The 57248-nt window shown below is 56.8% G+C and carries 51 protein-coding genes, 3 tRNA genes and 1 pseudogene (2 of these 55 cut by a window edge); 20 read left to right on the top strand and 35 right to left on the bottom strand.

The genetic code is table 11. From position 1 onward, the window contains the following. The 3 genes in view from mksF to mksB are tightly spaced (each overlapping or abutting the next) and all read right to left on the bottom strand, a layout consistent with a single transcriptional unit that may run on beyond the window. Positions 1-756: the 5' portion of an Mks condensin complex protein MksF gene (gene mksF, locus N7D90_RS20475; RefSeq protein WP_261739698.1), read on the bottom strand. Its footprint begins 2085 nt before the window's first position; 756 of the gene's 2841 nt are visible here — the first part of the coding sequence; its start codon is at positions 754-756; the stop codon falls past the left edge of the window. Next, complete coding sequence (gene mksE, locus N7D90_RS20470) at positions 753-1403, bottom strand: Mks condensin complex protein MksE (RefSeq protein ID WP_261739697.1); 651 nt, start codon at positions 1401-1403, stop codon at positions 753-755. The genes mksF and mksE overlap by 4 nt, the downstream gene beginning before the upstream one ends. After that, positions 1393-2670, bottom strand: coding sequence for an Mks condensin complex protein MksB (gene mksB, locus N7D90_RS20465; RefSeq protein WP_261739696.1), 1278 nt, complete (start codon positions 2668-2670; stop codon positions 1393-1395). Before mksB ends, mksE begins: the two co-directional genes overlap by 11 nt. A 144-nt stretch (positions 2671-2814) precedes the next feature. Here mksB and N7D90_RS20460 point away from each other — a divergent pair, with 144 nt between their 5' ends. Together N7D90_RS20460 and rimI are read left to right on the top strand one after the other, a co-directional pair. Then, complete coding sequence (locus tag N7D90_RS20460; protein ID WP_261739695.1) at positions 2815-3591, top strand: energy transducer TonB; 777 nt, start codon at positions 2815-2817, stop codon at positions 3589-3591. After that, on the top strand, positions 3584-4036 hold the full coding sequence (gene rimI / locus N7D90_RS20455; protein WP_261739694.1) for a ribosomal protein S18-alanine N-acetyltransferase: 453 nt from the start codon (positions 3584-3586) through the stop codon (positions 4034-4036). Before N7D90_RS20460 ends, rimI begins: the two co-directional genes overlap by 8 nt. A gap of 129 nt (positions 4037-4165) precedes the next feature. On the opposite strand, the gene N7D90_RS20450 is transcribed toward rimI, so the two are convergent. After that, positions 4166-4549, bottom strand: coding sequence for a serine kinase/phosphatase (locus tag N7D90_RS20450; protein ID WP_261739693.1), 384 nt, complete (start codon positions 4547-4549; stop codon positions 4166-4168). Positions 4550-4700: 151 nt separating this feature from the next. On the opposite strand from N7D90_RS20450, the gene can reads away from it, so the two are divergent. Continuing rightward, positions 4701-5345 carry a carbonate dehydratase gene (gene can / locus N7D90_RS20445; RefSeq protein WP_261739692.1) on the top strand — a complete coding sequence of 215 codons (645 nt, stop codon included), beginning with the start codon at positions 4701-4703 and terminating at the stop codon, positions 5343-5345. Between the two features lie 120 nt (positions 5346-5465). Here can and N7D90_RS20440 read toward each other — a convergent pair whose 3' ends face one another. Further along, positions 5466-6884, bottom strand: coding sequence for a short-chain fatty acid transporter (locus N7D90_RS20440; RefSeq protein WP_261739691.1), 1419 nt, complete (start codon positions 6882-6884; stop codon positions 5466-5468). Positions 6885-7098: 214 nt separating this feature from the next. Between N7D90_RS20440 and N7D90_RS20435 the strand changes: the two genes are divergently transcribed. The 5 genes from N7D90_RS20435 (at position 7099) to N7D90_RS20415 (ending at position 16198) form a co-directional block, all read left to right on the top strand. After that, entirely contained in the window at positions 7099-7983 is an 885-nt protein-coding gene (locus N7D90_RS20435) for a Dyp-type peroxidase (RefSeq protein ID WP_261739690.1), read from the top strand. 92 nt (positions 7984-8075) lie between these two features. Continuing rightward, entirely contained in the window at positions 8076-10907 is a 2832-nt protein-coding gene (locus tag N7D90_RS20430) for an ATP-binding protein (protein WP_261739689.1), read from the top strand. Then, complete coding sequence (locus N7D90_RS20425) at positions 10897-12087, top strand: EAL domain-containing protein (protein ID WP_261739688.1); 1191 nt, start codon at positions 10897-10899, stop codon at positions 12085-12087. The genes N7D90_RS20430 and N7D90_RS20425 overlap by 11 nt, the downstream gene beginning before the upstream one ends. Positions 12088-12261: 174 nt before the next feature. Beyond that, entirely contained in the window at positions 12262-15483 is a 3222-nt protein-coding gene (locus N7D90_RS20420) for a hybrid sensor histidine kinase/response regulator (protein WP_261739687.1), read from the top strand. A gap of 67 nt (positions 15484-15550) precedes the next feature. Beyond that, positions 15551-16198, top strand: coding sequence for a response regulator (locus tag N7D90_RS20415; RefSeq protein ID WP_261739686.1), 648 nt, complete (start codon positions 15551-15553; stop codon positions 16196-16198). Between the two features lie 11 nt (positions 16199-16209). Here the strand turns inward: N7D90_RS20415 and N7D90_RS20410 are convergent, their stop codons facing one another. The 6 genes from N7D90_RS20410 to N7D90_RS20385 form a co-directional block, all read right to left on the bottom strand. Beyond that, a complete protein-coding gene (locus tag N7D90_RS20410; protein ID WP_261739685.1) occupies positions 16210-16971 on the bottom strand; it encodes a molecular chaperone in 762 nt (253 codons plus the stop codon). 2 nt (positions 16972-16973) lie between these two features. Continuing rightward, positions 16974-18287 (bottom strand): fimbrial protein, encoded by a 1314-nt coding sequence (locus N7D90_RS20405; RefSeq protein WP_261739684.1) that lies wholly within the window; start codon positions 18285-18287, stop codon positions 16974-16976. A gap of 60 nt (positions 18288-18347) precedes the next feature. Then, positions 18348-20960: a fimbria/pilus outer membrane usher protein gene (locus N7D90_RS20400; protein ID WP_261739683.1), complete on the bottom strand. Its 2613-nt coding sequence runs from the start codon at positions 20958-20960 to the stop codon at positions 18348-18350. A gap of 17 nt (positions 20961-20977) precedes the next feature. Next, positions 20978-21718, bottom strand: a complete 741-nt coding sequence (locus N7D90_RS20395; protein WP_261739682.1) for a molecular chaperone — start codon at positions 21716-21718, stop codon at positions 20978-20980. A 96-nt stretch (positions 21719-21814) separates the two neighbouring features. Further along, entirely contained in the window at positions 21815-22342 is a 528-nt protein-coding gene (locus N7D90_RS20390) for a fimbrial protein (protein ID WP_261739681.1), read from the bottom strand. Between the two features lie 283 nt (positions 22343-22625). After that, positions 22626-23342 (bottom strand): GntR family transcriptional regulator, encoded by a 717-nt coding sequence (locus N7D90_RS20385; protein ID WP_261739680.1) that lies wholly within the window; start codon positions 23340-23342, stop codon positions 22626-22628. 134 nt (positions 23343-23476) lie between these two features. On the opposite strand from N7D90_RS20385, the gene N7D90_RS20380 reads away from it, so the two are divergent. Then, a complete protein-coding gene (locus tag N7D90_RS20380) occupies positions 23477-24877 on the top strand; it encodes an FAD-binding oxidoreductase (protein WP_261739679.1) in 1401 nt (466 codons plus the stop codon). Positions 24878-24996: 119 nt separating this feature from the next. Continuing rightward, positions 24997-25072: transfer RNA gene (locus N7D90_RS20375), tRNA-Phe, on the top strand. A 435-nt stretch (positions 25073-25507) separates the two neighbouring features. Here N7D90_RS20375 and N7D90_RS20370 read toward each other — a convergent pair. Together N7D90_RS20370 and N7D90_RS20365 are read right to left on the bottom strand one after the other, a co-directional pair. After that, complete coding sequence (locus tag N7D90_RS20370) at positions 25508-26734, bottom strand: MFS transporter (RefSeq protein WP_261739678.1); 1227 nt, start codon at positions 26732-26734, stop codon at positions 25508-25510. Positions 26735-27252: 518 nt separating this feature from the next. Further along, positions 27253-27948 (bottom strand): glutathione S-transferase N-terminal domain-containing protein, encoded by a 696-nt coding sequence (locus N7D90_RS20365; protein ID WP_261739677.1) that lies wholly within the window; start codon positions 27946-27948, stop codon positions 27253-27255. Positions 27949-28047: 99 nt separating this feature from the next. Here N7D90_RS20365 and N7D90_RS20360 point away from each other — a divergent pair, with 99 nt between their 5' ends. Then, positions 28048-28908 (top strand): LysR family transcriptional regulator, encoded by an 861-nt coding sequence (locus N7D90_RS20360; RefSeq protein ID WP_261739676.1) that lies wholly within the window; start codon positions 28048-28050, stop codon positions 28906-28908. 123 nt (positions 28909-29031) lie between these two features. On the opposite strand, the pseudogene N7D90_RS20355 reads toward N7D90_RS20360, so the two are convergent. Both N7D90_RS20355 and N7D90_RS20350 read right to left on the bottom strand, forming a co-directional pair. Further along, a pseudogene (locus tag N7D90_RS20355) lies at positions 29032-29231 on the bottom strand (Arm DNA-binding domain-containing protein); the annotation flags it as partial. A gap of 157 nt (positions 29232-29388) precedes the next feature. Next, positions 29389-29465, bottom strand: a tRNA-Met gene (locus N7D90_RS20350). A gap of 171 nt (positions 29466-29636) precedes the next feature. On the opposite strand from N7D90_RS20350, the gene N7D90_RS20345 reads away from it, so the two are divergent. Then, complete coding sequence (locus tag N7D90_RS20345) at positions 29637-30854, top strand: MFS transporter (protein WP_261739675.1); 1218 nt, start codon at positions 29637-29639, stop codon at positions 30852-30854. A gap of 45 nt (positions 30855-30899) precedes the next feature. Here N7D90_RS20345 and N7D90_RS20340 read toward each other — a convergent pair whose 3' ends face one another. The 9 genes from N7D90_RS20340 to N7D90_RS20300 form a co-directional block, all read right to left on the bottom strand. Further along, entirely contained in the window at positions 30900-31958 is a 1059-nt protein-coding gene (locus N7D90_RS20340; RefSeq protein ID WP_261739674.1) for an FUSC family protein, read from the bottom strand. Positions 31959-32094: 136 nt separating this feature from the next. Next, complete coding sequence (ychF, locus tag N7D90_RS20335; RefSeq protein ID WP_261739673.1) at positions 32095-33195, bottom strand: redox-regulated ATPase YchF; 1101 nt, start codon at positions 33193-33195, stop codon at positions 32095-32097. A 23-nt stretch (positions 33196-33218) separates the two neighbouring features. Further along, positions 33219-33803 (bottom strand): aminoacyl-tRNA hydrolase, encoded by a 585-nt coding sequence (pth, locus tag N7D90_RS20330; RefSeq protein ID WP_048360129.1) that lies wholly within the window; start codon positions 33801-33803, stop codon positions 33219-33221. 165 nt (positions 33804-33968) lie between these two features. Next, a complete protein-coding gene (locus N7D90_RS20325; protein WP_261739672.1) occupies positions 33969-34553 on the bottom strand; it encodes a 50S ribosomal protein L25/general stress protein Ctc in 585 nt (194 codons plus the stop codon). A 139-nt stretch (positions 34554-34692) separates the two neighbouring features. After that, on the bottom strand, positions 34693-35634 hold the full coding sequence (locus N7D90_RS20320) for a ribose-phosphate pyrophosphokinase (protein ID WP_003439794.1): 942 nt from the start codon (positions 35632-35634) through the stop codon (positions 34693-34695). 45 nt (positions 35635-35679) lie between these two features. Continuing rightward, positions 35680-35754 (bottom strand) — tRNA-Gln (locus N7D90_RS20315). A 10-nt stretch (positions 35755-35764) separates the two neighbouring features. After that, positions 35765-36652, bottom strand: coding sequence for a 4-(cytidine 5'-diphospho)-2-C-methyl-D-erythritol kinase (gene ispE, locus N7D90_RS20310; protein WP_261739671.1), 888 nt, complete (start codon positions 36650-36652; stop codon positions 35765-35767). Between the two features lies 1 nt (position 36653). Next, positions 36654-37280, bottom strand: coding sequence for a lipoprotein insertase outer membrane protein LolB (gene lolB, locus N7D90_RS20305; RefSeq protein WP_261739670.1), 627 nt, complete (start codon positions 37278-37280; stop codon positions 36654-36656). Positions 37281-37282: 2 nt separating this feature from the next. Further along, positions 37283-39007, bottom strand: a complete 1725-nt coding sequence (locus N7D90_RS20300; RefSeq protein WP_261739669.1) for a tetratricopeptide repeat protein — start codon at positions 39005-39007, stop codon at positions 37283-37285. A gap of 202 nt (positions 39008-39209) precedes the next feature. On the opposite strand from N7D90_RS20300, the gene hemA reads away from it, so the two are divergent. The 6 genes from hemA to N7D90_RS20270 all read left to right on the top strand — a co-directional run bounded on the left by hemA (position 39210) and on the right by N7D90_RS20270 (position 44542). Continuing rightward, entirely contained in the window at positions 39210-40496 is a 1287-nt protein-coding gene (hemA, locus tag N7D90_RS20295) for a glutamyl-tRNA reductase (RefSeq protein ID WP_261739668.1), read from the top strand. Next, positions 40496-41578, top strand: a complete 1083-nt coding sequence (gene prfA / locus N7D90_RS20290) for a peptide chain release factor 1 (protein WP_261739667.1) — start codon at positions 40496-40498, stop codon at positions 41576-41578. The genes hemA and prfA overlap by 1 nt, the downstream gene beginning before the upstream one ends. Further along, the gene (prmC, locus tag N7D90_RS20285; protein ID WP_261739666.1) at positions 41579-42409 is read left to right on the top strand and encodes a peptide chain release factor N(5)-glutamine methyltransferase; all 831 of its coding nucleotides are present in this window, start codon (positions 41579-41581) and stop codon (positions 42407-42409) included. Next, positions 42403-43158, top strand: coding sequence for a molybdopterin-synthase adenylyltransferase MoeB (locus N7D90_RS20280; protein WP_261739665.1), 756 nt, complete (start codon positions 42403-42405; stop codon positions 43156-43158). The genes prmC and N7D90_RS20280 overlap by 7 nt, the downstream gene beginning before the upstream one ends. After that, the gene (gene murI / locus N7D90_RS20275) at positions 43151-43942 is read left to right on the top strand and encodes a glutamate racemase (protein WP_261739664.1); all 792 of its coding nucleotides are present in this window, start codon (positions 43151-43153) and stop codon (positions 43940-43942) included. Before N7D90_RS20280 ends, murI begins: the two co-directional genes overlap by 8 nt. A gap of 81 nt (positions 43943-44023) precedes the next feature. Beyond that, positions 44024-44542: an acyloxyacyl hydrolase gene (locus N7D90_RS20270; RefSeq protein ID WP_261739663.1), complete on the top strand. Its 519-nt coding sequence runs from the start codon at positions 44024-44026 to the stop codon at positions 44540-44542. Positions 44543-44554: 12 nt separating this feature from the next. On the opposite strand, the gene N7D90_RS20265 is transcribed toward N7D90_RS20270, so the two are convergent. From N7D90_RS20265 to N7D90_RS20220, 10 genes are all read right to left on the bottom strand, one after another. Next, entirely contained in the window at positions 44555-44860 is a 306-nt protein-coding gene (locus N7D90_RS20265) for a YkgJ family cysteine cluster protein (RefSeq protein ID WP_261739662.1), read from the bottom strand. A 125-nt stretch (positions 44861-44985) separates the two neighbouring features. After that, complete coding sequence (locus N7D90_RS20260; protein ID WP_261739661.1) at positions 44986-45474, bottom strand: DUF2878 domain-containing protein; 489 nt, start codon at positions 45472-45474, stop codon at positions 44986-44988. After that, a complete protein-coding gene (locus tag N7D90_RS20255) occupies positions 45467-46738 on the bottom strand; it encodes an SAM-dependent methyltransferase (RefSeq protein WP_261739660.1) in 1272 nt (423 codons plus the stop codon). The genes N7D90_RS20260 and N7D90_RS20255 overlap by 8 nt, the downstream gene beginning before the upstream one ends. After that, entirely contained in the window at positions 46725-47525 is an 801-nt protein-coding gene (locus N7D90_RS20250) for a DUF1365 domain-containing protein (protein ID WP_261739659.1), read from the bottom strand. The genes N7D90_RS20255 and N7D90_RS20250 overlap by 14 nt, the downstream gene beginning before the upstream one ends. Continuing rightward, positions 47522-48769, bottom strand: coding sequence for an NAD(P)/FAD-dependent oxidoreductase (locus N7D90_RS20245; RefSeq protein ID WP_261739658.1), 1248 nt, complete (start codon positions 48767-48769; stop codon positions 47522-47524). The genes N7D90_RS20250 and N7D90_RS20245 overlap by 4 nt, the downstream gene beginning before the upstream one ends. Then, complete coding sequence (locus N7D90_RS20240) at positions 48766-49536, bottom strand: SDR family NAD(P)-dependent oxidoreductase (RefSeq protein ID WP_261739657.1); 771 nt, start codon at positions 49534-49536, stop codon at positions 48766-48768. Before N7D90_RS20240 ends, N7D90_RS20245 begins: the two co-directional genes overlap by 4 nt. Beyond that, complete coding sequence (gene phrB / locus N7D90_RS20235) at positions 49529-50974, bottom strand: deoxyribodipyrimidine photo-lyase (protein WP_261739656.1); 1446 nt, start codon at positions 50972-50974, stop codon at positions 49529-49531. The genes N7D90_RS20240 and phrB overlap by 8 nt, the downstream gene beginning before the upstream one ends. 13 nt (positions 50975-50987) lie before the next feature. Further along, positions 50988-51923: a MerR family transcriptional regulator gene (locus N7D90_RS20230; RefSeq protein WP_261739655.1), complete on the bottom strand. Its 936-nt coding sequence runs from the start codon at positions 51921-51923 to the stop codon at positions 50988-50990. Positions 51924-51925: 2 nt separating this feature from the next. Further along, on the bottom strand, positions 51926-52894 hold the full coding sequence (locus N7D90_RS20225; protein ID WP_261739654.1) for a DUF523 and DUF1722 domain-containing protein: 969 nt from the start codon (positions 52892-52894) through the stop codon (positions 51926-51928). A gap of 162 nt (positions 52895-53056) precedes the next feature. After that, complete coding sequence (locus N7D90_RS20220) at positions 53057-54043, bottom strand: NAD(P)/FAD-dependent oxidoreductase (protein WP_261739653.1); 987 nt, start codon at positions 54041-54043, stop codon at positions 53057-53059. A gap of 191 nt (positions 54044-54234) precedes the next feature. Between N7D90_RS20220 and N7D90_RS20215 the strand changes: the two genes are divergently transcribed. Both N7D90_RS20215 and hemH read left to right on the top strand, forming a co-directional pair. Beyond that, positions 54235-55137, top strand: coding sequence for a TIGR01777 family oxidoreductase (locus tag N7D90_RS20215; RefSeq protein ID WP_261739652.1), 903 nt, complete (start codon positions 54235-54237; stop codon positions 55135-55137). Positions 55138-55150: 13 nt separating this feature from the next. Then, positions 55151-56176, top strand: coding sequence for a ferrochelatase (gene hemH, locus N7D90_RS20210; protein ID WP_261739651.1), 1026 nt, complete (start codon positions 55151-55153; stop codon positions 56174-56176). A 68-nt stretch (positions 56177-56244) separates the two neighbouring features. Here hemH and N7D90_RS20205 read toward each other — a convergent pair whose 3' ends face one another. Continuing rightward, positions 56245-57248 carry the 3' portion of a uracil-xanthine permease family protein gene (locus N7D90_RS20205; RefSeq protein ID WP_261739650.1) on the bottom strand. The gene runs 271 nt beyond the window's last position, so 1004 of the gene's 1275 nt are visible here — the last part of the coding sequence; the start codon falls outside the window, past its right edge; the stop codon is at positions 56245-56247.

Here is a 57248-nt window from a genome sequence, read left to right as displayed (position 1 = left end):
GGCCGCCAGCGACTCCACCAATGGACCGGCGCCGACCAGTGCGTTGTAGTCCTGCTCCATGCGTCGTACGTCGCGGAAGGCTTCTTCACACGCGGCGATGTAATCAACGCTACCCGAACGCAGGCTGTGCTCAAACGCATCGAGAAACAGCTGCTTGAGTTTGGCGGCAGTGATTTCGCGCATATGCAGCAGGTTGATAAACAGGGCGCGGAAGGTCTTGAGGCTCTGCTCGCTGGTGGAACGCAGCGGGATCAGGGTCAGATCCAGCGGAATAGACGTATGCCCGCCGACCAGCAAACGGCGCAGTTCATCGGGCTTCAGTTCGTAGGCTTTCAGGCCGTTACGCTCAAGGTTGTTGAACAGCTCTTTCTGTCGCAGGCAGGTATCGTCTTTTTGGTAATGCCCCAGGTCCAGTTTGCCCGCGTAGGCGAAAAACTGGTGACCGAATCCACCGCCGGGGCCGCGTCCTACCACACCGATCACATGGGGACCGTGGGGCAGGGAGACTTCGACCAGGATGTAGCTGGTGTCTGAGGCAAAATAGAAGCGCCGCGATTGTTCGAGGCTGTACTTGCCGAAGCTCATGTCTGACATGCGTGCCAGAATCGGGAACTGTAAGGCGTTGATCGATGCCGACTTACCGAGGTTATTCGCCCCGTAGACCGACAGGGGATGTTCCAGCGGGAACAGCCCCAGGCTGTAACCGGCCGTGTTCAACAGGGCAAAGCGGCGAATGCCGTAGCGTTCCTGGCTCATGCGTCCATCTCCTGCTGTTCATCGGCAATGGCGCGAGCCAATGCGGCTTCATCGTCGTCAATATCGTTATCGACCAGAACCGGTGTCGGCAAAGGCAAGATGCTGTGCAAGCTGGCTGCCAGATCGCGGTCTTGTTGCACCGACAGGCACACATCCAGAAAGCGGTGCATCGGTGGCAGGAAGCGGTAGATGCCAGGCTCTTCACTGGCAAAGCCGAGCTGCGTCATGCGGCGCATGATCTTTTCTTCCAGCTCTTCATGGGTGGTGACTTCGGCCTGCACAAACAGATCGCGGTATTTTTCCAGCAGCGCGGGTAGCTCGTCGCGCCCCAGGCTGCCACCGTCAAGCACGGCAATCGGGTCGCGGCCCTGATCGGCCAGATGCTCGACGATGATGAACGTGAACAGCGCCAGGCGTTGCGCAGTCTTGTTCACTTGCGCGGTGGCGGTGTCGGGCACGAAGTAATAAAAACCACGGGTATCACACACCAGCTCAAAGCCCAGTGCCTTGAACAGCGCGCGGTATTGATCCTGGAAGTTCGACAGTTGTGCGTACAGCTCGGGATCGCGGCGGCTGACGTGATAGCCCTTGAACAGCTCACGAAAAATCGGTGCCAGCTGGGACAGTTCAGAAAGATCAAGATGCATTCAGAGGACTCGCAGAAGTCTGGGTCGCATCTTCGCTGTGGGAAAGCAGAGCGAAGGAGCGCAGGCTGACCAGATGTTCGTGGGTGTGGTAATCGCGGCGCTCAAGACGTTCGCGCACAAAGCGTTTTTCGCGGGACAGGCGCGAGAACCAGTACAACAGTTCGTCGGTGTCGCCATCCGGCTCTTGTGCCAGCAGCCAGGTCATCAAGTCCGGCATCGGCAGCGCGTCGCTGCAACGATCGAGCATTTCCTTGACGGTGCGCGGTGCCTTGGGTGTTTCGCCCCGGTGGACTTTATGCGCCTTGGGGAATTTCGTCGGTTTTGGCTCGAAGCGGGCCAGGGCGTAGACATAGGCTTCGACTTGGCTGGCGCTGCCCAAAAAGGTGCTTTGCGGGCGCGTGAACATCGGCATCGAAGCTTGCGGTACCGCGTCCAGCCCCTTGCGTCGGATGGCGGCCAGCGCCAGTGCCGCGCCACGGGTTACGGCGTTGTGCCGACGGGCCTCTTCACGCAGCGGCAGCAACAGCTCGCGGGCATGGCGCAGGGTCATCTGGGCGCTGGTTTGCATTTCGAGGATGCGCGCATGGGTGCGCAGCAGCATATCGTCGTCTACCAGATGGCCGAGCCGCTGTTGCTCGCTGAGCATGCGCAGCAGCACGACTTCAACTTTACGTACGCCCTGTTCGAAGGCACCGTCGGCGTTGACCAGCTGAATCATCGGTTCGACGTATTCGTCCCACGTCGCCAGGACTTCTGCATAACGCTGGCGCAGTGGTATTTGCCGATCACTGGTCTTGGCCCGCTCGGCCACGGCCACCAGCGCTTGTTCGTCGTTGGCCAGCTTCTTCAATACGTCACGTACACGCATATCGAGCAAACGCAGCTGGCGCGCCAGGTCATGACTGTCACGGATGTCGAACGCATCCTGGATATATCCGGCCAAACGCTCCAGATGGCGCAGGTAGGCTTCGATTTCCAGGCATAGGCCAAGACGGTGCTCGTGGCGCAGATAGGCCAGAAAGTCGTGAATTTGTGCGTTGAGCTCGAAACGGTTCGGGCTTTTTGCGACCGGCACCAGAATGTCCAGACGAATCCAGGCATCGAGCACGCTGGTGATGTCTTGTGGCGTGCTGTCTACCTGATGTGCGGCCAGTTGCAGACGCAATTCGTTCAGGCTCAGGGTGCCTTGGTCGAAGTGTTCACACAAAGGCTCAAGAAGTGCCCAGTGCTCGGCGAGGGCACGTAAAACGCGCTTGGGTTCGATCATGGGAGGGCCGGTCAATTGGCAATGAAAGGCCGCGATTGTACTGCAACGTGAGGTCGAGTCATCACTTGGCGGATCAACTGCGGGCGGGAAGGGCAGAAGGGCGGTAGAATCCCCCCTCTTTAGTTATCCACAGATGGCCGACCCTTGTTGAACGAGTCCCGCCGCCGCGCTTTTTTGACTGCCATGCAAGTGGTCAGTTGGTTGCCGCGCACTGAATTGCCGTTTGCCGCACCTTCGCGGCCAGAACTGCTGGTGCTTCCTGAACCGCCTGCAGAGCCTGAAATCATTCGGCCTGTGGTCAAGGCGGCGGCCGCACCGAGCAAGCCCGCAGAGCGCCCACGGATCGAAGTGCCTCGGCCTTTGGTCACCCCGCGCCCTGCCAGCAAGGCAGTGGAGAAAGATCAATCGGCTCCCGTACCGGCCAAGGTTGTGCAGTTGCCACCGCCGCGTTTTGCCCTGCAATTGTTGCGCGCCGGGCGCTGCCTGGTGCTGGTGGAGTTACCCACAGGCAGTGCGTTCCAGAGTCGTGACCCAGCCTATTTATTGTTAAAGGATATGTTGCGCGCTGCGGGTCTGCCCGATAGCCCGCAAATCATTGGCGAGCCGGTGCGTTGGCCGCTCCTCAGGCGCGGCAATGTTGATCAAGGGCCTGACGCTGCGCGTGAGTTTGTGCAGGGTTTTCTCATGGCCCGCCTGGAAGAGGCCGAATGTGCCTGCTTGTGGCTGGTGGGGCTGCCAGCGGTGCGGTTTGCCGGTGAGGTCGATGCCGAATCGTTCAACCGTGAACTCGAAATCGAAGGACTGGGCTGCGCATGGGCGTTGCCGGGTCTGGAACTATTAATGGATGAGCCACAACGCAAAGCGGATGTGTGGCAAGCCATGCGCAGGCTTTTGGCGCGCTGGAAACAAAACGATGAGTGATGCTGTAACTTTTCGCCCGATGACCGAGGCGGACCTTGAAGCGGTATTGAAAATTGAATACGCCGCCTTCAGCCACCCGTGGACACGCGGTATTTTTCTCGATGGCCTAGGTAAATATCACATCTGGCTGATGTTTGAAGGTGAGCAGCAAGTGGGCCACGGTGTGGTGCAAATCATCCTCGATGAAGCGCATTTGCTGAACATTACCGTTAAACCCGAGAGTCAGGGACGTGGCTTGGGGCTCAAGTTGCTTGAACAGCTGATGTCGATTGCCTACAAGCATGAGGCCCGCGAGTGTTTCCTCGAACTGCGCGACAGCAACACGGCTGCGTTCAAGTTGTATGAGCGCTATGGCTTCAACGAAATCGGCCGCCGCCGTGATTACTACCCGGCAGTGGGTGGTCGTGAAGATGCAGTGGTAATGGCCTGTACGCTGGTCGACTAACTGCAACAAGCCATTTGTGGGAGCTGGCTTTCGACCCGGTATGTCTGAATCACCGCGTCGATAGCATCGCGAGCAAGCCCGCTCCCACAGTGTTTGGTGCGGCAATGAGAGTGTGCTCCCGCATGCGTTTCAATGCTTGCGACCCACAGGATCAATTTCCGCCAGTTCTGCTTCATCCAGCCCTTTGCCAGCGCCTATTTCGTCTTCGTCAACCAGGCTCAAATCCCAGTCAGCGGCAGCATTCGGGCTCTGGGCGGCTTCCTTGGCATCGCGGGCACCGTCTTCGCGGATGAGCATCTCCTGCTCCAGGTCGTCGTCATTGAGGCCCAACTCCAGCTCATCATTGAGCACCGCCCTGTGCTTGACTCTTTCATCGTCGATAAACAAATCGCTGATGGGCTCGTAAGTGTCGTCATCATCAAAATTCAGTGGCTCAACCGAGCCCATGGCATCCTCGATATCGTCTATCGGTGCGGGTTGCGGTGCCCCGTAAGGGCGACGTGAATCATTCATGGCAATTCCTCATACTGTAGGGCCTTAATACGATGACTGTAGTCATTGTTGAAGATTCCACCCGGCTGACCGCCGGAATGACATGTATCAACGTGACCCCGACCGCTGGTCGGCTGTCATAACAGCGCATCAACTCTTGAGGCTTCACAGCATGAACGAACTACAAGATCTGATTGATAACAACGAGCGCTGGGCCGATGCGATCAAACAGGAAGATCCTGACTTTTTTGCCAAGCTGGCTCGCCAGCAAACGCCGGAATACCTATGGATTGGTTGTTCGGATGCACGCGTACCGGCCAACGAAATTGTCGGCATGCTACCCGGCGATCTGTTTGTGCACCGCAACGTGGCCAATGTCGTGCTGCACACTGACCTCAATTGCCTGTCGGTGATTCAGTACGCGGTCGATGTGTTGAAGGTCAAACATATATTGGTAACGGGCCACTATGGCTGTGGCGGCGTGCGTGCGTCCATGAAGGACCAGCAACTGGGCCTGATCGATGGCTGGCTGCGTTCCATTCGCGATCTGTATTACGAGAATCGTGAAGCGCTGGCGCTGTTGCCGACCGAGGAAGAGCGCGTCGACCGTTTGTGTGAGCTGAACGTTATTCAGCAGGTGGCGAACGTTGGCCACACCAACATCGTGCAGAATGCCTGGCATCGCGGGCAGAAGCTGTCGGTTCACGGCTGCATTTACGGGATCAAGGACGGTCGCTGGAAGAGCCTGAACACCACCATCAGCGGGCTGGACCAATTGCCTCCGCAGTATCGCCTGCGGCCGGTGGGCTCGATCTGAGGTTGCATGCATAACCCGTGGGAGCGGGCTTGCTCGCGATGGTATCGACGCGGTTTTCCTGCATTACCGCGCCGCCTGAATCGCGAGCAAGCCCGCTCCCACATTTGGTTGCGGGTTCGCTTACGGCATCACTGGCGGCGTATACGTCAGGGTAGTCCCCAGCGCCCACAGCAAAAACAGCACTAGCGGCGTGTGCACCAGCAACTGCACAAACGAAAAGCCGATCAAATCCCGCGCTTTGAGTCCCAGCACGCCCAACAGCGGCAGCATGTAAAACGGATTGATCAGGTTCGGCAGCGCTTCAGCGGCGTTGTAAATCTGCACAGACCAACCCAGGTGGTAACCCAGATCATTGGCCACTTGCATCACATAGGGCGCTTCGATAATCCACTTGCCGCCGCCCGACGGAATGAAAAAGCCCAAAATTGCCGAATACACGCCCATCAATAACGCATAGGTGTCGTGGGATGCGATTTGCACGAAAAACGTCGAGATGTGATGGGCAAGGGTTTGCCCGTCAGTACCTTTGACCACCGTCATCAGCGCTGCAATCGAGCCGTACAGCGGGAACTGAATCATCACCCCGGTGGTGGTGGGCACGGCGCTGGCCACAGCATTCAGAAAACTGCGCGGGCGCCAGTGCAACAGAGCACCTAGCATCAGGAACAGAAAGTTGTAGGTGTTAAGCCCCGAGATGGCGCTGATCGCCGGTTTGGTCGAGAACTCGTGAAACAACCAGCCGGCCGCCAGGAGCACCAGCAAGATGGTCAACACCGGGCTGTATTCCAGCCACTCGCCGGGCCGTGTGCGTGGCGGCAGTTCTGGCGTGCTGAAGCTCGGATCGATACCACAGGCTGCGGCGTCACGAGCGGATTCAGGGCCAGGCGCAGTCGCGTAGGCAACGATCAGTGATACCACCACCAGGGCTGCCAGCAACACACCGGACTGCCAGAGAAAGATGGTTTCGGTGAAGGGGATAACCCCGGTGATTGCCAGAATCGACGGCGGCAGGCTGGCCGGGTTGGCCTGCAACTGCGCGGCAGAAGACGACAGCCCCAATGCCCACACTGCGCCAAGCCCCAAGTACGCCGCAGCGCCGGCGGCGCGATAGTCCATGCGCAGGTTGGTACGCCGGGCCAGTGCCCGCACCAGCAGACCGCCAAATACCAGGGACAGGCCCCAGTTCAGCAATGAGGCGACCATCGAAATCAACGCCACCCAGCACACAGCCTGGCGTCCGTTCTTCGGCACTTGTGCCAGTTTGTCGATCAGTTTGACCGCAGGCGGTGAACTGGCGACCACGTAGCCGCCAATTACCACGAAGGCCATTTGCATGGTGAACGGGATCAGGCTCCAGAAACCATCGCCGAACGCCTTCGCGGTATCGGTGGGTTTGGCCCCCATAAACATCGTGGCCAGTGCAACGGTGATCACCGCAACAGCAGCGAACACCCAGGAGTCAGGAAACCAGCGCTCGGCCCAGTTCGAGCAGCGCAGGGCAAAGCGGGCAGAGCGGCTGTCTGTAATCTCAGCGGCCATGGGGCATACCTCATTGTTCTTATGATTATTGTGTTGTCTGCACCCGGCCTTTCAGGGATGAAAAGCCGGTGCAACCACAGGGAGAGCACATTAAATCAATCGAGGGTTTTTGCCGATGGATTAATACAAAACGGGCTTCGCAACAAAAATAACCCTCGCTGTCCGAAAAGGCGCTGCTGAGGGGTAAACTCTTTCCTTTCCCAAAGGAGTTTCTATGAGTCTCTACCAGCCAGGCATTCTTGCCAAACCCGTGCCGTCACAGGCGCGCTACATGTTTTTCGCCCTCAAGTCTGTAGAAGCACTGCCGGCTGCGCTCGACGTTTTGTCGCAGTGGGTGGACGGCAAAAGCGTAGTAGCGGGCTTTGGGTCGCCGCTGGTGTTGGCATTGGGCGTAAAAATTCCAGGGCTGCGAGTGTTCCCGGCTCTTAATGCAATGGTTGAAAACCCGTCGACCCAGCACGCGCTGTGGTTGTGGTTGCTGGGTGATGACCGCGGCGAGTTGCTGCACCGCAGTCAGGCCATCGAAGCGGCGCTGGCGCCTGCTTTGAGCTTGCTGCAAGTGACTGAAGGCTTTCGCTACAACACCGATCGTGACTTGACCGGCTATGAAGACGGTACTGAAAACCCGGTGGATGAAGCGGCGGTCGATGCGGCTATCGTTGCTAACGCCGGTGCAGGGCTGGACGGAGGCTGTTTTGTTGCCGTGCAGCAGTGGCAGCATGACCTGAACGGTTTTGCTGCTCGCCCGCAAACCGAGCAAGACAACCTGATTGGTCGTCGCAAGAGCGATAACGAAGAGCTTGAAGACGCGCCGGCCTCGGCCCACGTCAAGCGCACTGCTCAAGAGAGTTTCTCGCCTGAAGCCTTTACCGTGCGTCGCTCCATGCCGTGGACAGAAAATGGCAAGGCCGGGCTGATGTTTGTGTCCTTTAGCCGGACCTTGAACGCGTTTGAAGTCCAGTTGCGTCGGATGAGCGGCATGGAAGATGGCATCGTTGATGGTCTGTACAGCTTTAGCCGGCCCTTGAATGGTGGCTATTACTGGTGCCCGCCGATGAAGGATGGGCGGATGGACTTGAGCGCGGTTCGCCCGGCTTAAACTTCAGGTTTAATCAAGCGTGCTTACAGCTGAACCGGTTTTTTAAGGTTTGTCTGATGTTTCAAAAACTGCCAGCTCAATAGGCTGGCAGCATGAAGTTAAAACATTTTTTCCGTCCCCAGGATGCCTCGTTCTCGACCTCAATCGCAGCGCGTACTTTGCTGCGTTCGTTTTTTGTCGCCTTGTTACTGTCGTTGTTAGGCGGGCTGTATGTGTATATCAACTCCAGTTTCGACCGGGAGATCTCCCAGCGCCGGGGTTATATGAGCGGGGCGATACTCGAAGCCCAGCGCTTTTTCACCGGCCATGAAATGCTCCTCAAAAACCTCAGCCTGGCGGCGGTGCGTAACAAGCCCGTCTCACCAGCTGCGCCCATGGAACTGGCGGATGAGGTTGAAATGACACTGGGCGAAGGTATGCACTCCTGGAGCCTGTGGCAGACCCGTCGTGAACTTGAGTATCTACGCGAAGAGAACATCAATCTGCTGTACGTAAAGGCCGGCTCTGATGCGCAGGCAGTGCGCCTGACCCGATACACGCTGCAGCCAATACCCGTCGACCAGAATGTATTGCGTCAGCTAAAAGAGCTGGAAAAAACGCCGATGCCCGTTAAGGGCGAGTATTGGTTTAACGCCACGCCTAACTTCGTCATTGCTGACAGCCCGGTTTTGTACCTGTTCACCTTGCTCGATCAGCGTGACCCTCATTCAGGGTGGTTGGGCCTGGAAATTGAGGGGGCCGAAATTTCGACGGCCATGGACCGCAAGCACGCAGGTGACTTTGTGGTGATTAATGCTCAGGGCGAAGAGATATTTGCCAGTGCCTTGAATCCAGGCCTGACACAAGCGCTGCAAGGCTTTGGCGGTGATCGTCAATTTGGTTTTACGGGCGACGGGTTGTGGCCCGACTACCTGATCATGCGTAACCAACTGGGCTATGCGGACCTGCAAGTGGTGTACTCGATGGAGTTCGGTCACTTGTTAACATCTCTGCGTGAGCCGTTGCTTATTGCCCTTTTAATTGGTTTTGGCAGTGCATTGGGGTTGGGGTTGCTGGTGCAACGTATCGAACGCCAACTGATTAACCCCGCGATATATCGAAAACAGGCGCTGATCGAGAGCGAAGCATTCAGTCGTACAGTTATTCAGACGGCACCCGTTGCGTTGTGTGTGTTGCGAAGGGCCACTGGCGCGGTGGTTTTGGAAAATACTCTGGCCCAACAGTGGTTGGGACATGGCCGTGAACGTGATCAGTTATGCCATGACTGGATTGACCGAGCGTATGACAGCAGCGAAAGAAACCGTTTCGATGAGTTCTCGGTTGCTGGACGCCATCTGCATATCAGGTTTGTAGCCACACGTTATAAAGGTGAGGACGTGCTCCTCTGCGCATTTAGTGACATCAGCGCACACAAGGATGTCGAGATCGCCCTGGAGCAGGCCAAGCGTGTGGCGGACAAGGCCAATGATGCCAAAACGCAGTTTCTGGCAACCATGAGCCACGAGATTCGCACACCGTTGTATGGCGCCTTGGGCACCCTTGAACTATTAGCGCGCACCCAGTTAACCCCCCGTCAGCAAGAATATGTGCAGGCTATTCAAAGTTCGTCTTCTACGCTGCTGCAACTGATCTGTGATGTGCTGGATGTATCGAAGATAGAGGCAGGACAACTGGCGCTGGAGGTGAGCGAATTTGCCCCTCTGGATTTGATCCAGGAAGTGGTCAGCGGGTACTCGGCGGCAGCGCAAAGCAAGGGCTTGCAGCTATATGCGCATATCGATCCGCAGTTACCGGAACAGTTGCTCGGCGATGCACCCAGGATTCGCCAGATTTTGAATAATTTGCTGAGTAATGCCGTCAAATTCACCGATAGCGGGCAGATTGTGGTGCGAGTGACGGTGGATAGCCGCAGCGATGAGCGAGTGACGGTGTCCTGGCAAGTGACTGACACGGGGCAGGGGATCGCGCAGGAAGATCAACCCTTCTTGTTCGACCCTTTTTACCAGGCCGGTTCCCGGGCCAATGTGATCAGTGGCACGGGCTTGGGCCTGTCGATTTGCCAGCGCTTGATGTACTTGATGAGCGGCACCATGAGTGTCGTCAGCGAGCCGGGCTTGGGTAGCAGCTTTACTCTCGCACTGCCTCTGGAACAGTGCCGAGCTCCGAAACTGGACGACTCAGTCAAGTTGTTACCTGAAAAAGTATTCGTCCGGTCATCCATACCGAAACTGGCCGAAAACATTTGCGGCTGGCTGCGACGCTGGGGGGCCAGGGCACAAGTGCTGCGTCCCGGGATGGACATTCATGACAGCAATGCTGTGCTGGTCGAGTTGTATCCCGGCGAATACGAACGCAGCCCTGAGGTGCAATGGCCCGGCCCGGTAGTGATTGCGTGCGGCAATAGGTGTTTTGCACCTGGCGAACGCGAGGGCGCGCAATGGCACGTCAAATTGAGTGATTTGCACGACCTGCGCCGTGCCGTCAGTCAGGCTCAGGGTCTCAACCCCTACGCCCGGCCATTTGAGCCGGGTTCCAGCGTTTATAAACCGCTGGGGCTGCATGTTCTGGTCGCTGAAGACAACGCCATCAGCCGGTTGATTCTCAAGGAACAGCTAGAAGAGTTGGGTTGTACGGTGGTGATGGCATCCGATGGTTTGGAGGCGCTGGAGCTATGGAAGCACGCGACCTTCGACAGGGTTCTGACTGACGTGAACATGCCGCGCATGAACGGCTACGAATTGACGACTCAACTGCGAAATTTCGATAACCAGGTGCCCATCATTGGCGCTACGGCCAATGCCCAGCAGGAAGAGCGTGCGAGGTGTTTGGCGGTGGGCATGGATGAGTGCCTGGTAAAACCCTTTGGCCTCAGCGCCTTGTTCATCTGCCTTGAGCAAACAGAGAGAGTGTCTAATGTCCTATAGCGTTCTGATCGTCGAGGACCATCCTTTCCAGCATCAATACCTGCTCAACTTGTTCCACGACCTGGGCAATATTCGTGTCGAAGCCGCCAGAGATGGCAAGGAAGCGTTTGATTGGTTGCAAAAGCAGTCCTTTGATCTGGTACTCACCGATTTGCTGATGCCGGGCATGGACGGCGTGCAACTGATACAACGGCTATCGGCGCTGCCTTGCAAACCGGCTTTGGCGATCATGAGCGCTGCCTCGCGGCGCATGATCGTGAGTGCCAGTCTGGTGGCGCAAAGTATGGGGGTTGATGTGATCGGGCAGTTATCGAAACCGGTCAACCCAGCGGCTGTTCGAACCCTGATGTGCAACCTGGACAAACTGATCAAAAGTGACAAGTCACCCGCGAATGTGCCTTTGACACTGACCCGTGAAACGTTGCACGAGGCCATGCAAAGCGGTGCGTTACAGGCCTGGTTCCAGCCCAAGAAGTCCTTGCACGATGGGCTGATTGTCGCTGCGGAAGCCTTGGCACGGTGGGAACATCCTGAGTTGGGGTTGTTGATGCCTGCCGATTTTCTACCGTCACTGGTCAGGTTGGGGCTGGAGAAAGAACTGCTGTTGCTGTTCATCAAGCAAACCATTGCCGCCCAAGCCAATTGGGCCCGTCAAGGGTATGACATACCGGTATCGATCAATCTGCCTACGCACTTGCTCGATGACGATGACCTGGCCGACGAACTGCACGATTACGTGCGTACCCAGGGCGGTATTACTGCCAAGTTGGGCTTTGAGTTGATGGAATGCTCCACCACTCAGGACATCAGCAAATATTACGCAGGGGCATGTCGTTTACGCATGAAGGGCTTTGGTCTGGCACAGGACGATTTTGGCCAAGGCTTCAGCTCGTATTTCAATCTGGTCTCTACGCCGTTCACTGAGCTCAAGATTGATCGGGCGCTGGTGCATGGTTGTGTTGAAAACGAAAACCTCGCCTCTGCGCTGGCCAGTATCGTCGCGCTGGGGCGCCAGCTGGGTTTGGAGGTCGTGGCAGAAGGGGTCGAAAGTCAGGAGGAGCTGGCGCTGCTGCGCAAGCTCAACTGTGATCGTGTACAGGGGTTTCTGATCTCTCGTGCCGTATCATCGGGCCGCTTTGGGCATCTGTTACATGAGGATTCGCCCCCGCGTCTTTATTGAGGCACTTCGTCACCCAGCGTGGGCAGCGCACTTACGGCATGCGTGATCAGTACTTGACTCATCGCGGGTATATTCACGCCAACAGTAATTGACGTCACTTACTTGGCCCCTCCCTTGCTCGTCTAAGCTTTGAGCCTGAGTTCAAGTCTGTCCCCGCGAAATACAGGAAGTAACATGACCTCTGACAATGCCTCACTGGGCAAACTCGCCTTGAGCTCCATGCGATTGAACCGTGGCGTCCTGATTTTGATCGGAGTTGCGGTGCTGTTAGTGGGCACTTGTGTATGGGCCCTACAGCGTTTGGTCGAAGTTGAAGTGGAAAAGATTGAGTATCACTTCGCGCGGTTAGTGGAGAGTCTCAATGAAAACCACTCGTTTTTGACCAATATTAATAGCGCAGTCAGGGATGCCCCGGATGTCCTGACCGCGAACATCATGCCCTTGCAAAGCAAGCAGGTGTTCGAGAGCAACGGGGTGAATATATTTGAAGGCAAGGAGTTTTCGTTTTCGACGCCTTTTAATCTGACGCAAAGCACTTCGTCCAGCCCCGTTGTCACGAATCAGTCGGCATTTTCGCTGGGTATGCACTTAGCCAATTTCTATAGCGGTTTTTGGTCGGGGTCGGTGTACCCCGCCCCGCAGTTGTTTCTTTTACCTTCCAATAATGCATTCACCTTGGCGGTACCAGCGATTGGCGCTCGCCGTGGGCACGTGGCAATTTTGAGTCTGGATGAATTTTTGGAGACCAGTCAGCAGTTGTCGTTGCTGTTCAAGGAACGCAAGGCTTCGCTCCCGGAGGGGCAGGTGCGCTGGGTCAATACCAACAGTGTCAGCGAAGGCAACCCTATGGTGTTTGCCGTTATCAAAATCAATCTGCCGCCCAAGTTTCTAGAGGTCGTGGGCAATGATCGTGAAGTGTTGCTCGCGGCATTGATCAACATTCGGCGTTTGACCAACATCCCGACGAGCATTGCCACCCCCGCCTTTTATGACCTCACACTGATTGCGCCCTCGGGGGCGGTGCTGGTCGGGCGCTTGAGTGGCACCCACATCAGCCCCGACGGTATGCGCTTCAATGCCCAAGGCTTGGAAATCAAGGTTTCCAACACGCAAGGGGAGCATTGGTCAGCAGTTTACCGAATCAGTTATGAGAGCTTTTTTCGCTATGCCAAATGGACGTTATTGAGCATTTTGGGCATAGCGTTGTTTTCTATCTATGTGGGTTGGCTGGTCAATCGCTGGTATCGATTGCGTGTTGTTCGGCCAGCGGAGCGAGCGCACCGGCGAGTGATCGAAAGTGAGATTTTCAGCCGTGCGGTGATCGACACTGCTCCCACCGGTTTGTGCGTGGTGCGCCAGTCGGACAATCATATGTTACTGGCCAACAAGCGTGCGCAAGCCTGGCTGGGTAACTCGCAGTACATCTCTCGGCTAATTCACGAACAACAAGCCGACATGGGAGAGGCCTGTGTCAAGGTGGGTGAGCGCTACTTGCATGTCAGCTTCAGCAGTACGCGTTATCAAGAGCAGGATGTCATTGTATGTGCCTTCAGTGATGTCACCGGGCACAAGGATGATGCCGCCGCCTTGACCCTGGCTAAACACCAGGCGGAAGAGTCCAGCCACGCCAAGACCACATTCCTTGCGACCATGAGCCACGAAATACGCACCCCACTGTATGGCGTGCTGGGCACTCTGGAGCTGCTGGAACTGACGGATCTGGATACTCGGCAACGCATCTATCTGAACACCATTTCGCGCTCGTCTTCGATCTTGTTGCAGTTGATCAGTGACATTCTGGATGTATCCAAGATTGAGTCCGGACAAATGGCGCTCGAGCCGGAGCGTTTTTGTCCGCTGGACATGGTTGAGGAAGTGGTAGACGCCTACGCCGCGGCAGCTGAAAGCAAAGGGTTGCAGATTTACGCCTGCGTTGATGCGGATGTGCCGGATCAGTTGGAGGGCGACCAGTCTCGACTGCGGCAAATTCTCAATAATCTGTTCAATAATGCGGTCAAGTTTACCGACTACGGTCGCGTCGTCTTGCGCTTGAAAGTGTTGAGTCGGGAAGCGGACAAGGTGACGTTGCAGTGGCAAGTCACTGATACCGGTGTGGGTATTTCGCAGCCGCAGCAGGAGCGTCTGTTTGAGCCGTTTTATCAGGTTTTTAACGGTCATGCTTCAGGCGGCACCGGCTTGGGCCTGTCGATTTGCAAGCGCTTGAGTGAGTTGATGGGCGGGCAATTGAGGGTTGTCAGTGAACCCGGCCTGGGGAGCAGTTTCAGCCTGATATTGAGCGTGCCAATACTCGAGGGCGCATTACCGGGCGCCAGCGACCTGCAACTGCGTCCTGCGCCGGTTTATGTTCGTGCGCCTGTCAACGAGCTGGCGGAAGCCGTTTGTGCCTGGCTCAACCGTTGGGGCGCCCATGCACTGGTAGCGTCGCCGGGGGCACTCAATACAGTAACTGGATCGGTGCTGGTAGATCTGCTGCCAGGGCGCAGTGCGCCACTGGAGTGGCCAGGGCCACGGGTGTTGGGCATCTCTGGCGCGGGGCAACCCGAGCATACAGTTGAGGGGTGGAAAGTCAGCGTGCACATGGTTCGCGGAATTGGTCGCGCCGTGCTGTTGGCTCAGCAAGGACGAATCACTCGCGAGATCGGGAAAGCACCGGCTGTTCGTGAAAAGCTGGCGTTACGGGTATTGGTTGCTGAGGACAACCCGATCAACCAGGCCATTCTCAAAGAACAGCTTGAAGAGCTCGGTTGTCGTGTGGTGCTGGCGTCTCACGGTCAGGAGGCGTTAAGCCTGTGGTCGCCTGACGCATTTGATGTGGTGATGACTGACGTCAACATGCCGATCATGAACGGCTATGAACTGGCCAATGCCATTCGCCAGCAAGATACCCGGGTTCCCATTATCGGTGTGACTGCCAACGCGATGCGCGAGGAGGCCGAGCGTTGCATTGCCGTGGGTATGAACGCTCGAATGGTCAAACCCATGACCTTGCAGAAAATATGGACTGAATTGGTCGAGGTTTGTGACGTTGATCTATGCGGAGTTGCGCAAGAGCTGTCAGAAACAGGGCAGGGCTGCGCAGATGATCTTGCGCAACAGCCGATTGTGGTCAGCGCCAGAATGCGCGATCTCTTTATCAACACCATGAGCGCGGATATCCAGACGGCGATTGACGCCTTGGTCAGCCATGATATCGATGCCCTGAAAGCTCGTTTGCATTGTATTCGTGGGGCTCTGGCAGTTGTTCAGGCGCATGATCTGGCCAGCGGCTGCGGTGAACTTGAGCAGCGACTTGAGAATCATGTATTGGATGCACCTTTGCTGGTTCAGATTGAAGCATTGCTGGCACGTGTTCGTCGCGCAGTAGCGGCGATCTGAAATTTTTCTCCAACACCACCGATTGAGCGTCTCTTCGCGTGATCGTTCTTTTGACAGGGATGCGCCCGTGAAAAAAACTAAAATCATATTGGCTGATGACCACCCGATAGTTCTGATGGGGGTATGCGAGCTGATCGAGCGTGATGAACGCTATGAGGTGGTGGGCCAGGCCCTGACATCTTCAGATCTGATCGAGCAGGTGCAGCGCCTGAAACCGGACATCATCGTTACCGACTACAACATGCCGGGTGATGAAACGTATGGTGACGGGGTCAAACTGATTGAGTACCTGATTCGAAATTATCCACAGGTGCAGATTCTGGTGCTGACCATGCTCACCAACAACTTGATTCTGTCGCGTCTGTATGACTTGGGCGTGGGGGGGATCATTCTGAAGAGCGGCGATCTGAACGAAATCCTGCTGGCGCTTAACGCATTGTCCAGTGGCGCCAAATGGCACAACAAAGCCGGCCAGGGCAGCGCCAGTGTGATTGAGCGCTCCGATGCGGTGCAGACCCGTATCGCCAGCTTGTCAGTCAAGGAGTTCGAGGTGCTGAGGCACTTTGCTTCAGGAATGAATGTGCGGGATATCGCTCATTTGTTGAACCGAAGTGTAAAGACCGTGAGCTCTCAGAAGATCACGGCCATGCGCAAACTCGACGTGGAAAACGACCACGCTTTGCTGACGTTCTGCATCAGCATGAATCTGATCTGAGTAAGGTTCAGTCAGGGGGTGAGCAGCGGGGTCGTCATGGTCTGAAAATGCCCGCCATCATCGATCCAGGTAAAGTTCACCTTAAGACCTGCCGGGCTTACCAGACTGTTGGACGCAAGGGGATAACGCTTTTCACTCAGCGGCAGTGCCATCATCTCCGGGAGTGGAGGTATTGCCATTTCCCGGCCTTGATCGATCAGTTTCAAAGATGCCAGCGAGGCGTGGTAAGGCGTTGGGTTGCGCAGTACCAGTTGCCATTGATCCCCTTGTTTCTCCAGCTTGAAAGACAGGCTCTTGGCCATGTCCTGGGGAAGAGAGGGCAGATTTTTCGGGCGATAAAAAATCTTCATCTGCGTATTCATGGCCAGTGCCACAGACGTTTGTTCGGCTGACTTGTTGGCGGCTTTGGGCGCAATTTCATAGAGGTTTAGCCAAAACACAGACTCTCGATCCGAGGGCAGTGCATCGCCGTTATGCACAATGCGTAAACCCTGTACCGCGCCCGCTTGCATACGAAATACCGAGGGCAGGGTGATCAGCGGCGAAGTGCTGTTTTCGGGCGTTTGCTGGTCTTCGCCCTCATTGACCCAAGTTTGTACTACCACGGGGTATGCGTTGATGTTGGCCAGCATCAGCGAGCGTTCATTCTGTCCTTGTTCGTAAATCACCCGGGTACTTGAAGCCATGATGCCCGCCTGTGCCGGGAGCGTGATCAACACTGCAGCGCTGAGCAGCAGCAGGCGCGAGGCGGTAGTCATCATTTTGGCGATCATGATTACTGCACCTTGACGAGAACATAGGCTGTTGCATTCACGGTTCCCGGTAATGCCTTGCGCCCAGGTAATGCTTTGAGAATCGCCGTGAGGGTTTTTGTGTAGTGGGTGTAACCCGATGCGGAACTGCCATTGGCAGTCGCACTCTCCTGAACGGGATACCAGCCGCCTGCGTTACCGCTGCCAGCCATCTCGCTGCCAAGAAAGTTCATGGGCTTGCCGTTATTACTGAGTGCAATGCCGACACCGGTCGCAATGCCTGGGTCAGTACCGTAGCCATTGGAAACCAGATGCGTGACGCCTTGTGCTCCGGTGAGCAACCCAAGCTCTGCGGCTTTGGCGTAGGCCGCGGCAGACGCTTGAACACCCAGTGCGGTCTGGTTGTTGCCAACCCCGGACACCACCTGATTACTGCATTCAAGCTCAATTCTGAAATCGCTTTCGCGGGTCATGCCGTTGTTGAGTTCCTGAGCGGTGACAGGCGCAAAGGTGACCAGCGGCGTCACGTTGCGTGCAACACATGTCGCGGCATAACTGATGGAGGCTGCGCTGCGCATACCAAAACCAACCCCGTTTTTAGCGCCCCAAAATACATAGTTGGTGTTGGAGTCTGAGCCCACCGTGTCGGACTTGTAGCCCGGGCCCTGAAACTGGATATAACCATTGGGCTGGGTACAGGTGTAGCTGTAAGTTCCGCTGCCACTCTCGGCCGCCTGGTTGCCGCAAAAGTTACTGCCGCTGCCGCTTTTGGGTGGCAAGCTGGAGACCCGCGCCAGTTCGGCCTGCACCATGCTCAGGTGTTTGGGCTTGATCTGCAGTTTGTTGCCTACCACGTCGTATTGAGTAATTTTGCTTTGCTGCCAATACCGGGTGAACACCTTGCCTGAATTGAGGTGGGTCAGTTTGAGCCCGACATACGGGAAGTAAGTGGCGTAGTAACCGGGCAGGCCATCATTGGTCGATGTGCCTGCGCCGTTACCGATTTCCCAATAACCGCCGACACGGTCATCACCGTTAGTAGCAAACAGCTCATAGAGTTCGTCCTTGTCCGCAAGGTCGCACTCCCAAAGTACGGTTTCACTGTTGAGCCCCGTGGCGGTGGCGCTATCGGTGATCGTCGTGCCCAGTGCCGTGCCGACCGGTTGCAGATAGGTGCTGGTCAGGTTGATGCGTCCGAAGGTGATTTGTGCCGTGTATCCGTCGAGTACCGCGTTGCCGTTATAAATACGTTTGCAGTTGGCTTGCACGGCTGGCAGTGCCGTCAGGGTCAGTATAAGCAGCAGTAACTGATTCAATCGTGGGCGTAAGGTAAACATAAGAAGCCTCGATTCTGGTGCTGGTTTAAGGCCGGCATGAATAGGGCCGGCGCTTGATAATCAGTGCGCATTGCACTGGCTGGTGACGCGCAACAAGGGCTGTTCCAGATCTCGGTCCGTCACGTCATAGGTGAGCGAGCACTGTTCTTGCGGGCGATCACCCCAACGCAGAGTCAATGTGCCTTTGGGTTGTTCGCTGCGCAGATACGCTTGGCTGCCCTGGCCGACCATGCCAATGACGTTGCCGTTTTCGTCCAGCACATCAGCACCCATGGGTACGGTCTGGTTGTTGGCCAGCAGTGCCTTGATCAGCAGTGCGTTACCGCTTCGGGTTTTGAACTTGATCTTGACTGTCGCACCGGCATAGGGCGCAACCCGACGCTGACCATCATCGAGCTCGGCTTTCTGGTTCATCCCTTCTGGATTGATCGCCACGGTGTTGTAGCGATAGGGTGTAAGCGAAGGCACCAGTGCGAACCCTGCGTCATCAATCGTGGTGCCTTGGCCATTCATGATTTTTGCCCCGCTGGCGCCTTTGGCTTCTACCAGGGCAAAGGTATCGCCCAGGTAGGGGCCAAGTGTTACGCCGCCGCTATGAATGGCAACTGCACCTCGGGCGCTGCCGGAGGTCTGCCAGTAGTCCTGGCCCTTGGACGCACTCATGCCGAGACTGGTTTTTGGCAGGCGTTTCTGCAGATTGCCGCTAAAGGTGTTCTGTTTTTGTTCGTCATCGCGGGAAATATCCACGCCATAACTCAGTGTTTGCTCAGCATCTGCGGTGCCTGAAACAGAGGTCTGATACACGTTGCCGAAGTTGGCGCTATGACTGACGGAACTGCTGAGGGTTGGCGTGTTGCTCTTCGATGGACTGCCCAAAGGGAACGATACGGAGAGCAGCGAGACAGTTTCTGTCGTGCCAGGCGTAGAACCGTTCCAACTGCCACCGCTGACATTTTCGTCAGGGCGACCGTCATACCCGCCTTGGCGGATTTGCTGATAGCTGCCGGTGGACTGGCGCGAGACCGAAAGGTTGAAACTGACGGAGTTGCTCAAGGTATTGGAGTAGCCCATTTGCAACTGAGTGTCGCGCTCGCGACCATTGCGATAGTCCTGGGTCGAACCCGAGACATAAACCGAACCGAGCGATTGCAGGCTTTGGTTAACTGAAACTTCAAAGCGCGAGCGTTGCAGGTAGCTGGAAGATTCCCAGTTTTCCCCGGAGCGCAGCGACTCACGTACCCCCAGCACGTCGCCTAGGTCACGGTAGCCCGCAGTGGAGTAACGATAGCCAGCAATCGACAAGGTGGTGTTGGTCGGCGTGAACGTGCGGCTGTAAGACAAGCGCGCCATCCAGCCATCCACCACACCTTCTTGCGGCATGTCGGCCCTGGAGTAAGTAGTGTCCAGACCAAAGGCGCCCAGCCAGTTGGCATATACGCCGCCGAGTACCAAGGCTTGATAGCCATCGGCAACTCGTAAGCCAGTGTTGGTGGTGACGCTATTGGTAAGGCCACGCTGATAGGTGATTTCACCGAACGCATCGTTGTCACCGACGTCACTGGTTTTGCCGATAGCAGCGCTATAGCGTGAAGTACCCGGACGCAGCGATTCAGGTACAGCCGAGAATGGCACGCTGTATCGACTGATGCTGCCGTCAGCTTCCTGTACCGTGACTTCAAGGTCGCCGTTGTAGTTGGTCGCGTAAAGATCGCTGATTTCAAACGGTCCCGGCGCCACAGTGGTTTCATAAATATCACTGCCGTTCTGGCGCACGGTGACCTTGGCGTTGGTCTTGGCGATGCCGCGGACGGTCGGAGCATAACCGCGCACCGACTCTGGCAACATGCGTTCATCGGACGCTATTTGTACCCCGCGAAAACCTATTCCAGAGAAGAATCGACCCGAGGTATAGCCTTCACCCGCTGTCAGTTCGCTGCGCAGGCTCGGCAATGCGCGCTGCAAGTAGGTTCGGGTGGCGTTCCAGTCGCTGCCATTTTGTGAGTCGTAGCGCAGGGACGCTTGCTGGCGCAGACGCCAAAGACCCATGTTCAACCCACTGTTGAGTGACAGGTAGCTGGAGTCGGTATCTTTGGCGTTCGTTCCGCTACGACTGACGTGGTACTGGTTGGCGCTGTAGTTGATAAAACCGATGGTGTCACCCGCATCCAGGCTTTGTGTTGATACAAAACCTCGGGGTTCGCGCGACATAAGGCTTTGCGGCATGCTCACGTCGAGGCGCAATTGGGAGAAATCAAAATAGCTGCTGGCGCCAGGTACGGTATTGCTCAGTAATTGGCATTGCTGGTCCGGCGTATCGGTAATGGCAGTGTTCAATACACCGGCGCCTTCGAGCAGCGCGCGGGGCAAGCAAGGCTGAACATCGCCCTTGGCCACTTCCTCAAACTGCACGGGAATGCGCTCAACAAAACGATTATTGATGAACAGGTCAACGGTGTAACTGCCCGGATCAATAGCGTTGATTTTGTTAAAGCGCGACAGCGAACCACCACCAAACATCATGTTGTCGTCGAACTGGTATTCATCTATTCCTGTTTCGGATTCGGCCTGCGCAGTGCTGGCGGCCAGACCGATAAGCAGGATCGAAGTTGAAACCAACAGGCTATAAGGTGTGCGCGGCAGGAACCGACAGCGAGTGACGTGAGCAACGGTCATGTTTGTATTTCCGAGGGTCACTGAAGAGGAAAGTCGGAGGTGACATCTGCCCCAAAGTCGTTCACCAGCGTCAGGCGCAACTGATCTGTGCTGCTGGCGCGAGTACCGTTGTTAGCCACTGGCCATTTCTGCGTGGAGTAAGGGGCGAGCATTACCGCTTTGGTCAGGCCGACAGGTTTGCCGCCGATCACCAGGTTGGCTTCACGCACTACGGCGTGATATCCGCTGTTGTTTTCTGCCAGCACACTCAAGCTGGAGCCTGAGCCCTGCAGCTTAAAGGTCATTGATTTAGCGATGTCTTCGGGGGCACCAACGATGCTTTCCGGACGATAGAAGACCTTCATCCTGCTGCTTACGGTCAGCATCAGTTTGTTGGCTTGCATGTCACTGCTCTTGAGTGCCGGCATCTGCATAAAGTTGATGTAGAACACAGACTCGCGGTCTTGAGGTTGGTCTGTGCCGGTGTACACCAATCTCACGACTTGTCCTGCCTTGGGGTTCATCCGGAAAATCTGCGGGCTTGCGATAAACGGGGCATCAGCGGTCTGCGGCGTAGAGGCCGGGTTGCCGTTGTCCACCCAGATTTGCATCAGGTTGGGGTACGCATCGTGACTGGTAAGCTGCAGGACTTTTTCACGAGCTTGAGCGGGGTAAATCACCCGGGTACCACTGATGACTACACTGGCCAGCGCGTTGTTGGCGAAAACGGCAATCATCAAAAAACTGACAGACAGGGCTAAGCGTTTCAGGCAGGCCATGGCCAACTCCTTCCGAAAGGCTGGGTATCGATGAGGGGGGGGGGGGCGGACCCGCCGCCTCGTGAGAGGCGAAAGCGGCAGGTCAGAGCGTTACGCTTACAGGTAGTCGAGCGCGTACTGAGCAGAGGCAGACACGGTACCGGCAGTTGCAGCGCCGGTGCTGATGTAGCGAGCTGCGAAGTCATGGCTGGCTGCGGTTTCGTCTTTCTTCAAGACCAGGCCAGAAACTGAAGTCATCCCGCTCAGGGAGATTGGGTTACCGCCAGAGGCATCCAGCAATTGGATAGCAACGTTTTTAGCAGTACCTGTGTTGCTCATGTTGCCGCCAGCGTTAACGTCGGCGCCGAGGAACGTGGTCTTGATGTTCAGGTCGCCGACGGTCGGTGCAGTGCAGCCGGTAACTGCGATAGTGAACGGTGTTTCGCCGGCGAATTGGCCAGAAGTTGCCAGATCATTAGCAGCAACGGTCGGCAGAACAACAATTGGGCTGCCGGAGTTGCCGTTGATTGAAACCTGGCAAGTCTGATCAGAAACCTGGCCTTTGAAGGTGATGGTGTTTTGGCTGGCAGCGAAAGAGATTGCTGGCAAAACCGACAGTGCGATGAACAGAGCAGTACGTTTCATTTCATTAATCTCGATAGTTAGACAAAGCTCGCATCCAACCTTTTCTCGTCAGGTCGGTCAGGAGTGTGCTCAGGTTATCGAGGAGTGCTGGTAGCGATAATCAGACGATTCTTAAAAGGCTGCCGGGTGGCCAACAGGGGCATGTTTTTTGGCGGACCTGAAAATGGCTTGCCTTGCGGTGAGCCATTTTCAGGTCCGGTGCTGGCGCCGAAGTTGGTTGAAGGGCAGCTGCATTCGGATAACGGAAGTCTGCACAGACATATGCCGGCCTTCGGTCTGCTCACTACAAACGCAGCTTGCGACGAATCTTTTCCACTCGATCACTGTTCTGGCCCTGCAATTCCTGACGCTCTCGCAGGGTCGCGATGTAACTCTCGCGGGTGCGCAGGATATGCCGGCTGAGCAGGGTCGCCAGCGGGCCATGTTTACCCGCCTCAACCAATTCGATCATCCGCCGGTGATCATTGAACGAGCGGTCCGGCTCGTGCCTGGCACGCCGGGCCAGGTGCGTACGTAAGGCCGCGACGCGGCCCAGGTTGCGTTCGTAGGCATCGACCAGATAACGATTGCCGCTGAATTTGAAAAAACTCAGATGGAACTCGGTGTCGGCGGCGCCATAGCTCAGCCTGTCATCCTGCTCCAGCGCACTGATCATTTGTGCCAGAGCGTCACGCATTGCCTGCAGGGTGGCTTCAGGGTTGCGTTCAAAGGCACGGCGTGAAGCCTCTACTTCGAGGGTTACACGGTGCTCGCAGAGTTCGACAATATCGTCTTCGGTAGGGCTGAACACGTAGCTGCCGGACTTGGCCACCACGTTCACCAGCCCCTCGGTCTGCAGCAGGGCCAACGCTTCGCGCACTGGCGTGCGGCTGACTTCAAAGGCTGCGGCCAGACTTTCTTCGGAAAGTGCTTCGCCCAGGTCAAACCGTGCCGAAACGATGGCTTCACGAATGTTGTCGGCCAAGCGTACGGCGAGGGACTTTTCTACGGATTTGCTCATTGGGTCTACGCAGTTTTTTCGCCGAGCTATGGCTCAGGCTGTTGGGCCACCATGATAACGGAACGCAAGCTTTTAACTTGTATACTAGTTGTTGTACCTTAGATTCGTCCCCCAACAATAATATGGACGTTTTCATGGCCTCTTCCCAAGCGCTTCAGCCTTCTCTTATGTACACCTTGCTCGATGCCCTGCGCGAGCTTCTCGGTGAGCGTGTAAGCACTAGCCGTGCCGAATGCGAGCAACATGGTCGGGGGGAGTCATACCACCCGACCTTGCCGCCGGACGCGGTGTGTTACGCCGAGTCCACTGCCGAGGTCGCAGCCATCGTTAAGCTCTGTGCCGCACAACGGGTGCCAATCATCGCCTTTGGCGGTGGCACCTCGCTGGAAGGGCATGTAGGCGCCACGCTGGGCGGGGTCTGCATCGACCTGAGTCGCATGCAGCGAATCATCGCTGTGCGTCCGGAGGACCTGGATGTGACCGTTGAAGCTGGGGTCACACGGATGCAGCTCAATGCCGAACTGCGCACCACGGGACTGTTCTTTCCGGTCGACCCCGGAGGTGAAAGCACTTTGGGGGGCATGGCGGCTACCCGTGCCTCAGGGACCAATGCGGTGCGTTATGGAACCATGCGTGAGAACGTATTGAACCTCACTGTGGTACTTGCCGATGGCCAGGTGATCAAGACGGGGGGGCGTGCACGAAAGTCTTCCGCTGGCTACGACCTCACTCGGCTGTTCGTCGGCTCGGAAGGCACCTTGGGTATCATCACTGAAGTTACCCTGCGGCTTTACGGCATTCCGGAAACCACCAGCGCGGCGGTGTGCACCTTTCCGACGATTGCGGCGGCGGTCAGTTCGGTGGTGTCGATCATTCAATACGGCATCCCGGTGTCACGGGTTGAATTGCTCGATGCGCGCACGGTGCAGGCGGTAAACCGTTTCTCGCAGATGGGACTGGCTGAAATGCCAACCCTGTTTTTCGAGTTTGCTGGCTCTGCGGCCAGCGTGGCGGAGCAGGTCGAACTGACGCGGGAAATTGTCGAAAGTAACGGGGCTCTGGGTTTTCAAGCGGCCGCCGATGGCGATGCCCGTAATGCTCTGTGGCGTGCCCGCCATAATGTTCACTATGCCATGCAGTCCATGCGCCCGAATGGGCGGATCTGGAGTACCGATGTGTGCGTACCCATTTCGGCGCTGACTCAATGCATCGCTGAAACTGCCGAAGACGTAGCCAAGGTGTCTTTTTTCGTCGGAGTGGTCGGACATGTGGGTGATGGCAACTTCCACCTGGGGCTGGTGGTCGATCCGGATAACGAAGCAGAAATGGCCGAAGCCGAAGCACTCAATGAACGAGTGGTCGAGCGCGCCATTGCCCTGGACGGCACTTGCACCGGCGAGCATGGTATCGGTTCGGGAAAGATAAAGTTCATGCAGCTGGAACACGGCGCCGCACTCGGCGTCATGCGCCTGGTCAAGCAGGCACTCGACCCGTTTGGATTGATGAATCCGGGCAAAATCCTGCCTGAGGCTTGATGCATGGCATGCATGGGCGCATGCCGAAATAACGGATAATCGTAAGCGCAGGTATTCATTGAGCTTTTTTTATTTCGTGCTTGACGCCCCTAGCGTAAAAAACGTTTAATTGCGCCGTTGCCCAGATAGCTCAGTCGGTAGAGCAGGGGATTGAAAATCCCCGTGTCGGCGGTTCGATTCCGTCTCTGGGCACCATTACTTCCAAACCCCTGATGCCTAAAGGCTTCGGGGTTTTTTTGTTTCTGGGTACTTAGTATTACTTGGCGTAGTAGTGGGTTTGCGCGATTACACGCCGTGCTGCTTGTTGCCGCGAGGGCCAATACAGACACTCCCTGTCGGGAGGCTGGCAAGCAGAGTCATTTGATTTCTGGCTTGTGTCCCTTTGGTTCTGTTTTTGAACCGGGATACACAGGGAGATACACGGCGCTCTTCATCGTGGCGGTTGCCTTGGTCCTTTTGACGCAACGCTCGCAATTATGAATAGCGGCGGTCGAAGTCGGACCGTAATTATTCGACCTGTTGCAACCCGTCAGCCGGACAAAATGATCCGACCCTTTTGTATTCCGTTCGCATCACTCTGGAAAACTCCGGAATGCTCAAAATTAATATCAGCTACTTGCTCGGGTCTGGCTAGCCGGGTTGGGCCGCTAGGCCATTACTGACGTTACGCCCCAGCACAAGCACCGTAACAAAACCGCAGCCTACTAAGGCCGTAGCTAGACTCAACAGCACCGAGCTGCCCAGTTGGTCGACGATCTGCCCGCCGAAGAACGAGCCCAACGCAATAATTACCTGGAACAAGGCGACAAATAGTGGCATGCCGCGTTCGACATCCTTGGGCGCTACGACAAACATCCAAATACTGGCGCAGGCCGGGAAGGCGCCGAAGGCAAAGCCCCAGAGCGCGATCAGCATCGCTGCGCCGGTCATGCCGGTGGCGAAGTGGGGGAAAAGGGCGGTGCTGCTGCCGATCATCAGTGCGACCAGCAACAGGGTGTACCGCACGCTACGGTTGGCGGCGAAACCGGCGAAAATATTACCCATTACCCCTGCCACGCCATAGAGCAGCAGCAGTGAGCCAATAGTCGGCCCATCGAAGCCAGCACTTTGTTTGAAGAAGGGGGCAACATAGGTGTACGCGGCAAAGTGCGCCAGGCCAATCAGCAATACAGCGATCAATCCAACCCGAGCTTGTGGATTGATAAACAAGGCCGGGAGGTCACTGATGCGGATGGCCTTGTCCGGGTTGAGCCGCGGTAGCAGGAAGATCTGTGCCAGTAGTACCGGTACACCCACCAGCGCGGTTACCAGGAAGGTCGTGCGCCAGCCCATCAGGCCACTCAGCCAAGTACCTACGGGCACGCCCAGTACGGTGGCCAAGGTCACACCGATCATGATGATCGAGGTAGCCTGGGCTACACCAACTCCCTTGGGGGCCAGGCGGCCGCTGAGGGCAATGGCAGTCGCCCAGAAACCGCCAATACTGATGCCCAGTAGTACGCGACCGAACAGCAGCAGGCTGAAGTCGCTGGCGAAGGCCACGACCGAGTTGGCGATGATCATCAGCAGTGTCAGGCCGATGAGCAGATAGCGACGGTCCGAGGCACCAATGCCCACAGACAGCAAGGGGGCGGCGAGGGCCGCTGCTATGCCGGGCAGGGTAACCATCAGACCGGCGTGGCCTGCACTGATACCGAGATCGCTGGCGACATCGTTGAGCACACCCACCGGGAGAAACTCGCTGGTAACCAAGGCGAAGGCGCCCACTGCGACCGAGAGAATCGCCAGCCACTGCTGTTTGACACTCTGTTGATTATGTTCGGGTAGGCCTTGATGGGCCTGGCTGGCGCTTGGCATGGTGCTGGGTTCCAAGGGGGAATGTCGCCTGAAGACAGGCGGAGAAGCGGGGAGAAATCGGAGACGATTATATGAGTGAGTTTTGGCAACCAAACAGGCGGGCCTTTCGATAGTAATCATCAGTGCAATCGATGGGCCGCTCTGAGGAGAGCGTCCGCTTTTGGCCGACATCTGCTATTGATGAACAGCAGAGATTGGCAGATGACTGCCTGTCACCGCCATCAGCAGCAATGTGTAGTTCTCCGGCGATTATCGTTACGAAGCATGATCGTCAAATCCAATGCAATCGGTGGTCAGATGCAACGTAAATGACTGGTCAGATTGAATGCAAACGCGTGGACAAGTCTGTGCAACACCTCTACACCTCTACACCAGTCATCAGTTAGCCGACCGGTGTAGGGCAGCCGCCTGCGGGACCTGTCTTCGCGACCTGTGGCGATGAACCGCATTGATGCGATCTGGCTCGTCACCGACCCCATGGATATGCGCGCGGACACCGAAACCGCGCTGGCGCGGGTCTACCCACGCAACGTGTGTTGGCGGCCGGAGGCTATGTGAAATTCATCTCCAGCAGGTCGCAACGAATGGGGCGGCCCCTCTATTTGTATCGTTTTTTGCACCGAATCCATCGATGTCACCCTCGTCGCGAATACTTCGAGGTTTGGCCATGGTGCAAGATCAAGTCCGATGCGACGCGCCCAACTCAGCATTACGAATAGATAAGCGTCCGGCGCTGTAAACGTCTCACCCATCAGGAAGCAACGGCCTTCCAGGCAGCGGTCAACATAGTCGAGGCGCGGTGATACGTGAACTTGGGTCGCAGCTTGGCCCTCGACCGTCTTCGACAGAAAGTTGGCGGCTACGCCGCCGTGACGCTCAGGCGTGATGAAATTCTTGTGCAGCTCGGTTGCGATAAAACTGAGCCATTCCATTTCATGGTGACGCCGGACATCGCCTGGTGGCGCAAGCAATGTTTTTGCGGGGGCAAGGTCAGCAATATAAGTGAGAATGACTAGGCATTCCGTCAGCATGTCACCGTCCTCCAGGCGCAGGGCTGGGACGTAAGATTTCGGGTTGATCAGGTTGTAATCGCCGTCAGTCCACGTTTTGGATGCCAGGTCGACCCGTTCGGCTCGAAACGGCACGCCAGCCTCATGAAGCAGGATATGCGGCGCCATGGAGCTCGCGCCAGCAGCATAGAATAAGGTCAACATCGTAGATCGCTCCTAAGTAATGACGATGTCATCTTCTCAAGCATCAAGAGCCGATAAAATGCGTGAAATCACAGGCGAAGCGTGCGGAAACACACCTATATGCTGAATTGGCAGGATCTCCAGTATTTTTTGGCTGTGGCGCGTCACGGCTCACTGTCCGGTGCGGCGAATGAGTTGCGGGTTGACCATACGACAGTAAGCCGTCGGGTCTCGCATCTTGAAACTGCTACAGGACTAAAGCTTATTGATAGATTGCCTCGGACAACGCGATTGACCGAACAAGGTCGGTCGCTTGCTGACATTGCGGCCTCAATGGAGGGTGCTGCTCAGGATGTTCAACGCCATGTGCGTGGGCAAAGCTCGGACGTTTCGGGAACGGTTGTCATCAGTGCCTTGCCGGTTCTTACTTCATTCGTCATCGCGCCTAGCCTAGCCAGCCTACGTTCGAATTACCCGGAACTGCATGTCGTCCTGAGTGCGACATCAGCAGTTGTGTCACTCGAGCGTGGTGAGGCAGATATATCGTTAGGCTTTGTGCGACCGGATACGCAAAGTCGTATCGTCCGAAAAGTGGGGATGCTGCCGCTGGCCCTTTATGCCCATGCGGCAACTGAAAATACGTTGCCCGACACTTGGTCTTTCATCTGTTTTGAAACCAGCCTCGACCACATCCCTCAGCAGCGCTGGCTTCAGGATTTCGCTGGCGTGCGTCCTTTTGTGCTGCGGACGAACGACGTGCTGACGCAATATCAGGCTACGAGATCGGGCCTGGGCCTTAGCCTGCTACCTTGCCTGCTCGGTGACGCGGATGCGGAACTGGTCAAAGTATCCGTGGATGCCCCCCCTTCACCACGTCCCCTATGGATGTCGGTGCACGCCGACATTCGCAAGTCTCCTGCGGTACGGGTGGTGATGGATCACCTGGTTGCTACGTTTGCCGAGTTGCTGCCTGCCAGATAAGTGGACACCCGCGCAATTATGCAAGGTGCGACGGACGCTTCCTGCAGGTCGCACGTTACAACGCGTTCGGGGGGGCAGGAGTGGTTACGGCGCAAGCCTGCACCTGTGGCGTGTGGGTAGGAGCGGATAACCCCCGAGCCCCATCCAGCTCCATTTGCCCGCCGGAGTTTTGTAGCGTAATTGCCAGGACTTCTGGCCATCAGGCTTAACACGGAAGTACAACCCATTGCCGTTCTGTTCCCGGTATTCCTTTGTGTCGGGTTCCAGGTTGGCCAGAGCAGTGTCAGACAAGGGGGGCGTCTTTTGATCTCTGGGCGCCTCATGGTTTGTATCCCTTCGGTTCTATTATTAACGAAGGATACGCAGGGGGAAGGTATAGGGGGGGGAGACAAGGAGAGATGCCCAGACACAAGAAAGCCCGCACTAGGCGGGCTTCTTGTTGGTTTCATTTTCATCTTGCGATGTAGTGAAACCGGTATTTGGTGGCTACACAGGGACTTGAACCCCGGACCCCAGCATTATGAATGCTATGCTCTAACCAACTGAGCTATGTAGCCAATGGCGCGCATTATTCCCTCGTACGGGACATGTGTCAAGCAAATATCTTAAAAAATCTTTGTTCTATCAACTGCTTAAGGTTTTGCGGCCTTTGGATGGCAATATCTTGTAAAAAAATGGCACATTGACGTACCTGCAAGCGCGCATTCACCTGTCGTACGGAAACTCAAATGGCTCTTAGCAACGCTCAAACAAATACAACCGCGTCCTCTTCTGCCCCCCAGTCCAGCCCGTTAGTCATGCGCATTATCGGCGCAGTGGCCTTGGCGCATCTGATCAATGACCTGATCCAGGCAGTACTGCCGTCGATCTATCCGATGCTCAAGGCCAAATATGACCTGACGTTTACCCAGATCGGACTGATTACCCTGACGTTCCAACTTACCGCATCTCTATTACAGCCGTGGGTGGGGTACTACACCGACCGTCATCCGAATCCGTTATTGCTGCCGGCCGGTATGGTTTGCACTCTGGTCGGGATTTTGATGCTGTCCCAGGTTGGCAGTTTTCCGCTGATTCTGTTGGCAGCAGGGCTGGTCGGTGTCGGCTCTTCGACCTTTCACCCGGAAGCTTCTCGGGTAGCAAGGCTGGCTTCAGGCGGGCGCTACGGCTTGGCGCAATCGACCTTTCAAGTTGGCGGTAATGCCGGATCGGCCTTTGGGCCGTTGCTGGCTGCGGCAATCATCATTCCCTTTGGCCAGGGCAACGTAGCCTGGTTCGGGCTGTTTGCCCTGTTCGCCGTAGGGCTGCTGTATGTCATCAGTCGCTGGTACCGCAATCATTTGAACCTGTTCAAGCTCAAGGCGGGGCAGAAGGCCACTCATGGCCTCTCAAAGCAACGAGTGCTGGGTGCGTTGGTGGTACTCGGCTTGCTGGTGTTCTCCAAGTACTTCTATATGGCGAGCCTGACCAGTTACTACACCTTCTTTCTGATCGAGAAGTTCGACGTTTCGGTGTCCACCTCGCAGCTGTATCTGTTCCTGTTCCTGGGGGCCGTCGCGGCGGGTACGTTTTTTGGCGGTCCGATCGGCGATCGCATCGGGCGCAAGGCGGTAATCTGGTTCTCGATTCTCGGCGTTGCGCCGTTCACGCTGCTGCTGCCTTATGCCGACTTGTTCTGGACCAGCGTGCTCAGCGTCATCATCGGCTTCATTCTGGCCTCGGCATTCTCGGCAATCGTGGTGTACGCGCAGGAGCTGGTGCCAGGCAACGTGGGGATGATCGCCGGTATCTTCTTCGGCTTGATGTTTGGCTTCGGCGGGATTGGTGCCGCCTTGCTCGGGCACCTGGCTGATATTCATGGCATCGAGTATGTGTACACCCTGTGCTCTTATTTGCCGCTGTTCGGGGTGTTGGCTATTTTGCTGCCGCGAACCAAAAAGGTGTGAAACCAATAGGTAGCCGCCTGGAAGCCCGTAAGGGCTTTCAAGTGGCTATGCAGAAGGTTTGTCGCTCTGTGTAATAAATCCGAACGTCAGCAGGGCGCTTTCAACCGTGCTCAAGTGTTGCAAGCACAGTTGCCAGGGCGCGGACACGGCATCCGCCACTTCGATGGGAACTACCGGCAGCAATACTGGATGCTCGTTGTCATTGGCGATTGCGGCGCAGCCTGAAGCCACGCTGGCCAGTCGTTCGTGCAGCGAGGCGGGGGGCGGCCCCTGTTCCTTGCGCAGTGCATCGGCGAACGCTTCGGCAAATAGCAGCGAGCTGGCGTACAAGCGCACCGCATGGCGCTCGTAGCGTTTGGCAATGTCTTTGACCTCCCGTGATACAAAGCGCCCGCGCAGCGTCCAGCGTGCGGTGTTGCGTGCACTGCTGATGCCGTTTTCCAGGGCGATAAGGCTGTCGTGGGCTCGGGAGAAAATCAGCACCGCGTTTTCGGCTTTGCTGGCGTCTTTTTCTTCCAGTGCTTGCAGACTTTTACTGAAGCCTTTGGCGAGTTTTTCCAGTAGGTCCTTGGCCGAGCTATCGATGATCCCGATTGGATTGGGGGTGAGAAGGACTTGGCTGAACACCAGGCCGACGCCAGCGCCCACGAGCACATCCAGCATGCGGACCACGCCTGCGGCCTCAGGGCCGACAGCAAGCATCAATACGGCTGAAACCCCTGCCTGAATCGGAACTACGGCCCCCAGGCCATACAGCGCCGCGATGGCGATGGCCGAGAAGGTGGCAAAGCCGATACGCAGCAGCGGATAGCCGTCAGGCAACCACAGGGCTGCTTCACCCACGACAATCCCCGTGGCCACTCCCACCATCAACCCGATGGCTTGCTTGCCATGGCTGGGCAAGCCTGGGGCCAGGCACACGACGGCGCTGATTGCGGCAAACACCGGATGTACGTGACCGAACAAGTGCGTGGCGAGAATCCAGGCCAGTGCGGCGGCGATGGCGGATGCGAGGGCATCACGCCAGCCTGAGGACCAGCGGGTCCGGATCTTCTCAATTGAGGAATCGACATGGCGACGCAGGAAGTTGGCGCGGGGAATCATTAAAGCTCCCGATCATTTATTCAGATGGTAGTAACCATAGACCCTGGCAGGCCTTCAGAGTGCTCTTCATGGCGAAGATCAAATACAAGGCCAAAAAAAACCGCGCCTGAGCGCGGTTTTTTATACGTGTGATGTTTTACACGTTGAAGCGGAAGTGCAGAACGTCACCGTCTTTAACGATGTATTCCTTGCCTTCCAAACGCCATTTGCCAGCTTCTTTCGCGCCAGCTTCACCGTTGAACTTGATGAAGTCGTCGTAGGAGATTACTTCAGCACGGATAAAGCCTTTTTCGAAGTCGGTGTGGATCACACCGGCTGCCTGCGGAGCGGTAGCCCCAACTTTAACGGTCCAGGCGCGAACTTCCTGAACGCCTGCAGTGAAGTAGGTTTGCAGGTTGAGCATTTCGTAACCGGCACGAATTACGCGGTTAAGGCCTGGCTCTTCAAGGCCCAGGGCCTCAAGGAACATGTCCTTTTCTTCACCGTCGTCGAGCTCGGCAATTTCAGCTTCGATCTTGTTGCAGACCGGAACCACGATTGCGCCTTCTTCTTCGGCAATGGCCATGACCACATCGAGCAACGGGTTGTTTTCGAAACCGTCTTCAGCCACGTTGGCGATGTACATCACAGGCTTGGTGGTCAGAAGGTGGAAGCCTTTGATGATTTGTTTCTCATCGGCATCCATATTCTTGATCAGGCTGCGAGCCGGCTTGCCCAAGGTGAAGTGCGCGATCAGTTGTTCCAGCAGGGCTTTTTGAGCCACAGCATCCTTGTCGCCGCCTTTGGCGTTACGCGCGACTTTCTGCAGTTGCTTTTCGCAGCTGTCGAGGTCGGCGAAGATCAGCTCAAGGTCGATGATTTCGATGTCGCGCTTCGGGTCAACGCTGTTGGAAACGTGAATCACGTTCTCATCTTCAAAGCAGCGGACCACGTGAGCGATAGCATCGGTCTCACGAATGTTGGCCAAGAACTTGTTGCCCAGGCCTTCGCCTTTCGATGCGCCAGCCACGAGGCCCGCGATATCAACGAATTCCATGGTGGTTGGCAGGATGCGCTGCGGTTTAACGATGGCAGCCAGCGCGTCCAAACGTAAGTCGGGCATCGGCACGATGCCGGTGTTCGGCTCGATCGTGCAGAAGGGGAAGTTCTCGGCCGCAATACCGGATTTGGTCAGGGCGTTGAACAGGGTGGATTTGCCGACGTTAGGCAGGCCGACGATGCCGCAGTTAAATCCCATGGTGTTTTCCCCGAGGAGTAGAGTCAGGCCTTCTGGCTGTGCAGGTTTTTCATCGCACGGTTCCATTCCCCGGCGAGGATATCCGGCAGCACGCCGAGGGCAAAATCGATGCTGGCGTCCAGTTTTTCCTGTTCGGCGCGAGGCGCACGACCCAGAACAAAGTTGGACACCATGCTGGCGACGCCTGGGTGGCCAATGCCGAGCCGCAGACGATAGAAATTATTGTTGTTTCCCAGTTGCGCGATGATGTCGCGCAACCCGTTATGACCTCCATGGCCGCCACCGAGCTTGAGCTTGGCAACGCCGGGGAGGAGATCGAGTTCGTCGTGGGCCACCAGTATGGATTCCGGCGCAATACGGTAGAAACCGGCAAGCGCCGCGACGGCTTGGCCGCTTCGGTTCATATAGGTGGTGGGAATCAACAGACGAACATCCTGACCCTGGTGGCTGAAACGCCCGGTCAGGCCAAAATATTTGCGGTCTGCAACGAGGTTTACCCCGTTTGCCGACGCGAGACGCTCAACAAAAAGGGCCCCTGCGTTATGCCGGGTCTGTTCGTATTCGGTGCCTGGATTTCCCAGGCCAACGATCAGTTTTATGGCGGTCACGACAAGGGCCCTTCTATGGAGTTGTGGATAACATCGCCGCTGACAGTAGCGGCGAAAACAGACAAAAAAGCGGGTTTACATGAGTAAACTTCGCGATCTTGTCCGCTTTACTCGCTGCGTGTTAGCTCGCGATGTTTCTCAAAACTCCAACAGCAGAGTAATGAATTACTCTGCTTCTGGTGCAACACGTGGAGCGTGAACGTTGGCTACTGCCAGGTCGTTACCGTGTGCCAGAGCTACGAACTCAACGCCTTTAGGAGCGGTGATGTCCGACAGGTGAATGATCGAGCCGACTTCGGCGTTAGCCAGGTCAACTTCGATGAATTCAGGCAGGTCTTTTGGCAGGCAGGTAACTTCGATTTCAGCAACAACGTGCGAGATCTCGCCGCCTTTCTTGATCGGAGCAGCTTCACCAACGAAGTGAACTGGAACGATTGCAGTCAGCTTTTGACCAGCGATAACGCGTACGAAGTCAGCGTGCATCACGTGGCCTTTGGCCGGGTGACGTTGCAGAGCTTTGATGATCACGTTTTGCTTAACGCCGCCAACGGTCAGTTCGATAACGTGGCTGTAAGCAGCTTCGTTTTCGAGCAGTTTGGCAACTTCTTTAGCCAGCATGCTGATGGATTCAGGGGCTTTTTCGCCACCGTAAACTACAGCTGGAACCAGGCTTGCGAGACGACGCAGGCGGCGGCTCGCACCTTTCCCCAGGTCGGAACGCACTTCAGCATTCAGAGTAAAATCGTTCATGTTGTATCTCCAAAATAACCACATCCGGCCTAGCGTTTGCGACCAGCGCTATGGACGGTATGGGCAAAAAAGCCCCGCCCCAACAGGTTGCTGGGGCGGGGCGCTTTTCGTCAGCAAATGTCTGAGAAGGGCAGGGCCCTTAACGGAACATCGCGCTGATCGATTCTTCGTTGCTGATGCGGCGAACCGCTTCAGCCACAACCGGTGCGATATCCAACTGGCGGATACGCGTACAGGCTTGTGCGGCTGCGGACAGCGGAATGGTGTTAGTCACCACCAGCTCGTCCAGCATGGAATTTTCGATATTCTCGATTGCCCGACCCGACAGCACAGGGTGTGTGCAGTAGGCGAACACTTTGGAAGCGCCATGCTCTTTCAAGGCTTTAGCCGCGTGGCACAGAGTGCCGGCGGTATCGACCATGTCATCAACCAGAATACAGGTACGCCCTTCGACATCACCAATGATATGCATCACTTCCGAGTGATTGGCTTTCTCACGGCGTTTGTCGATGATACCCAGATCAACGCCCAAGGACTTGGCAACAGCACGTGCACGCACGACGCCGCCGATATCCGGGGACACAATCATAAGGTTCTCAAAGCGCTGATCTTCGATGTCATCCACCAAAACTGGGGAGCCATAGATGTTATCTACAGGAATATCGAAGAAACCCTGAATTTGGTCAGCATGCAAATCAACCGTGAGAACACGATCGATGCCGACTACGGTAAGCATGTCAGCGACAACTTTTGCGCTGATAGCTACACGTGCGGAACGCGGACGGCGATCCTGACGGGCATAACCAAAGTAAGGAATAACAGCAGTAATACGAGTAGCTGAGGAGCGGCGGAAGGCATCAGCCATCACGACGAGTTCCATCAGGTTATCGTTGGTCGGAGCACAAGTCGGCTGAATGATGAAAACGTCTTTACCGCGGACATTTTCATTAATCTCAGCGGTAATTTCGCCATCGGAAAATTTTCCGACAGAGATGTCACCGAGTGGGATATGCAGCTGACGTACGACACGCCGAGCCAGATCGGGGTTAGCGTTCCCCGTAAAGACCATCATCTTGGACACGCGCAGTACCTGAAGGCTGAGGGTAACCTGGATGAGTATAAGAAATGGCAGGGGCGGCTGGATTCGAACCAACGCATGGCAGGATCAAAACCTGCTGCCTTACCGCTTGGCGACGCCCCTGTATCTGTTGCTACGAGTACCGTGTACCCGTTTCCTTTGCCAGATCTTGTAGCTTGCGATGCAACATCGAAACGTTGCTTCCTTTTGCTACAAACCCTGTAAGGGTGCCTGTCAGAAGGTGCAGCACTTTATCAGCATCTGCTTCGTTTGGGAAGGCCCCAAATATACAACTTCCAGTTCCAGTTAATTTTGCTTCGGTATATTTACCTAACAAATTCAAAGCGTTACGTACTTCTGGATAACGCTCCTTCACTACTGCTTCGCAGTCGTTTCGGCTGTTTCCCTTGGGAACGGGGCGCACTTTAATGGGCAAAGAGTCACGTGTCAACAAAGGATCTGAAAATATTTCTGCAGTACTTACAGATACTTGCGGAACAAGCACCAGATACCAGGGTTCTTCCGGTGCTGCGGGAGTCAGAATTTCCCCGATGCCTTCAGCAAATGCGGCGTGGCCACGTACGAAAACCGGGACGTCAGCCCCTAAACTCAGGCCCAGCGCTGCCAGGCGATCTTCATCCCAGGCCAATTGCCAAAGATGATTGAGCCCCAGCAAGGTGGTTGCCGCATTTGAACTGCCGCCGCCGATGCCGCCGCCCATGGGCAGAATTTTTTTTATCCGGATGTCGATTCCCAAGGGGCAACAGGATTGCGCCTGAAGTTTTTTTGCCGCTTTCACGATCAGATTGTCGTCGTGAGGGACGCCGGGGAATTCGGTGTGCAGACGAATAATTCCATCGTCACGCACGGTAAAGGTCATTTCATCTCCGTAATCGAGAAACTGAAACAACGTTTGCAGCTCGTGATAGCCATCTTCTCGACGGCCGAGGATGTGCAGCATCAAGTTAAGTTTTGCCGGAGAGGGCAGAATCAGGCTTTTTTTATCTGGACCGTCTTGCATTTCATTGACCCAACAAACGAGGTTGCCAATCTTTAACCACTAATGTGACGTCCAGATCCGGCCCGTGCAGCTTGACCCGCTCGGGCAGCCAGAAGCCGTTCTGCTCGACATAGCTTAAATATTCGATTTTCCAGCCGTCCTGTTCCAGGTTGGCCAGGCGACTATCTGCATTCAATGTCACCCGGCTTTTGCTGCCAGGCGCGGGTAAGCCACGTACCCACCAGACCAGATGTGACACCGGCAGGCTCCAGCCCAGTTGCTCACCCAGCAATTGCTCGGGTGTTGGTGCTTCGTAGCGGCCCTGATTGGCGACTTCCAGAACGACACTGCCCGGTCGCCCGGTCAGGCGCGCAGCACCCCGGCCCAGCGGCCCGGAAAGACGAATATCGTAATAGTCCTGACGCTGCAGCCAGAAGAGGGTGGCGCTACCTGAGTCTTTTGGGGCGCGAATTCCGACTTTGCCGTTGATTTGCCAGCCGTCGAGTTGGCTCAGCTGTTGTTTGTGCGCCGACCACAGGGCAGGGCTGCCGTGGCCTTCAACTGACTCGCGGGCACCAAAGCCCGCACAACCGGCGAGCACGGCAATCAGGCTAAAAACGACAAGATGGCGCAAATGACGGAAAAACATGGTTAAAGATTCTCGGATCCGGTCAGGCGCAAGATAGTTTTGCGCAGGATAGGGCTGTCAGGGTTTTCCTTAAGAAAAGTGCCCCAGATTTTTTTGGCTTCACGCTGCTTACCGTTTGCCCACAGCACTTCACCCAAGTGAGCGGCGACTTCCTGATCCGGGAAGCGTTCCAGCGCCTGGCGCAGCAAGCGTTCGGCTTCATCGAGATTGCCAAGGCGGAAGTTCACCCAGCCCAGGCTGTCGAGTACGGCCGGGTCATCCGGGTTCAGTTCATAGGCTTGCTGGATCAGTGCCTTGGCTTCTGCATAGCGCGTGGTTCGATCCGAAAGCGTATAACCCAAGGCATTCAATGCCATGGCATTGTCAGGCTCGCGTTTGATAATGGCGCGCAGATCTCGCTCCATTTGCTCAAGATCGTTGCGCTTTTCGGCGAGCATTGCGCGTGAATACAGCAGATTCAAGTCGTCAGGGTATTGCTTGAGTGCCTGTTGCAGGACACTCCAGGCGCGCTCCGTCTGGTTATTCGCCGACAGGGTTTCAGCTTCAATCAAGTACAACTGAATCGCGTAGTCGGGTTGCGCATCACGAGCTGCCGCCAGGTTTTTGGCTGCTTCAGCGCCACGCCCGTGGCTGACCAGGATATCCGCCTGGCGCAGTTGTGCTGGCAGGTACTCATTGCCGGGGCCGACTAATGCGTACTCGTTGAGCGCACCCTGAGGGTCATTGCGTTCTTCGGCGATCCGGCCCAGGTTCAAGTGCGCCGAGTCGACATGGCTATCGCGCTCAATCAGTTCTTGCAGATAGCCTTCAGCCTCGTCCCAGGCCTTGCCCTCGAGGCAAACCAGTGCCAGGGAAAAGCGCAGCTCATCGTCTTCGGGGTACTGCTGGACCAGGCTGGCAAACTGCACCTTGGCCTCGTCCATGCGGTTCTGTTCGACCAGAGTGCGGGCATACGTCAGCCCCAGACGCTTGTCGTCAGGGTATTGGCGAATGCTTTTTTTCAGCAGTGGCAGCGCTTCATCGCCGCGATTGAGGCTTTGCAGCAAGCGTGCTCGCAACAACAGCGGGGCGACTTCACCGTCCTGGGGCGGATTTTTTTCCAGCAGTTTCAGTGCGCCTTCGGCATCACCGTCCTGTTGCATCAACAAGGCCTTGCCGAAAATCAGCTGGCCGTTGTCCGGATGCCTGGCCAGCAAGCTGTCAAAACTTTTCTGCAGGCCCGCTCGGGTCTCTGCATCTGTCTCTACTGCCGATAAGGCGAGGAAATCGAAGTGAGTGTCGCCCTTGGCCTGCAAGACTTTTTCCATGTACGCCATGGAATCGTCATAGCGACCATTGCGCGCCAATTGAATGGCCGCGGCCCGTTGCGCCTCAAGATCGTCCGGGGCGTTTTTGGCCCAGATCAGCGATGTATCGAGTGCGGCCTGATCGGCGCCCAGATACTCGGCGATACGGAAGGCCCGCTCAGAGATGCCCGGATCTTGCGTGTTGATCGCCTGCGTCACGTAGTTGTCGAGGGCAATGTCCAGACGATTACGTTGACCGGCCAACTCGGCGCTCAACAGGCTGTACAGCGTTTCTTCGCTGAACGAGCTGTAGACCGTGGGTTTTTCCGGGGCGGAGGTAGCGTCTTCAGCCGGTGATGAATCATCCGGGGACGTGGGGGCCAAAGCCTGGCAGCCACTGAGAAGGACGAGAGCGAGGAGCAACGCGGAGGATCTATTCATATAAGAGATGGGCGACTTACCTGCGGTCCGGGCATCATGACACATGCGATGGTGCAAACCATAACAGCTGCGACTATCGATATCTTGGGGCTGTTGATGTGTTCAACAGACCTTAACTATAGAGACAATAGTCAGCAATGGTTGTTCTCAATCTGGCGAAGTAGGACAATTGCCGGCTTCTCGTCATCATCAGCGATCTTGAATGGCCTTCCTCGCACTCGGTATTAACCACAAGACTGCTTCAGTAGACGTCCGCGAGCGCGTGGCTTTTACTCCCGAGCAGTTGGTTGAGGCCTTGCAGCAGCTCTGCCGCCTAACCGACAGTCGCGAAGCTGCGATCCTCTCCACCTGCAATCGCAGTGAGCTCTATATAGAGCAGGACCACCTTTCGCCTGACAGCGTACTGCAATGGCTGGCGGACTATCACAAGCTGAGCCTCGAAGAGTTGCAGGCTTGCGCCTACATCCACGAAGACGATGCTGCCGTTCGTCACATGATGCGCGTGGCCTCGGGCCTGGACTCTCTGGTGCTGGGCGAGCCGCAAATTCTCGGCCAGATGAAATCAGCCTACGCCGTGGCACGTGAGGCGGGCACTGTCGGGCCTTTGTTGGGGCGTTTGTTTCAAGCGACCTTCAACTCGGCCAAGCAAGTGCGCACCGACACTGCCATTGGCGAAAACCCGGTTTCTGTGGCGTTTGCTGCTGTGAGCCTGGCCAAGCAGATATTCAGTGATTTGCAGCGCAGCCAGGCCTTGCTGATCGGAGCGGGCGAGACCATTACCCTGGTCGCCCGCCACCTGCATGACCTTGGGGTCAAGCGCATCGTGGTGGCTAACCGTACTCTGGAGCGCGCAAGTACTCTGGCTGAACAGTTCGGTGCCCACGCCGTGCTGCTGTCGGATATTCCCCAGGAGCTGGTACACAGCGATATCGTGATCAGCTCCACGGCCAGCCAGTTGCCGATTTTGGGTAAAGGGGCCGTCGAAAGCGCCTTGAAGCTGCGCAAGCACAAGCCAATTTTCATGGTCGACATCGCTGTTCCCCGCGATATCGAGCCAGAAGTCGGCGAGTTGGACGACGTTTACCTCTATACCGTCGATGATCTTCACGAAGTGGTTGCCGAAAACCTCAAGAGTCGTCAGGGCGCTGCCCAGGCGGCCGAAGAACTGGTGAGCATCGGCGCTGACGACTTTATGGTGCGTTTGCGTGAACTGGCGGCGGTTGATGTGCTTAAAGCCTATCGTCAGCAAAGCGAGCGTCTGCGGGACGAAGAACTGCAAAAGGCCCAGCGGATGCTTGCCAATGGCAGCAACCCTGAAGATGTGCTGGTACAACTGGCGCGTGGCCTGACTAATAAATTGTTGCATGCACCCAGCGTGCAGCTGAAAAAGCTTTCCGCCGAAGGCCGCCTCGATGCGTTGGCCATGGCCCAAGAACTTTTTGCCCTCGGTGAGGGCTCATCGCATAGCTCTGCGGATAAAAAATTGTAATGAAAGCGTCACTGCTTAATAAGCTGGACATCCTCCAGGACCGTTTTGAAGAACTGACCGCACTGCTTGGCGATGGCGAAGTCATTTCTGATCAAACCAAATTCCGTGCCTATTCCAAGGAATACGCGGAAGTTGAACCCATTGTTACAGCTTACGGGCTGTGGCTCAAAGTGCAGGCCGACCTTGAAGGCGCTCAGGCGTTGCTTAAGGATAACGACCCCGACATGCGTGAAATGGCGGTCGAAGAAGTTCGCGAAGCCAAAGAACGGTTGATCGAACTGGAAAAAGACCTGCAGCGCATGCTGTTGCCCAAGGACCCGAATGACGGGCGCAACGTATTCCTTGAAATTCGCGCCGGAACGGGGGGCGATGAAGCGGCCATTTTTGCGGGCGATCTGTTTCGCATGTATTCGCGCTACGCAGAGCGTCGCGGCTGGAAGCTGGAAATCCTGTCGGAAAACAGCGGTGAGCATGGCGGCTATAAAGAAGTCATTGCCCGTGTCGAAGGTGAGAATGTGTACGGCAAGCTGAAGTTCGAGTCGGGTGTGCACCGCGTACAGCGTGTGCCCGCCACCGAATCCCAGGGTCGTATCCATACCTCCGCATGCACCGTCGCCGTGTTGCCCGAGCCGGACGAGCAAGAAGCCATCGAGATCAACCCGGCCGATTTGCGCGTTGATACCTACCGTTCTTCGGGCGCGGGTGGTCAGCACGTCAACAAGACCGACTCGGCGATTCGCATCACCCACTTGCCCTCGGGCATTGTGGTGGAGTGTCAGGAAGAGCGCTCCCAGCATAAAAACCGGGCGCGGGCGATGTCCTGGCTTTCGGCCAAGTTGAATGATCAGCAAACCAGCGCTGCGGCCAATGCCATTGCCAGCGAGCGCAAGTCGCTGGTGGGTTCGGGAGATCGTTCCGAGCGCATCCGCACTTACAATTTCGCGCAGGGGCGAGTGACCGACCATCGCGTCAACCTGACCCTGTATTCCCTGGATGACGTACTGGCTGGCGGTGTTGATGCCGTTATTGAGCCACTATTGGCGGAGTTTCAGGCTGATCAACTGACAGCCCTGGGTGAATAAATGACTATTATTGCCAGCTTGTTACGTGCTGCTGAACTGCCTGATTCACCAACTGCCCGTCTCGATGCGGAGCTGCTACTGGCCGCTGCCCTGGGCAAGTCGCGCAGTTATTTGCACACATGGCCCGAGAAAATTGTCAGCAGCGAATCGGCGTTGACCTTCGCCGAATACTTGCTGCGTCGCAGGGCCGGTGAGCCGGTGGCCTACATTCTGGGGCAACAGGGCTTCTGGAACCTGGATCTGGAAGTGGCGCCGCATACACTGATTCCGCGCCCGGACACCGAGCTGTTGGTCGAAACGGCGCTGGCCCTGCTGCCCGCAAGCCCGGCCAAAGTGTTGGACTTGGGCACCGGCAGCGGTGCAATCGCGCTGGCCTTGGCCAGTGAACGCGCCGCTTGGCACGTAACCGCGGTTGACCGTGTGCTTGAAGCCGTGGCGCTGGCCGAGCGCAATCGCCAGCGTTTGCAGCTCGAAAACGTCAATGTGTTTACCAGTCACTGGTTCAGCGCATTGGCCGACCAACGTTTTGATCTGATCATCAGCAACCCGCCCTACATTGCCGCCGGTGACGTTCATCTGGCCGAAGGCGATGTGCGTTTTGAGCCTGAAAGTGCGCTGGTCGCCGGTGCTGATGGTCTGGACGATATCCGCGAGATCATAGCGGCCTCTGCCCAGCACCTGAATGCGGGTGGCTGGTTGATGCTGGAACACGGCTACGACCAGGCAGCGGCTGTTCGCCAACTGTTGCAGGACGCAGGTTTTGCACAGGTCGAAAGCCGCAAGGACCTGGGTGGACATGAACGCATCACGTTGGGTCGCCTGCCGTGCTGACCGATGAGGAACTGTTGCGCTATAGCCGACAGATCCTGTTGCAACAGGTCGATATCGACGGTCAGTTGAAGCTGAAAAACAGCCGTGTGCTGATTATCGGCCTGGGCGGGCTTGGCTCGCCCGTCGCGCTCTATCTCGCAGCCGCTGGGGTCGGTGAGCTGCACCTGGCCGATTTCGACAACGTCGATTTGACCAACCTGCAACGCCAGATCATTCATGACACCGCCAATGTCGGCGAGAGCAAGGTCGACTCCGCGTTGCGCCGCCTGCACCTGATCAATCCGCATATCAAACTGGTCGCTCACCGATCGGCGCTGGATGCCGACTCGCTGGCCGATGCCGTTGCCGCGGTGGATTTGGTACTCGATTGCTGCGACAACTTTGCTACCCGTGAAGCGGTGAACAAAGCCTGTGTCGTGGCGCGCAAACCACTGGTCAGTGGCGCGGCGATTCGCCTTGAAGGGCAACTGTCGGTATTTGATTCACGTCAGCCCGCCAGCCCCTGTTACCACTGCTTGTACGGGCACGGCAGCGAAGCGGAACTGACGTGCAGCGAAGCTGGAGTTCTTGGCCCGTTGGTGGGGCTGGTCGGCAGCTTGCAAGCCCTTGAAGCGCTCAAGGTACTGGCCGGTTTTGGTGAGCCGCTGGTGGGCCGCTTGTTATTGATCGATGCCTTGAGCACGCGTTTTCGCGAGTTGCGGGTCAAGCGCGACCCTGCGTGCAGCGTGTGTGGTGTTGGCCATGAGTGAAGCGCCGGTTGGCGTTTTCGACTCCGGCGTCGGCGGCTTGTCGGTACTCAAGGAAATTCACGCACTATTGCCCCATGAATCGCTGCTCTACGTGGCTGATTGTGGGCATATCCCCTATGGCGAAAAAAGCCCCGAATTCATTCGCCAGCGCTGTGCGGTGGTGGCTGACTTTTTTCAGCGCCAGGGTGCCAAGGCTCTGGTGCTGGCCTGTAATACCGCGACGGTGGCGGCGGTCGCGGATTTGCGTCAGCGTTACCCCGACTGGCCCATGGTCGGAATGGAACCTGCGGTCAAACCGGCAGCGGCAGCTACTCGCAGCGGTGTGGTGGGGGTGCTCGCGACCACCGGTACATTGCAAAGCGCCAAATTTGCCGCTTTGCTTGATCGTTTTGCCAACGATGTGCGGGTGATCACCCAGCCGTGTCCGGGCCTGGTGGAACTGATCGAGACCGGTGACCTGCACAGTGACGCATTGCGCACCTTGTTGCGCAGCTATGTAGAGCCGCTGCTGGCAGCGGGTTGCGACACCATTATTCTGGGCTGCACCCATTACCCCTTCCTCAAGCCTCTGCTGAGTCAGATGCTCCCGCCTTCGATCAGCCTGATCGATACCGGTGCCGCCGTGGCGCGCCAGCTTCAGCGGTTGTTGGCCGAACGAGAGCTGCTGGCGAGCGGCCCACCCCGTGAAGCTCAGTTCTGGACCAGCGCCTCTCCTGAACACCTAGGAAAAATCCTACCTGTGTTATGGAATAAATCTGGCGTTGTGCGAAGCTTCGGTCTGTAAAAAATCAGAAATCTGCTTCAGCGCGCCTGCCTGATGAAGCGCATAACAACTGACATTGGCATATGAAAATAGGATTTTCTTATGAAGCGACTGTTTTGTTTGGCTGCGATTGCAGCCGCGGCACTGGGGCACAGTTTCACCGCACAGGCTGCCGGGCTTGAGTTTGGGGTAGGGCACACCAGCGAATCGACCATGACATATCGTCTTGGTTTGAAGTCCGATTGGGACAAAAGCTGGCTGCAAAGTGATATTGGGCGTCTTACAGGTTATTGGGACGGGGCTTACACCTACTGGGAAGGTGATAAATCATCCGCGAGCAATAGCTTGTCGTTCTCGCCAGTATTCGTATACGAATTTGCCGGTGAGCGGGTTAAACCCTATGTCGAGGCCGGGATCGGCGTTGCGTTGTTCACCCACACCGAAGTCGAAGGCAACAGGCTGGGAACAGCATTCCAGTTTGAAGACCGGCTTGGTTTTGGCTTGCGCTTTGCGGGTGGTCATGAGGTCGGGATTCGCGCGACCCACTACTCCAATGCCGGGATCTCCAGCACCAACGATGGCGTAGAAAGCTATGCGCTGCACTACACGATGGCGCTGTAACCCTGCCCCCTCTCAGCGATACGCCGTCGCAATGCCCTGGCGTTCATTGAGGCACTCGACTTCGCCCATTTCGAACTCGCGACAAATCAGCGGGCGTTTCTCATAGATGGTGCACATCATGGTGTTGCGATCCAGGGCCGCACACCAGCCATCATCCAGGCGCAGCATCACTTCGCCGCCCCAATCATCGTTGTCGATAAAGCGCTCGGGCACACCCGTGTCGGTGATCAGCATCACTTCCAGTTGGCAGCAGCACGCCGCACACGTCGAGCAGGTGACGGCGGGTTCGGTAATTTCGGTCAGGGGGATGTTGGTCATAGGCGCGCAGTGTAAGGCAGAGCTGCGATCAGGTGTGGATGTGCTGATGAACGCAGAGATATAGCCGCTGCCGAAGGCTGCTATGGCCCGCGTAGTGGGCCCGGTATGTTGATGGCCTGCGGCCCTTATCGCAGCCAGCGGCTACAGGTGCTTAACAACGGAAACAATCCCGCCCACAACAGGCTCAACCCAAGCAGAGTCGGCCACAGGCCCAGTGGAAATTGCACCGCGCCCAGCCTTTGCCCCGCGTAATACGATAACGGCCCACCGATTGCGCCCAGCAAAATAGCGCGCCACAACGGCTTTGCGGTCCATGCCAGGCAATGGTTCAAGGTGATGGCCAGCAGTGCCCATAACAGCACCAGCCAGAACGGAATCAAAACCCCGGCTTGCTTGAAGGCGAAAACGCCGGCATTCAGCAGCAGGCCGTCCACCGTGCTGCCGAGCACGCACACGACGGCGATTAAACGGACTTGCGCCAATGAGCGACTTATCCACAGCAGATGCGCCAACAGCGCGCCGCCTGCCAGCAGTAACCACAGGCTATTGCCGCCCAGTACACAGGCAAACCAGCCGAGCTGGAACAGCCCGGCATTGATAAGGTTCTTAAGCATTAAACCGGCCGAGCAATGGCTCGGGCATGGCCGCAGGTTTGGCCAGCAACAATTGTGCGGTGCCGATGCTGCGCTCCAGAAAGCCACCTTCGCAGTAGCAAAGGTAAAACTCCCACAGGCGCAGAAAGTATTCGTCGTAGCCCAGTTCTGTTAATCGACCGTGGGCACGACGAAAGTTCTCGTGCCACAGACGCAGGGTTTTAGCGTAGTGCAGGCCAAAATCCTCCATGTGCATAAGATTCATGTCAGTGTCCTTGCCGACAATTTCGAGCATTTTTTTTACGCTGGGCAGCGCGCCACCTGGGAAAATGTAGCGCTGGATAAAGTCCACGCTGCTTTTGGCTTGCTCGTAACGCTGTTCGCGAATGGTGATGGCCTGCAACAGCATCAGCCCATGTGGCTTGAGCAGGTGGGAGCATTGTTTGAAGTAACTGGGCAAAAAATGATGCCCGACCGCTTCGATCATTTCGATCGACACCAGCTTGTCGTATTGCCCTGTCAGATCGCGGTAATCCTCCAGCAGCAAGGTCACCTGATCGTGTAAGCCTAATGCGTCAACCCGGGCTTTGGTGTAGTCGAATTGCTCTTTGGACAGCGTCGTGGTCGTGACCTTACAACCGTAATGCTGCGCTGCGAACAGCGCCATGCTGCCCCAGCCAGTGCCGATTTCGAGCAAGTGGTCTTCGGGCTTGAGGTTGAGCTTTTGACAGATGCGCTCAAGCTTATTGAGTTGTGCTTGTTCCAGGGTGTCGTCAGCACTTAAAAACTGTGCCGCTGAATACATCATCGTGGGGTCGAGAAACTGTTCAAACATCTCGTTGCCCAGGTCGTAATGTGCGGCAATGTTTTTTTGCGAGCCTTTGCGGGTATTGCGATTGATCCAGTGCAGGCCGCGTATCAGTGGGCGGCCCAGACGGGCGAGGCCACCCTCCATGGCATCGAGCACCTCCATATTGCTGACCAGCACCCGGATCACTTTGGTGAGGTCGGGGGAACTCCAGTAACCGTGAATAAAGGCTTCACCGGCACCAATCGAGCCGTTGCTGGCGATCATGCCCCACAGGCTTGCATCATGAATCTGTACTTCGCCGGCCAGGCCCGCAGTGCTGTCACCGAACATCAGGCGTTCGCCATTTTCGATGACAACCAAATGGCCATTTTTCAACTGGCCGAGTTGGCGCATGACCCCACGGCGCAGCAACGCGCTGGTCAGATTGTGGGTAGTCGATAGTGAGGATTTGCTCACCAGGCTAGGGCTCTTCATGGCGTTTATCCTTGGGTTGCAGGGCGGCAATGCGAAAGGCGCCGTCGGCGGCCTGATGGGAAAAAATCGGTGTGCGCTTGAGAAACAGGCGCAAGGCTTGCCAGTAAATGGCCAGACAGGTTTTTGCAGTCATCCATGGAAACTGCCGCAAGTAGCGATGTAGCCCCGCGCGGTCCAGCGTGCTGCGCTGCAGGTTGAGGGTGGCATCAAACAGTTTCAGCTCCCCCTGCCAGTCGGCCATATGCACCCCGAGGCGGGCCTGTGGCGGGCTGAAACTCATGCGGTATTCCAGATCCCGTGGCAGAAAGGGCGAGACGTGAAAGGCCTTGGCCACGACGGCATGCTGAAAACCGTCCCCCTGAGTCGGGAGCACGTAGTGATAGCGTTCGCGCCAAGGCGTATTGGTGACTTCGCACAAGATGGCGGCCAGTTTTCCGTCAGCCTCGTAGCAGTAAAAGAAACTCACCGGGTTGAAGGACAGCCCCCAGCTGCGGGCTTGTGTCAGTAAACAGATCGAGCCTTGCGGCGTATGCCCTAAAGCAGCACTTACTTGCTGGCGAACCGCGTCAATCAAGCGCATGCCGGTTGTGGTGAAGGTTTTCAGGTAATCGGTTTCACGAAAGGAGAAGGGTGCAAAGCGGCTTTTTCCGGCCAGCGGTGATAGCCCGAGTACAGCGTCTTGCTCATCCAGGTCCAGATACAACAGACCGATCTGATAGCGGAACGCATGGATGGTCGGCGCAAAGCGTCGATGGGCAATCCAGCCGCTGTACAGGGCGCTGTTCATAGGTGCTGGCCAAAGGCTTGGGCCACGCGCAAGGCGCTGACCACGCCATCCTCATGAAAGCCGCTGGCCCAATAGGCACCGCAAAAATAGCTGTGCTGCTCGCCCAGCAATTCTTTCCAGCGCGCTTGTGCGGCAACGGCGTCCAGGCTGTATTGCGGGTGGGCATAGGTGTAGCTGGCCAGTACTTTGAACGGATCAATCGCTGAGGTTTGATTGAGACTGACGCACAAAGTCGCGTCGCTCTGAATACCTTGCAGGATATTCATGTTGTAGGTCACAGCCGCACGTTTTTGCCCTGCTGCGCCCAATCGATAATTCCAGCTGGCCCATGCCAGTTTCCGGTCCGGCAGCAGGCGGGTGTCGGTGTGCAGTACTACGTCATTATTGTAATAGGGCATCGCCCCCAGGATTTGCTTCTCTGCGGTCGAGGGCTTGGCCAGCAGGCTGAGGGCCTGGTCGCTATGGCAGGCAAAGATCACCTTATCGAAGTATTCAGTGCCCCTGGCGCTATGTACAAGAACCCCCTGTTCATTGCGCGCTACCTGCATGACCGGGCAATTGAGACGAATTCGGTCGGAAAAGCCTGCGATCAACGGTTTTATGTAAGCACTTGAGCCGCCTTCAATCACACGCCATTGCGGGCGATTGCTGACGCTGAGCAAACCGTGATTCTTGAAGAAACGCACAAAAAACTGCAGCGGAAAGGTCAGCATATCGGCCAATGACATGGACCAGATTGCGGCCCCCATCGGAACGATATAGTGCTCGATAAAGCGCGACCCATAACCCTGTTGTTGCAGGTAGTCGCCCAGTTGGGTGTCGCTGGCAATACGCTGTTCGTCCAGATCACGAATGGCTTGGCGATTGAAACGTAAAATATCGCGCAACATGCCCCAGAACCTGGGCGACAACAGGTTGCTGCGCTGGGCAAACAAGCTATTGAGGGTATTGCCGTTGTATTCGAGTTTGCTGTCAGTGTCGTGCACTGAAAAACTCATTTCAGTGGCTTTGGAGCGAACCCCTAACTGGTCCATCAGCTTGATGAAATTGGGATAAGTCCAGTCGTTGAATACAATGAACCCAGTGTCCACGGCATAGGTTTTCCCTTCGACGTTCACCCATACGGTGTGGGTGTGGCCGCCTACCCAGTCACTGGTCTCGAACACGCTGATATCGTGTTCCTTGTGCAACAAGTAGCCGCAGGTCAGCCCCGAAATGCCGCTGCCAATGATCGCGATTTTCATGATGGCTTACCGTCTGAGGTCCTTGCCAGGCGTTTGCCTAGCGCCACTTGCAGGCGTTTTGGCAAGTTTGCCAACAACCGCAAGGTGGCGATAAATACTGTGGGGAATGCGATTTCCAGCGGGTGTTTGTCCAGGCGCTGGCAAATATGCCGTGCAGCTTTTTGCGCGGACCAGCGCATGGGCATTGGGAAGTCATTGTTTTCGGTGAGCGGAGTGTCGACAAAACCAGGGCTGACCAAGGTGACGTCGATGCCTTCCTGAGCCAGATCGATACGCAACGATTCGAGCAAGTAGCGCAGGCCCGCTTTCGATGCTCCGTACGCCTCGGCCCGTGGTAATGCCCAATAGGTGACGGAGCTGACCACCCCTACCAGATGCGGGCGCGAACCTGCGCGCAGTAAAGGCAGAGCACTTTCAAGGCAATAGCTGCTGGCCAGCAGGTTGGTGCGCACCACGCGCTCGACCAGCGCCGCGTCGAACTGACGGACGTCGACATATTCACAGGTCCCGGCGTTGAGGATCACGCTGTCCAGTGCGCCCCAGGCTTGCGCGATGCGCTTGCCGATTTCGCGTACTTGCGCACTGTCGGTCAAGTCGCCGGGCACCAGCAAAACTTGCCCAGGGTAACGGTCGGCCAAGGCTTTCAGGGGCTCCAGCGTGCGGGCGCTCAATGCCAGCCGAGCGCCGCCTTCGAGCAATGTCTGCGCCATGTGCGCGCCAATCCCGCTGCTGGCGCCCGTCAGCCAGATCCGCCGCCCGTCAGCCATGGCTCACCTCCAGCATTTGCCGTGATGGCAGATTTTTGAAAGCGCTCAGGGCGCGGTCGCGGCTTTGGCTCAAGTTAACGATGGGGACCGGGTAATTGGCCACGCCAAACAGTCCGCCAATCAAGGCGGGGTTGTGCAGCTGTTTTTTATTCAGGTCCGCCAGTTCGGGCAGCCAGTGCTTGATAAATCGACCTTCGGGGTCGAAGCGCTCTGACTGAGTCAGCGGGTTGAAGATTCGAAAATACGGCACGGAGTCGGTGCCGGTGGAAGAGCTCCACTGCCAGCCGCCGTTGTTGGCGGCCAGGTCGCCGTCGATCAAGTGCTGCATAAAAAAACGTTCGCCTTCACGCCAGTCGATCAACAGGTTCTTGGTCAGGAACATCGCTACTACCATACGCAGGCGGTTGTGCATCCAGCCGGTTTGCAGCAGTTGTCTGATGGCCGCGTCAATGATCGGGAAGCCCGTACAGCCCTGTTTCCAGGCGGCCAGTTCAGTGGGCGCGTCACGCCACGGCAGAAACTCTGTTTCGGGGCGAAAGGCGCGGTGCCGCGAGACCCGTGGGTAACCCACCAGAATGTGCTTGTAGAACTCGCGCCATAGCAGCTCCGTGATCCAGGTAGATACGCCGGGGCTGCCGCTTTCAAACTCACCGTTGTTGCTTTGAAGGGCGGCATGCAGGCACTGCCGGGGGGAGATAACGCCCGCTGCCAGATAGGCCGAAAGCTGGCTGGTGCCGGGTCTGGCCGGCAGGTCGCGCTGGTCCTTGTAGTATTCAATCTGTTCGTCGGCAAACTGCGCCAGACGTTGCCGAGCTTCCTCTTCCCCCGCTGGCCATAGCGCCCGTAACGCCGCACCGGGCACAGCAAAACCGTCAACTGTTTCAGGCAGGGGGTCGCGTGTGACGTGCAACGGCGCTTGGGCCTTGGGGCTGGCGACAATTTGCGGCATGGCCATGTGCAGGCGGTTGTAGCAGACCTTGCGAAATTGACTAAACACCTGAAAGTACGAGCCGGACTGCGTCAGGATGCTGCCTGGCTGGAACAGCAGTTGGTCGAGGTAGCTGTGAAATTCAATGCCCTTGGCGTCAAGGGCTTGAGCCACTGCTTTATCGCGACGGGTTTCGTTGATCCCGTATTCCTGGTTGGCGTGGACCGCCTCGATACCCAGTTGCTGGCACAACTCAAGGAGGACCGCCGGAGCCTGATCCCAGGTTGCAGCGGTACGAATCAGCAGCGGGATATTGAGCTGCTGCAGGCTGTCGCTTAGGGGGCGCAGGTTGCGCAGCCAGAAGTCGACCTTGCACGGCGCGTCGTCATGGGCCCGCCATTGATCAGGGCTGATGAGGTAAACGGCCACGGTTGGGCCGCGTGTGGCGGCGGCGCTCAGGGCGGTGTTGTCGTAGTGGCGCAAATCGCTGCGCAGCCAGATCAGTTGCATGTTGATTCCTTGACTAGAAGAGTCCGAGCTGACTGAGCCGTTGATGGGCCTCAAGCGGATCAAGCGCCAGGAACAATCCTGGGATTTCAGTGGTACATACGGCTAACTCGGCGCTATGGATGCATACCGTTGGTCCGGCAATCAGAGTCGGGCAATCGATACCATTGAGCAGCTTTGGCAGCTGTTGGGGGTTGAGGGTCTGGCTCGAATAGAGCACCACCGCAGGGGACTTGAGGCGTTCAGCGGCTAATGCCAGCTCCCCGTTGGGCAGGGGGCCGTCGAACACCTCCACCGGGCAATGGCTGCTGCTCACCAGCCAGGCGGTGAGCCAGAGGTGTGCTTCGAAATACTGGGGCGAATGGTTGATCAGCAGGATGGGCGCCCCTTTGAGCGAGCGATTGTTGTGGTAGATCCGGGCACCTAACTTGCTGCGCAGCCATGAACTGAAGAACACTCGCTCCAGCTGCGCCCCGAACTGGCCCTGCCAGCGTTGTTCCAGCTCGCTTAACAGCGGGATCAGCAACTGCTCGCACAGCGTTTGTGCCGGATACAGCGACATGACCTGATTAAAGTTGTCATCGAGCTTGCGCTCGGCCAGTTCGGTGATGGCCAGCGTCAGGGCCTGGCGCCACGCCTGCCAGTCGTTACCGACAGGTTCACGGAATGCTGGCGCAATATCGAGCAGCGGTTTGACCTGGCTGACCGGTACTCCACGATTGAGCCAGGTCAGAATGTGTCGGATACGCAGGATATGTTCGGCCGAGAACAGCCGATGGCCCTTGGCCGTACGGTGCGGAACGATCAGGCCGTAACGCCGTTCCCAAGCGCGCAGGGTCACGGCATTTACTCCGGTGATACGGGCCACTTCCCGGATCGGCTGCCAGCCTTCAGCCAGTGCCTGGCTATAGTCGGCATCGGGGGTATTGGGCATGATCCGGTCGTCATTCATGGTCAGATCGCATTGCGCAGGCTGAGATTTTCCGGGTGCGGCTGCAGGTAAACCTGGCGCGAAATATAAGGGTGCGGATGCAGGCGAAAGTGATGCTTGAGCAAGGTCAGCGGCACCACCAGCGGTACGATGCCGTGCAGGTACTGACCAATCAATTGCTGCACTTCCTGCTTGTCTTCAGGGCTGATGGATTGCTTAAGGTAGCCGCTGATGTGTTGCAGCACATTGGTGTGGGTGCGGCGTGTGGCACATTGTTTCAGCGCTTTCATCAGTTCGCTGAAGTACTGCGAGGCGATCTCGCGTGGGTCGTTTTTGCCAATACGGCCCAGCATATTGCCCAGTGTTCTGTACTGCGCGGGGTGGTGGGCCATGAGCTGGTATTTATAGCAGGCGTGAAAATCTGTCAGAGAGCGGCGGGTGATCCCGGTTTTGAGCAATGCCTGCCAGGCGCTGTACGCATAAACCCGGATCAGGAAGTTCTCGCGCAGAACCGGGTCATTCAATCGGCCGTCTTCCTCCACAGGCAAGTCAGGGTGTGCGGCGCAAAACGCTTGGGCGTAAATGCCGCGCCCGCTCAACTCGGCAGGGCGGCCGCCGTCCTGATAGACCTTGACCCGCTCCAGGCCGCAGGACGGTGACTTCTGCATAAAGATGTAGCCGCTAATATCGGTGTGCGCGGCGGCCATCTCCAGCCCGTAGTCGTGCAAGGGTTGGGTCACGTTCAACGTGCTGTCGACACTGCCTACGGCTTGTGGCTGTGCAGGGCTGCCCACCAGGCGCACGGGTTGGCGCGGGATGCCCAGGCCGATGGCGACTTCGGGGCAGAGCGGGACAAATTCGAAGTGTTCACTCAGGGCCTGGCTGCACAGTCGCGACTCTTTATGCCCGCCGTTGAAACGAACCTCGGCCCCCAGCAAGCAGGCGCTGATGGCGATTTTCGGTTTGTGCTGGGTTGAGACGGCGCTGGCCATGTGACGAACCTCCAAGAATTACTTGTACATCTTTTATTCGATGTACAACCTTGGTTCATCATAAGCCTGATGTTGTACAAGTCAAATTACTTGTACAGGTATTTGGGTGGGTGGCGAGAACTCTCGTAGCCGCTGCCGAACGCAGCCAGCGGCTACGGGGTATTAATCCAGATGCTCGATCAACCGGCGCGCTGCCTCCTGGCCGCTCAACCATGCACCTTCGACACGGCCCGACAGGCACCAGTCGCCGCAGGCGTACAGGCCCAGGTCGGAATCCGCCAGAGCCCCCCATTCATGGGCTGCGGCTGGTCGGGCGTAGAGCCAGCGGTGGGCCAGGGTGAAAATCGGCGCTGGGGTAGGGAAGTGCATTAGCTCGGCAAATGCACCATGCAGTTGTTCGATGACAGCCTCTTTAGGCAAGTCGAGATTTTGTTTGCTCCAGGCACTGGTCGCGTGCAAAACCCAAGTGTCAGGCTGGTGGTCACGCCCTGGTTTACTGCGGTTTCTGGCCAGCCAGTCAAGCGGGCTGCCTTGTACGAAGCAGCCTTCCATCGGCGTGTCGAGTGGTGATTCAAAGGCCAGGGCGACGGCCCAGGCAGGTTCCATTTTTACCCCTGCTGCAGTGCTTGCCAGTTTTGGCGCGCTGGCCAGCAGAGACGTGGCTTGCGGCGCCGGGGTGGCGATGATGACGTGGCTGAACGGGCCGTGTTCGCCACCCTCGGCATCCAGCAGGTGCCAATGCTTTTCACCGCGTATCAGGTCGGTGATCTGGCATGCAAAGCTCACCGGCAGATGGCCTAGCAGGCCGCGGGTAATGGCGCTCATGCGGGGCTTGCCGACCCAGCGGGTCTGCTCGTCAGGGGAGGGGCTCAACTGACCGTTTTTATAGTGGTACAGGTGTGGCTCCCACTCGATGGCCCAGCCATTGGCTTGCCATTGTTGGACTTCATCGACAAAGCGCCGGTCGCGAGCGGTGAAGTACTGAGCCCCCAGGTCCAGCACCCCGACATCGCTGCGCTTGCTCGACATGCGTCCGCCGCTACCACGGCTTTTATCGAAAAGATGAATCGCGTGTCCTGCCTTGTGCAGAGTGTTTGCTGCTGCCAGCCCGGCTATGCCGGCGCCGATGATCGCGATAGGTACAGTCATTATGGCCTCGTTCTCTGTTTGCACAGACTACGCCGTCGGCAATACCTGTACAATTCTATTTGTTAGTATAGGTTTTAGTGTTTCTTTCAGATCCATGTGGCCTATTCTTAAGTCAGCTCGAAGACCGATAAAAGGTCTTGGTATAAAAATAGACCAGTGCTCCCGATAAAACTCCTTACGAGGATCAACTCATGCACATATTGCTGACCGGCGGTACAGGCTTGATAGGGCGTCAGCTCTGTCGTCACTGGCTGGCGCAAGGCCATAGCCTCAGTGTGTGGAGCCGGCGCCCTGAGCAAGTGGCTCAATTGTGCGGTGCTCAGGTCAAGGGTATCGCCACACTTGAAGCGCTTGGGCAGGATCCCGTTGACGCGGTGATCAACCTCGCTGGCGCACCCATCGCTGACCGGCCCTGGACGCGCAAACGCAAGGCCTTGTTGTGGAGCAGCCGCATCACCCTGACTGAAACCCTGGTGGCCTGGCTTGAAAGCCGTGAGCACAGGCCATCGGTGCTGGTATCCGGCTCGGCCGTTGGCTGGTATGGCGACGGTGGCGAGCGTGAGCTGACAGAGGACTCGCCGCCAGTCAGCGAGGATTTTGCCAGTCACTTGTGCATCGCCTGGGAAGAAACCGCGCAACGCGCGCAGGCCTTGGGCATGCGCGTGGTACTGGTGCGCACGGGGCTGGTGTTGGCAGCCGAGGGCGGCTTTTTGTCGCGCTTGCTACTGCCTTTCAAACTGGCGCTGGGCGGGCCGATAGGCAATGGTCGGCAATGGATGCCATGGATTCATATCAAGGATCAAATTGCCCTGATTGATTTTCTTGTGCATGAGAATGCCGCCAGCGGTCCTTATAATGCCTGCGCGCCGCACCCGGTACGCAATGCCGAGTTCGCTCAAACCCTGGGCCGCGTACTGCACCGTCCGGCGTTTATGCCCATGCCAACATTTGTCTTGCGCGTGCTGCTGGGCGAGATGTCCGGTTTGTTATTGGGTGGTCAGCGGGCAACACCTGCAAGGTTGCTGGCTGCCGGTTTTACTTTTCAGTTCACCGATTTGCGTGCGGCGCTAGATGATGTAGCCGCCCGCCTCTGAAATAGGATGTTGCATGACCGACCACGCGCTGTTGCTGGTTAACCTGGGTTCGCCGGCGTCTACTTCGGTAGCGGATGTACGCAGCTACTTGAACCAGTTTTTGATGGACCCGTACGTGATCGACTTGCCGTGGCCGGTACGGCGTTTGCTGGTATCGCTGATCCTGATCAAACGCCCGGAGCAGTCCGCCCATGCCTATGCCTCGATCTGGTGGGAGGAGGGCTCGCCGCTGGTAGAGCTCAGCCGCCGCTTGCAGAAGGCGATGACCAAGGAGTGGACCCAGGGCCCGGTTGAGTTGGCCATGCGCTACGGTGAGCCATCGATTGAAACGGTGCTCACCCGTTTGGCTGCGCAGGGCATCAAAAAGGTCACGCTAGCACCGCTTTATCCACAGTTTGCCGACAGCACCGTGACCACGGTGATTGAAGAAGCCAAGCGCGTGGTAAAGAGCAAAAAGCTGCCCGTTCAGTTCTCCATCGTGCAGCCGTTCTACGATCAGCCCGAGTATCTCGATGCATTGGTCGCCAGCGCCAAGCCACATCTGGAACAGGATTACGACCATCTGCTGCTGAGTTTTCACGGCCTGCCAGAGCGGCATTTGCACAAGCTGGACCCGACCGGCAACCACTGCTTCAAGAATGAAGACTGCTGCCGAAATGCTTCGCCCGCTGTCCTGGCGACCTGTTATCGGGCGCAGTGTTTGCGTACTGCCCAGGCCTTCGCCGAGCGTATGGGGCTGCCTGAGGGCAAGTGGTCGGTGGCGTTCCAGTCCCGTCTGGGCCGGGCCAAGTGGATCGAACCCTACACTGAGGCGCGCCTGGATGCGTTGGCCAAGCAAGGGGTGAAAAAGATTCTGGTGATGTGCCCGGCGTTTGTGGCCGATTGCATCGAAACCCTGGAAGAGATCGGTGATCGCGGACGCGAGCAGTTTATTGAGGCGGGGGGCGAGGAGTTGGTGCTGGTGCCGTGTCTCAATGACAACCCGCAATGGGCAAAGGCATTGAATACATTGTGTGAAAGAGCGCCGTTGGCGCTGTAGTAGCGGTTATCTGATGTGGGAGCTGGCAAGCTAGCTCCCACATCAGATACTTAGGTTGTCAGGTCGATTCAGATAACCGGCCCACCACCTTTCTTGTGCTTCCAGCTGTCATTGCCCGGCAGGATCAGGTTAAGCGCTATCGCAACGATGGCGCACAACGCGATGCCCTTGAGACCGAAGTCTTCCGGGCCCATGCCTGTACCGATCAGCACACCGCCAATCCCGAATACCAGCGTTACCGACACGATCACCAGATTGCGCGCTTCACTCAGGTCAACCTGGTGGCGGATCAGGGTGTTCATGCCTACAGCGGCAATCGAACCGAACAGCAGGCACAGAATTCCGCCCATCACTGGCACTGGAATGCTTTGCAGCAGCGCGCCGAACTTACCGACAAAAGCCAGGCTGATGGCGAAGATCGCCGCCCAGGTCATGATTTTCGGGTTGTAGTTCTTGGTCAGCATCACTGCGCCCGTTACTTCGGCGTAGGTAGTGTTGGGCGGTCCGCCCAGCAGGCCAGCAGCGGTGGTAGCGATGCCGTCACCGAACAGCGTGCGGTGCAGGCCCGGTTTTTTCAGGTAGTCACGACCGGTTACGCTGCCCACGGCAATTACGCCGCCGATATGTTCAATGGCCGGGGCAAGTGCCACGGGAACGATAAACAGAATCGCCTGCCAGTTGAACTCGGGAGCGGTGAAGTGCGGCATGGCGAACCAGGGCGCCGCGGCGATCTTGGCGGTGTCGACGACCCCGAAGTAGAACGCCATGCCAAAACCCACCAGCACACCGGCAATGATTGGCACCAGACGGAAAATCCCTTTACCGAATACAGCCACGATCAAGGTGGTCAGCAGCGCTGGCATCGAGATCATCATGGCGGTTTGATAGTGGATCAGCTCGGAGCCATCTTCAGCGCGGCCCATGGCCATATGCGCAGCGATGGGCGCCATTGCCAGGCCAATCGAGATAATCACCGGGCCAATCACCACGGGTGGCAGCAGGCGATCAATAAAGCCGGTGCCTTTAAGCTTTACCGCGAAACCGAGAAAGGTGTACACGAAACCGGCTGCCA

It is taken from the genome of Pseudomonas fragi (assembly GCF_025426255.1).
GTDB classification, from domain to species: Bacteria; Pseudomonadota; Gammaproteobacteria; order Pseudomonadales; family Pseudomonadaceae; genus Aquipseudomonas; species Aquipseudomonas kulmbachensis.
The sequence above is the reverse complement of the archived record's forward strand: the minus strand, read 5'-3'. Positions and strand labels throughout refer to the sequence as shown.

Coding starts and splice junctions, on each gene's coding strand:
- mksE (WP_261739697.1), bottom strand. CDS start 1,403: ATGCATCTTGATCTTTCTGAACTGTCCCAGCTGGCACCGATTTTTCGT.
- mksB (WP_261739696.1), bottom strand. CDS start 2,670: ATGATCGAACCCAAGCGCGTTTTACGTGCCCTCGCCGAGCACTGGGCA.
- rimI (WP_261739694.1), top strand. CDS start 3,584: ATGAGTGATGCTGTAACTTTTCGCCCGATGACCGAGGCGGACCTTGAA.
- N7D90_RS20450 (WP_261739693.1), bottom strand. CDS start 4,549: ATGAATGATTCACGTCGCCCTTACGGGGCACCGCAACCCGCACCGATA.
- can (WP_261739692.1), top strand. CDS start 4,701: ATGAACGAACTACAAGATCTGATTGATAACAACGAGCGCTGGGCCGAT.
- N7D90_RS20440 (WP_261739691.1), bottom strand. CDS start 6,884: ATGGCCGCTGAGATTACAGACAGCCGCTCTGCCCGCTTTGCCCTGCGC.
- N7D90_RS20435 (WP_261739690.1), top strand. CDS start 7,099: ATGAGTCTCTACCAGCCAGGCATTCTTGCCAAACCCGTGCCGTCACAG.
- N7D90_RS20430 (WP_261739689.1), top strand. CDS start 8,076: ATGAAGTTAAAACATTTTTTCCGTCCCCAGGATGCCTCGTTCTCGACC.
- N7D90_RS20425 (WP_261739688.1), top strand. CDS start 10,897: ATGTCCTATAGCGTTCTGATCGTCGAGGACCATCCTTTCCAGCATCAA.
- N7D90_RS20420 (WP_261739687.1), top strand. CDS start 12,262: ATGACCTCTGACAATGCCTCACTGGGCAAACTCGCCTTGAGCTCCATG.
- N7D90_RS20410 (WP_261739685.1), bottom strand. CDS start 16,971: ATGATCGCCAAAATGATGACTACCGCCTCGCGCCTGCTGCTGCTCAGC.
- N7D90_RS20405 (WP_261739684.1), bottom strand. CDS start 18,287: ATGTTTACCTTACGCCCACGATTGAATCAGTTACTGCTGCTTATACTG.
- N7D90_RS20400 (WP_261739683.1), bottom strand. CDS start 20,960: ATGACCGTTGCTCACGTCACTCGCTGTCGGTTCCTGCCGCGCACACCT.
- N7D90_RS20395 (WP_261739682.1), bottom strand. CDS start 21,718: ATGGCCTGCCTGAAACGCTTAGCCCTGTCTGTCAGTTTTTTGATGATT.
- N7D90_RS20390 (WP_261739681.1), bottom strand. CDS start 22,342: ATGAAACGTACTGCTCTGTTCATCGCACTGTCGGTTTTGCCAGCAATC.
- N7D90_RS20385 (WP_261739680.1), bottom strand. CDS start 23,342: ATGAGCAAATCCGTAGAAAAGTCCCTCGCCGTACGCTTGGCCGACAAC.
- N7D90_RS20380 (WP_261739679.1), top strand. CDS start 23,477: ATGGCCTCTTCCCAAGCGCTTCAGCCTTCTCTTATGTACACCTTGCTC.
- N7D90_RS20370 (WP_261739678.1), bottom strand. CDS start 26,734: ATGCCAAGCGCCAGCCAGGCCCATCAAGGCCTACCCGAACATAATCAA.
- N7D90_RS20365 (WP_261739677.1), bottom strand. CDS start 27,948: ATGTTGACCTTATTCTATGCTGCTGGCGCGAGCTCCATGGCGCCGCAT.
- N7D90_RS20360 (WP_261739676.1), top strand. CDS start 28,048: ATGCTGAATTGGCAGGATCTCCAGTATTTTTTGGCTGTGGCGCGTCAC.
- N7D90_RS20345 (WP_261739675.1), top strand. CDS start 29,637: ATGGCTCTTAGCAACGCTCAAACAAATACAACCGCGTCCTCTTCTGCC.
- N7D90_RS20340 (WP_261739674.1), bottom strand. CDS start 31,958: ATGATTCCCCGCGCCAACTTCCTGCGTCGCCATGTCGATTCCTCAATT.
- ychF (WP_261739673.1), bottom strand. CDS start 33,195: ATGGGATTTAACTGCGGCATCGTCGGCCTGCCTAACGTCGGCAAATCC.
- N7D90_RS20325 (WP_261739672.1), bottom strand. CDS start 34,553: ATGAACGATTTTACTCTGAATGCTGAAGTGCGTTCCGACCTGGGGAAA.
- ispE (WP_261739671.1), bottom strand. CDS start 36,652: ATGCAAGACGGTCCAGATAAAAAAAGCCTGATTCTGCCCTCTCCGGCA.
- lolB (WP_261739670.1), bottom strand. CDS start 37,280: ATGTTTTTCCGTCATTTGCGCCATCTTGTCGTTTTTAGCCTGATTGCC.
- N7D90_RS20300 (WP_261739669.1), bottom strand. CDS start 39,007: ATGAATAGATCCTCCGCGTTGCTCCTCGCTCTCGTCCTTCTCAGTGGC.
- hemA (WP_261739668.1), top strand. CDS start 39,210: ATGGCCTTCCTCGCACTCGGTATTAACCACAAGACTGCTTCAGTAGAC.
- prfA (WP_261739667.1), top strand. CDS start 40,496: ATGAAAGCGTCACTGCTTAATAAGCTGGACATCCTCCAGGACCGTTTT.
- prmC (WP_261739666.1), top strand. CDS start 41,579: ATGACTATTATTGCCAGCTTGTTACGTGCTGCTGAACTGCCTGATTCA.
- murI (WP_261739664.1), top strand. CDS start 43,151: ATGAGTGAAGCGCCGGTTGGCGTTTTCGACTCCGGCGTCGGCGGCTTG.
- N7D90_RS20270 (WP_261739663.1), top strand. CDS start 44,024: ATGAAGCGACTGTTTTGTTTGGCTGCGATTGCAGCCGCGGCACTGGGG.
- N7D90_RS20265 (WP_261739662.1), bottom strand. CDS start 44,860: ATGACCAACATCCCCCTGACCGAAATTACCGAACCCGCCGTCACCTGC.
- N7D90_RS20260 (WP_261739661.1), bottom strand. CDS start 45,474: ATGCTTAAGAACCTTATCAATGCCGGGCTGTTCCAGCTCGGCTGGTTT.
- N7D90_RS20255 (WP_261739660.1), bottom strand. CDS start 46,738: ATGAAGAGCCCTAGCCTGGTGAGCAAATCCTCACTATCGACTACCCAC.
- N7D90_RS20250 (WP_261739659.1), bottom strand. CDS start 47,525: ATGAACAGCGCCCTGTACAGCGGCTGGATTGCCCATCGACGCTTTGCG.
- N7D90_RS20245 (WP_261739658.1), bottom strand. CDS start 48,769: ATGAAAATCGCGATCATTGGCAGCGGCATTTCGGGGCTGACCTGCGGC.
- N7D90_RS20240 (WP_261739657.1), bottom strand. CDS start 49,536: ATGGCTGACGGGCGGCGGATCTGGCTGACGGGCGCCAGCAGCGGGATT.
- phrB (WP_261739656.1), bottom strand. CDS start 50,974: ATGCAACTGATCTGGCTGCGCAGCGATTTGCGCCACTACGACAACACC.
- N7D90_RS20230 (WP_261739655.1), bottom strand. CDS start 51,923: ATGAATGACGACCGGATCATGCCCAATACCCCCGATGCCGACTATAGC.
- N7D90_RS20225 (WP_261739654.1), bottom strand. CDS start 52,894: ATGGCCAGCGCCGTCTCAACCCAGCACAAACCGAAAATCGCCATCAGC.
- N7D90_RS20220 (WP_261739653.1), bottom strand. CDS start 54,043: ATGACTGTACCTATCGCGATCATCGGCGCCGGCATAGCCGGGCTGGCA.
- N7D90_RS20215 (WP_261739652.1), top strand. CDS start 54,235: ATGCACATATTGCTGACCGGCGGTACAGGCTTGATAGGGCGTCAGCTC.
- hemH (WP_261739651.1), top strand. CDS start 55,151: ATGACCGACCACGCGCTGTTGCTGGTTAACCTGGGTTCGCCGGCGTCT.